The sequence below is a fragment of the Kitasatospora sp. NBC_01250 genome, assembly GCF_036226465.1.
Taxonomy (GTDB): Bacteria; Actinomycetota; Actinomycetes; order Streptomycetales; family Streptomycetaceae; genus Kitasatospora.
This window is the reverse complement of the sequence record NZ_CP108476.1, coordinates 4,456,650-4,514,320: the sequence shown is the minus strand read 5'-3', so window position 1 is coordinate 4,514,320 and position 57,671 is coordinate 4,456,650. Positions and strand designations below refer to the sequence as shown.

The 57,671-nt window shown below is 74.3% G+C and carries 42 protein-coding genes, 4 tRNA genes, 1 pseudogene and 1 riboswitch (2 of these 48 cut by a window edge); of the genes and pseudogenes, 26 read left to right on the top strand and 21 right to left on the bottom strand.

Annotated features, from left to right (window positions below; genetic code table 11):
* A protein-coding gene (locus OG500_RS18715; protein WP_329581726.1) for a DUF4132 domain-containing protein crosses the window boundary here: on the bottom strand, positions 1-1,579 show its 5' portion. Its footprint begins 161 nt before the window's first position; the window shows 1,579 of its 1,740 coding nt (coding positions 1-1,579); it begins with the start codon at positions 1,577-1,579; its stop codon lies off the left edge, out of view.
* Positions 1,580-1,919: 340 nt separating this feature from the next.
* On the opposite strand from OG500_RS18715, the gene OG500_RS18710 reads away from it, so the two are divergent.
* From OG500_RS18710 to OG500_RS18690, 5 genes are all read left to right on the top strand, one after another.
* Positions 1,920-4,379 (top strand): glycosyl hydrolase family 18 protein, encoded by a 2,460-nt coding sequence (locus tag OG500_RS18710; protein WP_329581723.1) that lies wholly within the window; start codon positions 1,920-1,922, stop codon positions 4,377-4,379.
* Positions 4,380-4,528: 149 nt separating this feature from the next.
* A complete protein-coding gene (locus OG500_RS18705) occupies positions 4,529-5,311 on the top strand; it encodes a hypothetical protein (RefSeq protein WP_329581720.1) in 783 nt (260 codons plus the stop codon).
* 59 nt (positions 5,312-5,370) lie between these two features.
* Positions 5,371-6,336, top strand: coding sequence for a LysR family transcriptional regulator (locus OG500_RS18700; RefSeq protein ID WP_329581717.1), 966 nt, complete (start codon positions 5,371-5,373; stop codon positions 6,334-6,336).
* Positions 6,333-7,136 carry a pentapeptide repeat-containing protein gene (locus tag OG500_RS18695; RefSeq protein WP_329581714.1) on the top strand — a complete coding sequence of 268 codons (804 nt, stop codon included), beginning with the start codon at positions 6,333-6,335 and terminating at the stop codon, positions 7,134-7,136. The genes OG500_RS18700 and OG500_RS18695 overlap by 4 nt, the downstream gene beginning before the upstream one ends.
* Before the next feature lie 55 nt (positions 7,137-7,191).
* A complete protein-coding gene (locus tag OG500_RS18690) occupies positions 7,192-8,544 on the top strand; it encodes a CoA transferase (protein WP_329581712.1) in 1,353 nt (450 codons plus the stop codon).
* Here the strand turns inward: OG500_RS18690 and OG500_RS18685 are convergent.
* The gene (locus OG500_RS18685) at positions 8,463-9,353 is read right to left on the bottom strand and encodes a MerR family transcriptional regulator (RefSeq protein ID WP_327067833.1); all 891 of its coding nucleotides are present in this window, start codon (positions 9,351-9,353) and stop codon (positions 8,463-8,465) included. The genes OG500_RS18690 and OG500_RS18685 overlap by 82 nt on opposite strands.
* 184 nt (positions 9,354-9,537) lie before the next feature.
* Here OG500_RS18685 and OG500_RS18680 point away from each other — a divergent pair, with 184 nt between their 5' ends.
* The 4 genes from OG500_RS18680 (at position 9,538) to OG500_RS18665 (ending at position 13,777) form a co-directional block, all read left to right on the top strand.
* The gene (locus OG500_RS18680; protein ID WP_327067832.1) at positions 9,538-10,092 is read left to right on the top strand and encodes a GNAT family N-acetyltransferase; all 555 of its coding nucleotides are present in this window, start codon (positions 9,538-9,540) and stop codon (positions 10,090-10,092) included.
* A 182-nt stretch (positions 10,093-10,274) separates the two neighbouring features.
* Positions 10,275-11,579 (top strand): hypothetical protein, encoded by a 1,305-nt coding sequence (locus OG500_RS18675; protein WP_329581709.1) that lies wholly within the window; start codon positions 10,275-10,277, stop codon positions 11,577-11,579.
* A 254-nt stretch (positions 11,580-11,833) separates the two neighbouring features.
* Positions 11,834-13,087, top strand: a complete 1,254-nt coding sequence (locus tag OG500_RS18670; protein ID WP_329581707.1) for a hypothetical protein — start codon at positions 11,834-11,836, stop codon at positions 13,085-13,087.
* A 165-nt stretch (positions 13,088-13,252) separates the two neighbouring features.
* Entirely contained in the window at positions 13,253-13,777 is a 525-nt protein-coding gene (locus tag OG500_RS18665; RefSeq protein WP_329581704.1) for a rhodanese-like domain-containing protein, read from the top strand.
* Between the two features lie 19 nt (positions 13,778-13,796).
* Here the strand turns inward: OG500_RS18665 and OG500_RS18660 are convergent, their stop codons facing one another.
* Complete coding sequence (locus OG500_RS18660; protein ID WP_329581702.1) at positions 13,797-14,834, bottom strand: DJ-1/PfpI family protein; 1,038 nt, start codon at positions 14,832-14,834, stop codon at positions 13,797-13,799.
* Positions 14,835-15,304: 470 nt separating this feature from the next.
* Between OG500_RS18660 and OG500_RS18655 the strand changes: the two genes are divergently transcribed.
* On the top strand, positions 15,305-16,009 hold the full coding sequence (locus tag OG500_RS18655; RefSeq protein ID WP_329581699.1) for an RNA polymerase sigma factor: 705 nt from the start codon (positions 15,305-15,307) through the stop codon (positions 16,007-16,009).
* Positions 16,006-17,481, top strand: coding sequence for a hypothetical protein (locus OG500_RS18650; RefSeq protein ID WP_329581696.1), 1,476 nt, complete (start codon positions 16,006-16,008; stop codon positions 17,479-17,481). Before OG500_RS18655 ends, OG500_RS18650 begins: the two co-directional genes overlap by 4 nt.
* A 75-nt stretch (positions 17,482-17,556) precedes the next feature.
* Here the strand turns inward: OG500_RS18650 and OG500_RS18645 are convergent, their stop codons facing one another.
* The gene (locus tag OG500_RS18645) at positions 17,557-19,056 is read right to left on the bottom strand and encodes an aminopeptidase P family protein (protein ID WP_329581693.1); all 1,500 of its coding nucleotides are present in this window, start codon (positions 19,054-19,056) and stop codon (positions 17,557-17,559) included.
* 183 nt (positions 19,057-19,239) lie between these two features.
* Entirely contained in the window at positions 19,240-21,054 is a 1,815-nt protein-coding gene (locus tag OG500_RS18640; protein ID WP_329581690.1) for a PP2C family protein-serine/threonine phosphatase, read from the bottom strand.
* A gap of 634 nt (positions 21,055-21,688) precedes the next feature.
* On the opposite strand from OG500_RS18640, the gene OG500_RS18635 reads away from it, so the two are divergent.
* Positions 21,689-22,492: a bifunctional DNA primase/polymerase gene (locus tag OG500_RS18635; RefSeq protein ID WP_329581687.1), complete on the top strand. Its 804-nt coding sequence runs from the start codon at positions 21,689-21,691 to the stop codon at positions 22,490-22,492.
* Between the two features lie 225 nt (positions 22,493-22,717).
* On the opposite strand, the gene OG500_RS18630 is transcribed toward OG500_RS18635, so the two are convergent.
* From OG500_RS18630 to OG500_RS18615, 4 genes are all read right to left on the bottom strand, one after another.
* Positions 22,718-23,701, bottom strand: coding sequence for a DUF5926 family protein (locus OG500_RS18630; protein ID WP_327067822.1), 984 nt, complete (start codon positions 23,699-23,701; stop codon positions 22,718-22,720).
* A gap of 80 nt (positions 23,702-23,781) precedes the next feature.
* Positions 23,782-24,480: an ATP-binding protein gene (locus tag OG500_RS38195; protein ID WP_442789179.1), complete on the bottom strand. Its 699-nt coding sequence runs from the start codon at positions 24,478-24,480 to the stop codon at positions 23,782-23,784.
* Between the two features lie 327 nt (positions 24,481-24,807).
* A complete protein-coding gene (locus OG500_RS18620) occupies positions 24,808-25,656 on the bottom strand; it encodes a glycerophosphodiester phosphodiesterase family protein (protein ID WP_327067819.1) in 849 nt (282 codons plus the stop codon).
* A 116-nt stretch (positions 25,657-25,772) separates the two neighbouring features.
* The gene (locus OG500_RS18615; RefSeq protein ID WP_329581682.1) at positions 25,773-27,149 is read right to left on the bottom strand and encodes a purine-cytosine permease family protein; all 1,377 of its coding nucleotides are present in this window, start codon (positions 27,147-27,149) and stop codon (positions 25,773-25,775) included.
* Positions 27,142-27,290, bottom strand: a riboswitch (TPP riboswitch). (Overlaps the previous gene by 8 nt.)
* Before the next feature lie 229 nt (positions 27,291-27,519).
* Here OG500_RS18615 and OG500_RS18610 point away from each other — a divergent pair.
* The 5 genes from OG500_RS18610 to OG500_RS18590 all read left to right on the top strand — a co-directional run bounded on the left by OG500_RS18610 (position 27,520) and on the right by OG500_RS18590 (position 32,803).
* Positions 27,520-29,298 carry a S1C family serine protease gene (locus tag OG500_RS18610; protein WP_327067817.1) on the top strand — a complete coding sequence of 593 codons (1,779 nt, stop codon included), beginning with the start codon at positions 27,520-27,522 and terminating at the stop codon, positions 29,296-29,298.
* A gap of 72 nt (positions 29,299-29,370) precedes the next feature.
* Positions 29,371-29,458 (top strand) — tRNA-Ser (locus tag OG500_RS18605).
* Between the two features lie 109 nt (positions 29,459-29,567).
* Positions 29,568-30,932 carry an FAD-binding oxidoreductase gene (locus OG500_RS18600; RefSeq protein WP_329587624.1) on the top strand — a complete coding sequence of 455 codons (1,365 nt, stop codon included), beginning with the start codon at positions 29,568-29,570 and terminating at the stop codon, positions 30,930-30,932.
* A 282-nt stretch (positions 30,933-31,214) separates the two neighbouring features.
* Positions 31,215-31,544 carry a hypothetical protein gene (locus OG500_RS18595; protein WP_327067796.1) on the top strand — a complete coding sequence of 110 codons (330 nt, stop codon included), beginning with the start codon at positions 31,215-31,217 and terminating at the stop codon, positions 31,542-31,544.
* Between the two features lie 260 nt (positions 31,545-31,804).
* Positions 31,805-32,803 (top strand): glycoside hydrolase domain-containing protein, encoded by a 999-nt coding sequence (locus OG500_RS18590; RefSeq protein WP_329581676.1) that lies wholly within the window; start codon positions 31,805-31,807, stop codon positions 32,801-32,803.
* A 67-nt stretch (positions 32,804-32,870) separates the two neighbouring features.
* Here OG500_RS18590 and OG500_RS18585 read toward each other — a convergent pair whose 3' ends face one another.
* Entirely contained in the window at positions 32,871-33,497 is a 627-nt protein-coding gene (locus OG500_RS18585; protein ID WP_329581673.1) for a TetR/AcrR family transcriptional regulator, read from the bottom strand.
* 77 nt (positions 33,498-33,574) lie between these two features.
* On the opposite strand from OG500_RS18585, the gene OG500_RS18580 reads away from it, so the two are divergent.
* Positions 33,575-34,777 carry an FAD-dependent monooxygenase gene (locus tag OG500_RS18580; RefSeq protein WP_329581670.1) on the top strand — a complete coding sequence of 401 codons (1,203 nt, stop codon included), beginning with the start codon at positions 33,575-33,577 and terminating at the stop codon, positions 34,775-34,777.
* Between the two features lie 138 nt (positions 34,778-34,915).
* On the top strand, positions 34,916-36,592 hold the full coding sequence (locus tag OG500_RS18575; RefSeq protein WP_329581668.1) for a long-chain fatty acid--CoA ligase: 1,677 nt from the start codon (positions 34,916-34,918) through the stop codon (positions 36,590-36,592).
* A gap of 13 nt (positions 36,593-36,605) precedes the next feature.
* Here the strand turns inward: OG500_RS18575 and OG500_RS18570 are convergent, their stop codons facing one another.
* Together OG500_RS18570 and OG500_RS18565 are read right to left on the bottom strand one after the other, a co-directional pair.
* Positions 36,606-37,133, bottom strand: coding sequence for a GNAT family N-acetyltransferase (locus OG500_RS18570; RefSeq protein WP_329581666.1), 528 nt, complete (start codon positions 37,131-37,133; stop codon positions 36,606-36,608).
* Between the two features lie 50 nt (positions 37,134-37,183).
* The gene (locus tag OG500_RS18565; protein ID WP_329581663.1) at positions 37,184-40,591 is read right to left on the bottom strand and encodes a PAS domain-containing protein; all 3,408 of its coding nucleotides are present in this window, start codon (positions 40,589-40,591) and stop codon (positions 37,184-37,186) included.
* Between the two features lie 208 nt (positions 40,592-40,799).
* On the opposite strand from OG500_RS18565, the gene OG500_RS18560 reads away from it, so the two are divergent.
* The 6 genes from OG500_RS18560 (at position 40,800) to OG500_RS18535 (ending at position 46,235) form a co-directional block, all read left to right on the top strand.
* A tRNA-Ser gene (locus OG500_RS18560) sits at positions 40,800-40,893 on the top strand.
* 160 nt (positions 40,894-41,053) lie between these two features.
* Positions 41,054-41,126: transfer RNA gene (locus OG500_RS18555), tRNA-Arg, on the top strand.
* 129 nt (positions 41,127-41,255) lie between these two features.
* Positions 41,256-41,331 (top strand) — tRNA-Arg (locus OG500_RS18550).
* Positions 41,332-41,483: 152 nt separating this feature from the next.
* The gene (locus OG500_RS18545; RefSeq protein WP_329581660.1) at positions 41,484-43,946 is read left to right on the top strand and encodes an Ig-like domain-containing protein; all 2,463 of its coding nucleotides are present in this window, start codon (positions 41,484-41,486) and stop codon (positions 43,944-43,946) included.
* Between the two features lie 127 nt (positions 43,947-44,073).
* Positions 44,074-45,288, top strand: a complete 1,215-nt coding sequence (locus tag OG500_RS18540; protein ID WP_329581658.1) for an SPFH domain-containing protein — start codon at positions 44,074-44,076, stop codon at positions 45,286-45,288.
* Entirely contained in the window at positions 45,285-46,235 is a 951-nt protein-coding gene (locus OG500_RS18535; RefSeq protein WP_329581655.1) for a C40 family peptidase, read from the top strand. Before OG500_RS18540 ends, OG500_RS18535 begins: the two co-directional genes overlap by 4 nt.
* Before the next feature lie 58 nt (positions 46,236-46,293).
* On the opposite strand, the gene OG500_RS18530 is transcribed toward OG500_RS18535, so the two are convergent.
* Positions 46,294-47,259, bottom strand: a complete 966-nt coding sequence (locus OG500_RS18530) for an aldo/keto reductase (RefSeq protein WP_329581652.1) — start codon at positions 47,257-47,259, stop codon at positions 46,294-46,296.
* Positions 47,260-47,386: 127 nt separating this feature from the next.
* Between OG500_RS18530 and OG500_RS18525 the strand changes: the two genes are divergently transcribed.
* A complete protein-coding gene (locus OG500_RS18525; protein ID WP_327067785.1) occupies positions 47,387-47,578 on the top strand; it encodes a hypothetical protein in 192 nt (63 codons plus the stop codon).
* Positions 47,579-47,623: 45 nt separating this feature from the next.
* Here OG500_RS18525 and OG500_RS18520 read toward each other — a convergent pair whose 3' ends face one another.
* The 8 genes and pseudogenes from OG500_RS18520 to OG500_RS18485 form a co-directional block, all read right to left on the bottom strand.
* Positions 47,624-48,643, bottom strand: a complete 1,020-nt coding sequence (locus OG500_RS18520) for an endo alpha-1,4 polygalactosaminidase (protein ID WP_327067784.1) — start codon at positions 48,641-48,643, stop codon at positions 47,624-47,626.
* Entirely contained in the window at positions 48,640-49,425 is a 786-nt protein-coding gene (locus OG500_RS18515) for a spherulation-specific family 4 protein (RefSeq protein WP_327067783.1), read from the bottom strand. The genes OG500_RS18520 and OG500_RS18515 overlap by 4 nt, the downstream gene beginning before the upstream one ends.
* Positions 49,422-50,357 (bottom strand): NAD-dependent epimerase/dehydratase family protein, encoded by a 936-nt coding sequence (locus tag OG500_RS18510; protein ID WP_327067782.1) that lies wholly within the window; start codon positions 50,355-50,357, stop codon positions 49,422-49,424. Before OG500_RS18510 ends, OG500_RS18515 begins: the two co-directional genes overlap by 4 nt.
* 122 nt (positions 50,358-50,479) lie before the next feature.
* Positions 50,480-51,184, bottom strand: a pseudogene (locus tag OG500_RS18505) (nucleotidyltransferase family protein); the annotation flags it as partial.
* 58 nt (positions 51,185-51,242) lie between these two features.
* Positions 51,243-52,235 (bottom strand): SDR family NAD(P)-dependent oxidoreductase, encoded by a 993-nt coding sequence (locus OG500_RS18500; protein ID WP_327067781.1) that lies wholly within the window; start codon positions 52,233-52,235, stop codon positions 51,243-51,245.
* A 65-nt stretch (positions 52,236-52,300) separates the two neighbouring features.
* Entirely contained in the window at positions 52,301-53,797 is a 1,497-nt protein-coding gene (locus OG500_RS18495) for a hypothetical protein (RefSeq protein ID WP_329581648.1), read from the bottom strand.
* 73 nt (positions 53,798-53,870) lie between these two features.
* Positions 53,871-55,322: a GT4 family glycosyltransferase PelF gene (pelF, locus tag OG500_RS18490; RefSeq protein WP_327067779.1), complete on the bottom strand. Its 1,452-nt coding sequence runs from the start codon at positions 55,320-55,322 to the stop codon at positions 53,871-53,873.
* A gap of 214 nt (positions 55,323-55,536) precedes the next feature.
* Positions 55,537-57,671 carry the 3' portion of a hypothetical protein gene (locus OG500_RS18485; protein WP_327067778.1) on the bottom strand. It continues 100 nt past the right edge of the window, so the window shows 2,135 of its 2,235 coding nt (coding positions 101-2,235); its start codon lies beyond the right edge, outside the window; the stop codon is at positions 55,537-55,539.

Here is a 57,671-nt window from a genome sequence, read left to right as displayed (position 1 = left end):
TGGCGCCCTTGCGGCGGACCGGTAGGCCCAGCAACGGGCCTGACGGTGTGTCAATGTGCCAGACCAGGGCACAGCCGAGCTGGGCGAGCGCCGGATCGCCCAGGTGGTCGGCCTGCCACCGGGCCGCCGGTGTGCCGGGGTCGGCGTGCAGGCGCTCGGCCAACATGCCGCGGTAGGTCACCAGTCGGGTGCGCAGCTCGGCGAGCCGGGTGCGCAGCGCGGCGTACCGGGCGGGGTGCCGCTCGCGCACCTGGGAGGGGACGCCGCTCAGCAGGCGGCCCGCCTGGTTGCGGAACCGCAGCTCCACCGTGCCCTTGGCGCCGATCACGAAGGAGGCCGTGTACGGGCCGACCGGTACCCGCAGCGCCGTCAGGTCGGCGCCCGCGGGCAGGTCGCGGACCGCGGCGAGCTCCTCGCGGGCCAGCCTGGTGGCGGCCGGCGAGTTGCCCGCCAGCAGCCGGCGGTGTGCTCCGGCGCCCGGCTCCCCGGCGAGCGCGGCCAGGGCCGCCATCCCGGAGCGGACGAAGTGCGAGGCGGCCGGCCGCAGGTCGCCGAGCGCGGCGCGCCCGTGGTGCTCCAGGGCGCGGCTGAGCTGGTGGAGCGCCTTGGTGTCCTCGGTGACCACCGCGACCCAGGCCAGCGCGGCCAGCACGTGGGCACTGCGCTCACCGAGTTCTCCCGGGTGCGGCTGACCGGCGGGCCGGCAGTCGGCCGGCCCGCCGCGCCCGGCCGCCAGCAGGATCCGCAGCGGCTGCCGCAGGTCCGGCGTGAGCTCGGACAACTCCTTGGCCCGGCCCAGCCATTGATAGCCGGGCCGCAGCTCGGTGGTCTGCGCGCACAGCTCCAGCAGCCGCAGCGCGGGCTCCTCGTACAGCCGGGCGCCGAGCCCGCAGCGGGCCGAGCGGGCGAACAGCTCGTCCCCGGCGCCCAGGTCCGGGCCCCAGGGCAGCAGCGGGTCGGGGTCGAACGGGGTGGACACCAGCGCGCGCAGCCGCTCGGCGAAGGCCGCCTGCTCGGCGGTGGGCCGGCCGTCCGGCGTGCCGAGGTCGGCCCGGCAGCCGGACCGGGCGGCGAGCAGGGTGCGCAGGTACGGCTGGAACGGCTCGCGCTCGGGCGGGTCCAGTTCCGCGCAGGCGGCCAGCGGCAGCTCCAGGCTGCGCTCGGCGGTCACCCAGTCGGTGGCCCCCGGGCGGACCGGGTCCACCCCCAGCAGGGCGGTGGCGAACAGCTGGTGGACCTCCGCCGGCCGCCAGCCGCAGTGCGTCGCGCACAGCACCGCGCCCGCCGCCCACTCGTGGTCCCGCGCCAGCAGGCCGCTGCGCTCCTGCTGGAGCCGCAGCGCGATGGCCCGCAGGGTCTCGGCGGGCAGTCCGGCGAGCAGGGCGGCGGTGTGCGGCGCGGGCCGCTGCTGCCCCGGTCGGCCGGGATCCGGCCGGGAGCGCCCGTCGGCCGCGCCGGCCCTGGCCAGCGCCCGGCCCAGCTCGCGCGGCTCGAACGGCTCGCCGCCTCCGTCGCCCCACGTCCGTGGGAACTCCCGGCCCTGACCGAACCGATGCCACCACCGAAGCACGATCCTCACCCCCGTCGTCGTTCGCAGTCCTACCGCACTCGCCCCTGCCCGACCACGCCGGGTGGCACCCGTGGCAGTGCGCCGACCGCCGCCGCACCGGTCGAACAGGTACAGACCTGTTCGACCGAGCGAGGTCCATTGCCGGACGAACTCGGACGTTTGGGCCGGTCGGATGGTTCATCAGATTGCAGATTGGTACAGACCTGTTGACCCGGCCGGTGGACTGGGCATACGTTCTGCGCCAATCCGCGGAACCAGATCAGGCGACTGCGCCCCGCCCTGACCCAGGTACACCTCCCCCACACGGCGTCCGGTGCCCTTCGGCCGGGCGTGACTCCCTGGAGCGACCATGCCCGAACGCAGCCCCGCCGCGCGGCCGGCCGAGCGGCCCCAGACCGCCCGGCGCCCGTTCAGAAGCGCCACCGTGCTCGCCACCGCCACCGCCCTGGTGGCCGGCGCGGCCGGTCTGGCCGCCCTGGCCGGCGGTTCCGCCTCGGCCGCGAGCGCCAACCTGCTGGCCAACGGCGACTTCGAGACCGGCGCGCTGTCCGGCTGGACCTGTTCCAGCGGCCTCGGCAGCATCACCACCACCTCCCCGCACGGCGGCAGCTACGCGCTGGCGGGCGCCGCCTCCGCCGCGGACACCGCGCAGTGCGCGCAGACCGTGACGGTCACCCCGAACACCGCCTACAACCTGACCGGTTGGCTGAAGGGCAGCTACGCCTACCTCGGCGTGACCGGCACCGGCACCACCGACACCAGCACCTGGACCTCCTCCAGTGCCGCCTGGGCCAACCTCAACACCGCCTTCACCACCGGTGCTTCGACCACCTCGGTGACGGTCTGGGTGCACGGCTGGTACGGCCAGGGGACGTACTACGCGGACGACCTGGCGCTCACCGGCCCGGCGGGCAGCACCGGTTCGCCGAGCCAGAGCACCTCGCCGAGCCAGAGCGCGAGCCCGTCGCAGAGCGCTTCGCCGAGCCAGAGCGCCTCGCCGAGCCAGAGCGCGAGCCCGTCGCAGAGCGCTTCGCCGAGCCAGAGCGCCTCGCCGTCGCAGAGCGCGAGCCCGTCGCAGAGCGCCTCGCCGAGCCAGAGCGCCTCGCCGTCGCATAGCGCGAGCCCCACCCAGAGCGCCTCGCCCACCGCGAGCCCCACCGCCGGCCCCGGCACCGGCACCGCGCCCGGCGGCGACGGCCTGGTCAGCACCCCCACCGGGGTCACCGCCGCCGTCAGCAACAACACCGTCACGCTGAACTGGTCCGCCGCCGCCGACGGCGGCCAGAACGGCAACGTCCCGGCGTACTACGTCTATTCGGGCGGCAACCTGGTCGCCACCTCGATGGGCACCTCGGTCACCGTCAGCTCGCTGCTGCCGAACACCGCCTACACCTTCACCGTCCAGGGCTACGACGTGGCGGGGCACAGCAGCGCCCAGTCCGCCCCGGTCGCCGTCACCACCGGCGCCCAGCCCACCGGCGCGGTGAAGTCCGCGTACTTCTCGCAGTGGGGCATCTACGGCAACCAGTACTACCCGAGCACGGTGGCGGCCAGCGGCGCGGCCTCCGGCCTGAACGTGATGACCTACGCGTTCGAGAACATCGACCCGACCAACCAGACCTGCTTCGAGACCATCAAGGCCGCCGACACCAACGACAGCGACCCGAACGCGGGTGACGGTGCGGGCGACGCCTTCGCGGACTACCAGAAGTCCTACACCTCGGCCAACAGCGTGGACGGCGGCAACGACGCCTGGAGCCAGCCGATCAAGGGCAACTTCAACCAGCTGCGCGAGCTGAAGGCCAAGTACCCGAACCTGCGCTTCACGCTCTCGCTGGGCGGCTGGACCTACTCGAAGTACTTCTCCGACGTGGCCGCCACCGACGCCTCGCGCAAGAAGTTCGTCTCCTCCTGCATCAACATGTTCATCAAGGGCAACCTGCCCACCGGCGTCTCCGGCGACGCCTCCGGCGGCACCGGCTCGGCCGCGGGCATCTTCGACGGCATCGACATCGACTGGGAGTACCCGGCCTCTTCCGGCGGCCACGCGGGCAACCACTACTCGGCCGCCGACACCGCCGACTACACCGCGCTGCTCGCCGAGTTCCGCAACGAGCTGGACGCCTACGGCAGCAGCATCGGCAAGCACTTCCTGCTCACCGCGGCGCTGCCGAGCGGCCAGGACAAGATCACCAACGTCCAGACCGACCAGATCGGCAAGTACCTGGACTACGGCAACATCATGAGCTACGACATGCACGGTGCCTGGGACGCGACCGGTCCCACCAACCTGCAGGACCCGCTCTACAACAGCCCGGGCGACCCGAGCACCCCGATCGCCCCCGGCACCGAGAAGTACACCGTCGACAACGCGGTGAACGCCTTCATCAACGGTGACCCGGCGTACGGGATCAAGGGCGGCTTCCCGGCCTCGAAGCTGGTGCTGGGCGTGCCGTTCTACTTCCGCGGCTGGACCGGCGTGCCGGCCGGCAGCACCAACGGCCTCTACCAGAGCGCCACCGGCCCGTCCGCCGCGCAGAGCACCAGCCAGGCGGCCGGCGTGGCCTTCTGGAAGGAGCTGGTGGCCACCGGCAAGACCACCGCGGCCAACGTGCACTGGGACCCGGTCACGCAGAGCTCGTGGATCTACGACGGCACCAACCTCTACACCGGTGACACCCCGCAGGCCATCACCGCCCGCGGCGCGTACGCCACCAGCAAGGGCCTGGGCGGAATCTTCGCCTACTCGCTGGAGGCTGACGACCCGTCGGGCAGCCTGGTCAAGGCGATGACCGGCAGCATGAAGTAGCAGCCCGTCCCGAACGGTCCCGGCGGCCCCCGGAGCGCACCGCGCACCGGGGGCCGTCAGGTGTTCGACCGGCCATCACGACCTGCTAATCTCAGCCGATTTCACCGCGGCACGAGGCGGTGGACAGACGGGGAAGAGGAACGGAAACCATGGCAATTCGCCGGGCCAAGCAGAAGGCTCAGGTCGTCGAGAAGCTGTCCCAGGTGGCGCCGCCCGGGGAGACCTTCATCGCCTGCGTGCACGTGGAGACCGGGCCGAGCCCATGGCTCAACGCGATCTTCGACGAGGTCCCGGGCCTGGGCCTGCTCGTCGCGCTGACCCGGCGGTTCTACTTCCTCACCCTCACCAGCAGCTCGGTGGTGGTCAACGTGGCCAGCCGCTGGACCAACCGCCCGGGCGAGGTGGTCGCGGTCTTCCCGCGGCACGCCTTCCCGGTCAGCCGGGTCAAGCGGGCCACCATCTGGAGCTCGATGTACCTCCAGCTGCCCACCGACAGCAAGCCGAAGCGGCTGAACATCCACCGCTACTGGCGCAACGAGATGGACCAGCTCGCGGCGGCCTTCCCGCCCGGGGCGATGGCGGACGGCTCGGTGCCGCCCACCGCGCCCGACCCGCTGGGCCGGCCCCTCATGCCGCAGGGCGTCCAGCCGCCGTTCCCGGGCCAGCAGCCGCCCGCCGGGCAGCCGTTCCCGCCGCAGGCGCCCGCCCAGCCGTTCCCGGGCCAGCAGCCGCCCGCCGCCCAGCCCTTCCCCGGCCAGCAGCCGCCCGCCGCCCAGCCCTTCCCGGGTCAGCAGCCGCCCGCCCAGCCGTTCCCGGCCCAGCAGCCGCCCACCGGGCAGAACCCGTACGGCGGCGCCCAGCCGTCCTACCCGGGCGCGCCGGCCCAGCAGCCGAGCCACCCGAGCTACGCCCCGCACCCCGACCAGCTCTGACCCCACCCCCGTACGGCGCCCGCCCCGGCACCCGGGGCGGGCGCAGTACGGTGGGCGGCGTGAACGATCTCGCCATCCGCGAGCTGCGGATCCTGGTCGCCGTCGAGCACCGGGGCAGCTTCACCGCCGCCGCCGAGGCGCTCGGCCTGACCCAGTCCGCCGTCTCACACGCCGTCAGCGCCTGTGAGCGCAAGATCGGCGCGGTCCTCTTCGACCGCGGCCGGCACGGCGCCCGTCCCACCCCCGCCGGGGAGCGCGCCGCCGCGCACGCCCGCCGGATCCTGCGGCTGCTCGACGCGCTGCCCGCCGAGGCGCGCGGCGCGAGCACCGGGGCGGTCGGCGGACCGCTGCGGATCGCCGCCTTCCGCAGCGCCGCCGTGCACCTGCTGCCCACGGTGCTCACCCGCCTGCGGGCGGCCCACCCGGCCCTGGCCCCCGAGGTGCGGATCGTCCCCGAGGTCGGGCCCGGCACCGCCGGCGAGGTCCACGCCGGGCGGGCCGACCTCGGCATCGCGACCCTGAGCGGCAACTACCGGCTGCCGGAGGGGCTGGTCGCGGGCGAGCTGTTCGAGGAGGAGTACTCGCTGGTCCACCCCGTCGGGCAGGTCGACCCGCGCTCGCTGCCGCTGATCGACTGGGCGGAGAACTGCTCCTCCTACACCCGCACCTGGTGGTCCCGGCAGGACTGGCTGCCGGCCGCCCGGCTCGACGCCGGCGAGGACAGCGTGGTGCTCTCGATGGTCGCGCGCGGGATGGGCATGGCGATCATGCCGCGCCTGGCCGTGCTGGACGCCCCCGCCACCGTCGCGCTCACCGACCTCGGCCCCGAGCGCCCGACCCGCACGGTCGGCTACGTCACCACCCCGGAGCTGGCCGGCACGCTGGCCGTGCGCGCCCTGATCCGCGAGCTGCGCGGCGCCGCCCTGCTGCCCGCCCTGCCGGCCCCGCCCGAACCGATTGGACGGGCCCCCCGTGCGTCGGCTCTACTCGATGGCCCGGCCCACCCGAATAGAGGACCTTCGTGACCGAGCCCACCGCCCTGACCGGCGACTGCGCCAGCTGCTTCGGCCTGTGCTGCGTCGCGCTGCCCTTCACGGCCTCGGCGGACTTCGCGATCACCAAGGAGGCCGGCAAGCCCTGCCGCAACCTGGACACCGAGTTCCGCTGCGGCATCCACACCCGGCTGCGGGAGAAGGGCTTCACCGGCTGCACGGTCTACGACTGCTTCGGCGCCGGCCAGCAGGTCTCCCAGGTCACCTTCGGCGGCACCGACTGGCGCACGGCCCCGCAGACGGCGCGCGAGATGTTCGACGTCTTCCCGGTCGTGCGCCAGCTGCGCGAACTGCTCTGGTACCTCGACCAGGCGCTCGCCGCCGCCCCGGCCGCCCGGCTGCACCCCGCGCTGGGCGAGCTGCGGGCCGAGACCACCGCGCTGACCGCCGCCGCCCCCGCCGAGCTGCTCGCCCTCGACGTCCCCGCCCACCGCCAGCGGGTCAACACCCTGCTGCTCCAGGCCGGCGACCTGGTCCGGGCCACCATCCCCGGCAAGAAGCGCGACCGCCGCGGCGCGGACCTGATCGGTGCCAAGCTCGCGAAGGCCCAGCTCGCCGGTGCCACCCTGCGCGGCGCCTACCTGATCGCCGCCGACCTCACCGGCGCCGACCTGCGCTGCACCGACCTGATCGGCGCCGACCTGCGCGACGCCCGGCTCCACGGCGCCGATCTCACCGGCGCCATCTTCCTCACCCAGCCCCAGCTCACCGCCGCCCGGGGCGACGCCGCCACCAAGCTCCCCACCGGCCTGACCCGCCCGTCCCACTGGTGACTCCCACCCCGCCACCCCCTCCCGCCGCAGGCCCGCCCGGGCGCAGAATGACGGGGTGACAGATCGCGAAGACCTCCCCACCGCCCAGGCCTGGTCCGCGCTCGGCGGTGCACCGGAGCTGACGAGCGGCGTGCGCTACCGGCGTGCGCCCGGGGTGCTGGAGAGCCGACTGCCGGTGCGGGAGTTCGCCGGCGCCACGGTCGGGGTCTGCTCGCTGGCGGCGGCCGAGCTGCTGGCGGAGCGCAACGGCGGGCCGCGGCCGGCCGTGACGGTGGACGAGGCGGCGGTGGCCCCGGCCTTCGTCAGCGAGCGGCACCTGCGGATCGAGGGGCGGGCGCCGGCCAGCTTCGCGCCGCTCTCCGGGTTCTGGCGCACCGCCGACGGGTGGGTCCGCACGCACGCCAACTACCCGCACCACCGCGAGCGCCTGCTGGCCGCGCTCGGCCGCGGGCCCGACACCGGCCCCGAGCAACTCGCCGCCGAGCTCGCGGGGCGCTCGGCGCTGGAGGTGCAGGAGAGCGCGTACGCCGCCGGCGCACTGGCGGTGGCGGTGCGGCCGGCCGAGCCGACCGAGCACCCGCTGGTCGAGCGCACCGCGCGCGGCAGCGGCGAGCGCCGGCTCGCCCCCGCCGCGCTGCCCGCCGCCGGGGTGCGGGTGCTGGACCTCACCCGGGTCATCGCCGGCCCCGTCGCCACCCGCACGCTGGCGCTGCTCGGCGCCGACGTGCTGCGCGTCGACTCCCCGCGGCTGCCGGAGAGCGAGGACGCCCACGCCGACACCGGGTTCGGCAAGCGCTCGACCCTGCTCGACGCCTCCGTGCCAGCCGACCTGGCCGTGCTGCGCGAGCTGGTCGCCACCGCCGACGTGCTGGTCACCGGCTACCGCCCGGGGGCGCTCGACCGCTACGGGCTGGCGCCCGCCGACCTGCCGCCCCACCTGGTGGTGGCCCAGCTCTGCGCCTGGGGCCGGCACGGGCCCTGGGCCGGGCGCCGCGGCTTCGACAGCCTGGTGCAGGCCGGCTGCGGGATCGCGCTGATCGAGGCCGGGCCGGACGGGCGCCCCGGCGTGCTGCCCGCCCAGGCGCTCGACCACGGCACCGGCTACCTGCTGGCAGCCGGTGTACTGCGGGCGCTGACCGAGCGCCAGCGCACCGGCGCCGGGACGCTGCTGCGCCACTCGCTGGCCGGCGCCGCCCAGTGGCTGCTCGGCCTGCCCGCGTCCACGCCCGAGCCCGGGGCCGCCGCCCCCGCGCCGGGCGCGCACCCGCACCTGGCCGAGACCCCCGGCCCGTACGGCCTGCTCCGGCACGCCCGGCCCCCGATCGGCTACGCCGGCGCCCCGGGCACCTGGTCCGCGGGCCCGACCCGCTGGGGCACCGACGCCCCGGCCTGGACCACCGGCTCCTGAAGCTCGGTCACCCACTGCCCAGGGTCGTCCGGGCACTCCAGGTAGAGCTCCCGGGCGAACCCGGCCGAGTGCCACCCGTTGGCGTCGATCCAGCGGGCCAGCGTCTGCGCGGTCCCGAGCACCTCGTCCATCGCGCCGCGGTGCACGATGGTGGCGGCGGCCGGCAGTGCGGGCAGGTCGGTGATCGCGAACCCGGCCGGGTGCCGCGGCAGCGTGGCCGGGGCGCTCACCGGGAACGCCGCGTGCACCAGCACGGCCTCCGAACCGTCCCCGGCCGGCTCGTAGTAGGCGATGGTCGGCCCGGCCGGGGGCAGCCCGGACTCGGCCACCCGCCGGCACAGCTCGTCGAAGAGCGGCCCGATGACCGGGGTGATGTGCTCCGGCTCGTAGCCGGCGGCCACGGCCTGCAGCTCGGCCACCCGGACCGCCGGGATCGGCTTGACCACCACGTCGTCGTTCTGCATGTGTCCCTCGCTCGCGATCGTTCGGAGCCTCGCCTCGACCTGGGTCAGCCGGGCGGTCGCCGCCGCCACCGTCTCGGCCAGTTCGGCCCGGCGCAGCCGCAGCATCCCGCGCAGTTCCTCGGTGTCCACCCGCTCGTCCAGGATCGACTGGACCTGCTGGAGGGTGAAGCCGAGTTCCTTGAGCGCGATCACCCGGTTCAGCCGGGCGAGCTGCTCGGCGCGGTAGAAGCGGTAGCCGCTGACCGGGTCGACCTGTGCGGGGCGCAGCAGCCCGATGGCGTCGTAGTGACGCAGCATGCGGACCGAGACCCGGCCGTGCCGGGCGAAGTCTCCAATGGTGAACATGATGGCTCCACTCCAGCGCCTGACACGGTGTGAGGGTCAACCTACGAGCTGCCCCCGAAACGCGATGGATCGTTTCCTCCGGAGCAGGACGCGATAGGTCGTCTTGACGTGCCCGGGGCTGATCCGTCCTCAGCAGCACCGGGCCGGGCGCGGGTCGACCCGGCCCGGTGCGTACGCTCCCCGGATGAGCGAGAACCCTCCCGCGCCGGGTGCGGTCGCCACCGAGCGGCTCGACCTGCGCCCGGTGCACCTGGACGACCTCGACGCGCTGCACACGATCAACCGCGACCCCGAGGTGTGGCGTCATCAACCCGCGGGCCGGCACACCGGGATCGCGCAGACCAGGGACTGGATCGAGCGGGCGGCGGCGCGCTGGGAGGAGGAGGGGAGCGGCTACTGGACGGCGCGGCTGCGCACCACCGGGGAGGTGGTCGGCGTCGGCGGCGTGCAGGTCCAGGGCCGCGGGCACTGGAACCTCTACTACCGCCTGGCGCCCGCGCACTGGGGCCACGGCTACGCCACCGAGCTGTCCCGGGCAGCGATCGATGCGGCCCACCGGCGGCGGCCCGAACTGCCGGTCTTCGCCTGGATCCACGCGCACAACACCGGTTCGCGCGCGGTTGCGCAGCGGCTCGGACTCATCGACCACGGCCTGCGACTCGACCCGTTCCTGCGCGAACTCCTCCATCTCCACGCCGACCGCCCGCAGCCCGAGGAGCGCCTGACCGGGCCAAACTGAGAGTCAGCTGGGATTTTCAACCCCACTTTCTGCAAAAGCAGTTCGTCCGATATTCTCCGTCGAAATCTCCGTCGGCCCGGGGTGGGTCTCCAGCGGCCCGACGGCACACGATCGCGTTCCGGACGGCTTCTGGTGGGGGCTCCCCATGGGCGCGGCATTCTGATGATGAGGTGCACACACCCATGCGTCGTTCTCTCGCTCTGGCCGCGGTCGGCACCCTTGCCTCCTCCGCGGTGCTGACGGGTGCTCCGGCCGCGCTGGCGGCTGCCCCCTTCAGCGCGCCCTTCTCCGCCCACCTCGCGCTGCCGGCGATCCTGGCGACCAGCCCCACGCCCTCGGCCACCCCGGCCACGGGCGACGACCAGGCGGTGCCGGCCGCGGTCCGACCGCGCCTGGAGGTCCAGGGCCTGCGCGACCGGATCACCGCGGGCGCGGCGCCGACCGAGTTCACCGTCGAGCTGACGAACCCCTCCAAGAGCGACCTGGTCTTCTACCCGGCGCTGCGGGTGAACGACAAGGCCGGCGACTTCGACACCACCGCGCTCACCGTCGACTACCGCCGCGGTCAGCAGGACTGGCAGCCGAGCACCGTCCCGACCTACCTGAACACGCTGCGGCTGCTCGGGCCGCTGGACCAGAACGGGGTGCCCGCGCCGGGCGCGCTGATCTTCGTCAAGGCGGGCCGGTCGGTCTCGATCAAGGTCCGGCTCGGGCTGCCGGCGGACAACCCGACCGGGCCGGCGTTCGCGCAGTTCGTCTCCTACTGGGCGCCGGTGGACGCGCAGCGGCAGCCGACCCAGGCGGGGGAGATGTCGGCGAGCCGTCCCTCGTACTTCTGCGTGGTGTCGCCCGGCACCCCGAAGCCCTCGCACAGCCCGACCGGGAGCGCCTCGCCCACGGTCGAGCCGTCCTCCTCGCCGACGGTGCCGGCCACCCCCAGCGCCTCGCCGTCCAGCCCGGCCACGCCGCCGGCCTCGCCCTCCGCGCCGGCCACCCCCAGCGCCCCGCCGTCCACCTCCGCCTCGCCGTCCCCGTCCGGCTCCGCGAGCCCCTCGCCCAGCCCGTCGCAGACCCCGGCCCCGACGCCGAGCACCGGCGCGTCCGCCACGCCGACGCCGAGCGCCACCCCGAGCCGGTCCGCCACGCCGGCCCCGAGCGCCAGCGCGACCGCCACCCCCGCGCCGTCCACCCCGGCACCCGCGAGCGCGCTGCCCGGCGGCCCCTCCTCCTCCCCTTCCTCTTCCTCCTCCGACGACACCGTGACCCCCTTCCCGGTCCAGCCGCCGGCCGCCGCCGTCCTGCCGATCCCGGCCACCGCCGTGCAGCAGGCCCAGGCCAGCGCCGCCGCGGACGAGAAGAGCCTGGCCTTCACCGGCGGCGGTGGCGACGCCGTGCCGATCGCCGTCACGGGCGCCACGGTCTTCGCGCTCGGTGTCGGCACCCTGGTGCTGCTGCGCCGCCGCAAGGGCGGTGCGCGGCACGCCTGACCTGTTCGGTCCGTTGACCGGACCGGTGGTCCACACCTCCTGGGTCCGTCCGAGCGGTTGAGCGGACGGGCCCAGGAGCGCTGTGCGCGGAACTCGGAAGACCCGGTTGTTCCACCTGATCGCATAGGATGACCGGCCGAAGGGGCCGGTGTGGGGAAGAGGAACAGGTGCGCCGAGCAAGCGCGGATGACGAAGCAACCGACTACGGGTCGAACACCGGCCGTATCGCGAGCCTTCCTGTCCGTAGACACCACGTGCTGCTGGTGGCGTGGACGGTCATCTGGTTCCTGATCGTCGAGCCCAGCGGCGGCTTCTCGTGGCACTACCTGCGCGAGGGCGAGCAGCTGCTCTTCAGCGGCGGCAACGGCGGCGGCCTCTCCCTCTACGCGCACCACCCCGAACTGCAGATCGGCCCGGTGAGCCTGATGGCCGCCCGGCTCTTCGCGCCGTTCCCCGCGAACGTCGGACAGGTGCTGGCCGAGGGCACGATGTCCGCGCTCGGCCTGATCATGCTGGTCCTGGTCGGGCGCACCGCGGCCTGGTACTACCGGGGCACCGGCACCAACCACCGCCGGCTCCAGCAGCGGATCCTGATCGCGGGCCTGGCCTTCATCCCGATGTGGGTCGAGGTCTCGGTGCGCTTCGCGCACATGGACGACGTGCTGGCGCTCTTCTTCACGATGCTCGCGGTGCACGCGCTGGCCCGGAACAAGCCGGCCGCGGTCGGCATCTACCTGGCCCTGGCGGTCGACTCCAAGCCCTGGGCGATCTCCTTCCTCCCGCTGATCCTGGCGCTGCCCAAGGCGTCGTGGAAGCGCTCCTTCCTCTGGTGCGTCGGGCTGATCGCGGTGGCCTGGCTGCCGTTCTACCTGAGCAACCTGGGCTCGCTGTCGGCCGCCAAGTTCACCATCCCGAACCAGCCCGCCTCCTCGCTGCGCTGGCTCGGCGTCTCGGACCCCTCCACCCCCTGGTGGGACCGCCCCGCGCAGTTCGCCGTCGGGATGGGCCTGGGCACCCTGGCGGTGCGCCGCGGGCGCTGGCCGGCCGTGGTGCTGGTCGGGGCCAACGCCCGGATCCTGCTCGACCCGAGCGTCTACACCTACTACACGGCCTCCATCCTGCTCGGCACGCTGCTCTGGGACGCGGTCGGCCAGCGCCGCCTGGTGCCCTGGTGGAGCTGGATCGCGCTGGCCTCGCTCTACGGCGGCACGCTGCTGATCCCCTCGGACTCCACCAAGGGCATGATCCGGCTGGCCTTCGTGGTGATCTCCACGGCCTATGTGCTGCTCTGGCCCACCAAGCAGCCGCGGCGGGGCCGCGGCAGCGGCGGGCGCGGTTCCGGCGGGCGCCGGGCGGGCGGTCGCGCCGAGCAGCCCGCGGCGCTGTCGAGCGAGCAGCAGGGCGGCATCCCGGCCCCGGCCGGCACCGGCGGGCGCCGGGCCCGCAACCGGGGCAGTGTGCCGCCCCCGGCCGGCGGGTCCCGCACCCCGGCCACCATGGGCGGCTGATCCGGGGCTGATCCGCCGCTGATCCGCAGCCGGTCGGCCCGGCGCGGTGAGGGGGCGGTGGCGGGATCTTGGCGGTCGTGGTCGTCCACGCCACTGTCGGCGGTGGTGGTCCGCGGCGGAGGATCGGGGCACCGCCCAGCAGCCAGCCCCGCCGAGGAGCCGACCGTGACCACCGCCCCCAGCCCCGCCCACGCCGCGAGCAGCGCCGCCCCCGCCCACGCCCACGCCGCGAGCAGCGCCGCCCCCGCCCCCTCGCCGGTCAGCGCGATCCCGGCGCTCTCCCCGGAGCGGGCCTTCGCCTTCTTCGCCGAGCGGCTGGGCTGCCAGGCCGACCCGGCCGACGTCTGGTACGCGATGCGGGACGGCAGGCAGGACTTCACCCTCCTCGACGTGCGGATCGAGGGCGCCCACCGCAGGACCCACCTGCCCGGTGCGATCAGCCTCCCGCTGGCGGAGATCACCCCCGAGCGGGTGGCCGAGCTGCCCGCGGGCCTGCTGGTGGTCTACTGCTGGGGCCCGGCCTGCAACGGCTCGACGAAGGCCGGGATGAAGCTCGCCGCGCTCGGCCGCGAGGTCAAGGAGATGATCGGCGGTCTGGAGTACTGGATCCGCGAGGGCTGGCCGACCGAGGGCCGCCGGCCGGTCGACCCGAAGAGCGCCACCCCCGCCGACCTCGGCCTCGTCTGCTGACCGGCCCTCGCCGACCGGGTCAGGCCGCTCCGCTGCCGAACGAGCGCCGGTAGGCGGTGGGCGAGGTCCGCATGGTGCGCCCGAAGTGGTGCCGGTAGGTCGCCGCGCTCTCGAAGCCGACCGCCGCGGCGATCTCCTCCACCGTCCCGTCCAGCGACTCCAGCAGCGGCAGACTGGCCGCGATGCGCTGGGTGATCACCCAGCGCATCGGGCTGGTCCCGTTCCGGGCGGTGAAGTGCCGCAGGTAGGAGCGGTCCGACATGCGCGCGGCCCGGGCCAGCAGCGAGATGCTCAGCGGCGCGGAGAGGTGGTCCAGCGCCCACTGCATGCTGCGCGCCACCCCGTCCTCGGCCGCGTCCACCGGCGGCACCGCGGCCTGGATGAACTGCGCCTGTCCGCCGTCCCGGTGCGGCGGGACCACGAAGCGGCGGGCCACCGTGTTGGCCACCCTGGCGCCGTGGTCGGTGCGGACCAGGTGCAGGCAGAGGTCGATGCCGGCGGCGCTGCCCGCGCTGGTGAGCAGGTCCCCGTGGTCCACGTAGAGCACGTCGGGGTTGACCGTCACCGCCGGGTGGCGCTGCTGCAGCAGCTCGGCGTACCGCCAGTGCGTGGTGGCCTCCTTGCCGTCCAGCAGCCCCGCCGCGGCCAGCGCGAAGGCGCCCGAGCAGATCGAGACGATCCGCGCCCCGCGTTCGTGCGCGGTGCGCAGCGCCGCCACCAGCGCGGGGGAGACCTCGCCGGTGAAGGCGTTCGGCACGCCCGCCACGATCACGGTGTCGGCCGCCGCCAGCTCGTCCAGCCCGTGCTGGGCGGTCAGCAGGAACCCGCCCATGGCGCCGAGCGGCCGCCCGGGCTGCTCGGCGCAGACCTTCAGGCCGTACCAGGGGGCGGCGAGCAGTCCGGCCAGTTCGGGCCTGGCCAGCGCGAAGACCTCGACGACCACCCCGAGCTCGAAGGGCGCCATGCCCTCGAACGCGTACACCGCCACCGTGTGCACCGGCTCGGGCCGCCGTCCGATCGCCACCGGGACCGGTTGCGATCCACTCCGCTCGGTCATGGACCCCCCTGTGCGCCGTGCCGAAACTGCTGGCGAGTGTAGTGGCGGGGGTGCCGCGAGCGGATCAGCGGCCGGTCCGCCGCCGGTCCGGACCGAGGCGGATCACGGGTGACCGGAGCCGATCGGAAAATTTTCGAAGTCACCTGCAACCCCCCGCGGGGATGGACGTCTATCAGGGTGGGAGCAAGGGAGCGGGACCGGCTGGGCCGGACCGCGTCAGCCGCTCCCGTCGATCCCACCGCCACCAGCACCACCGCCATGCCCAGGGGGCCGCGTCATGCGCATGTCCGCTATCAACCGATTCACGGTGATTGTCACGGCAGACGAGGGCTCCGGTGACACCTCCTGGATCCGCCGCCTGGCCTGACCTGCCGCCAGGGGAGCGGCCGGGGAGTGCCACAATTCCGTCGTTCATGATCTTGAAATCAGCTTTGACGGCCGTCGCCGTCTCGGGGGAAAGCAGACCGTACATGTCCTTGGCCATGGCACCGAGCCTGCCCGCCGCAGTCCCCGGACGGGGACTGCGGGGCCGGCGTTCGCCGGGTGTCCTGAAACTGCTGTTCGGCGCGCTCGGCACCTCCCCGGGCGAGGTGCCCGCGGGCGCGGAGCCGAGGGACGGCCAGGCGCCGCCGGCTGCCCGCCGGGCCGGGTTCCGGCTGCTGCGCGGCGGTCGCGCGGAGGACGAGGAGCGGCCGACGGTGACCGACCTCTACCACGCGCACCGGCTCGGCCTGGTCCGGCTGGCCGTGCTCCTGGTGGACCGTCAGGACGTTGCGGAGGACGTGGTCCAGGAGGCCTTCGCCGCGCTCTTCCAGAAGCACGGCGAGCGCCTGGACGACCTGGACAACGCGCTCGGCTACCTGCGCACCTCGGTGGTGAACGGCGCCCGCTCGGTGCTGCGCCGCCGCAAGACCGCGCGCGAGTACGTGCCGCCGCACGAGGCGGACGCCCCCTCGGCCGAGGACCACGCCGTCCTGAACGACGAGCACCGCCGCGTGGTGCTCGCCCTGCAGGAGTTGACCGAGCGGCAGCGCGAGGTGCTGGTGCTGCGCTACTGGTCCGATCTGTCGGAGGCGCAGATCGCCGAGGCCCTCGGGCTCTCCCGAGGCGCCGTCAAGTCCACCGCGAGCCGGGCGCTCGACGCCCTGGAGAAGCAACTGGAGAAGGTCCGATGACTGATCGTCAGAAGCTTGGGCCTTCGGGGGACGGCTCCGACGGCACCCCCTTGGAGAACCTGCTGCGCGAGGCGATGAGTGCCCGCGCCGCCCAGATCACCGCGGGCAGTCTGCGTCCCGCGGCCCCGCCGGCCCGCCGCCTGCGGCGCACCCGGCCGCTCTACACCGTCGCGCTGCCGCTCGTGGGGCTGGCGGCGGCGGCCTCGATCGGCTACCTGGGCTTCCGCAGCGACACGGTGGCCGAGCACGTGGTCCCGCCGCCGGCGGCCGTGCTGCCCACCAGTGCCCCGTCCTCGGCCACGCCGTCCGCCTCCCCGTCCCCCTCGCCCTCGGACTCGCCGTCCCCCTCGCCCTCGCCGTCCACCGCCCCGGCCACGCCCAGTGGCTCGGTGACCCCCGACGACGCCCCGCCCGGCACCCCCGGCACCGCCGGCACGAACGGCGGCCAGTCCCAGGGCTCGACGACGAGCGGCAGCACGGTGTCGAGCGACGGCCCGTCGGCCCCCGCGAGCGCCACCGGGACGCCGTACACCTTCCGGGGCGTCAGCTTCACGCTCCCGGCGGGCTGGACGGCGAAGACCTACGACAACCGGGTGTGCCTGGAGGCGCCCGGGGCCAAGGCCGACGACAAGGTCGACTGCGAGCCGTACGGAGTGTCGATCATCGCGTACGACACGGCGGCGGAGGTCCAGCAGGCGAACTACCCGGTCGTCGAAGACCAGTTCATGTCCAGCGGCTGGGCGCACCAGCCGTACTGCTACTCCTGGAACAACCCGGGCATGGGCGAAACGCAGAGTCTGCTGGACTACCGCTTCCAACTGGCCACGCTGGCCGGGCAGTCCGTCCATGAGGCCACCTGGCAGGTGAAGTGCGACACCGGCGCCACCTTCACCGCGCGCCGCTGGGACTTCCCCGAGCAGCAGGTCTTCGTGTCGGCCCGGGGTCTGAGTGCGACCTACGAGAGCGGGCTGCAGAGCGTGCTCGGCAGCCTGGACGTGTCGGGCCACCCCGACCCGCTGGGATCGCAGGCGGACGCGCTCTCGGTCGCCGTCAAGGGCCTGACGCCGAGCCAGCAGCTCAACCGCGGTACCCCGTACACCTTCTCGGTCACCTGGACGAACACCAGCAGCACCACGTACGCCACGGTGCTGCCGGCCGTCGCACCCGAGATGTACGGCAGTACCAACACCGGTCCGCCCCAGGCCCAGGGGACGATGGAGCGCCAGGACGGCGGCTCCTGGACCCAGCTCGGGATGCTCTGGAGCACCGCCGACTTCGGGGGCAGCAGCACCTCGACGACGTTCTCGCTGGCTCCCGGAGCCCAGCGGACCATCACCTACCGGATGACGCTGGACCAGCACAACAACCCGGGCACGCTGGTCCTGTCGGCCGGCGCCTTCCTCCAAGGGCAGGGCGGCCAGCTGTCCCAGCTCGGCAAGTTCTCGATGCCGCTGATCATCACCGGCCCCTGACACGCGCGAGGCCCTTGGCACCCCGACCCGGGGTGCCGAGGGCCTCGCCGTCAGCGCATCAGCCGATCGGGCGGATCAGCCCGCCAGCTCGGCCATCCAGGCCTCCACCGCGTCGGCCGTGCGGGGCAGCGCGGCCGAGAGGTTCTCGTTGCCCTCGGCGGTCACCAGGATGTCGTCCTCGATCCGCACGCCGATCCCGCGGTACTCCTCGGGCACCGTCAGGTCGTCCTGCTGGAAGTAGAGGCCGGGCTCCACGGTCAGGCACACGCCCGGCTCCAGCACCGCGTCCACGTAGGACTCGCGGCGGGCGTGGGCGCAGTCGTGCACGTCCAGGCCGAGCATGTGGCCGGTGCCGTGCAGGGTCCAGCGGCGCTGCAGGCCGAGCTCCAGGACCTTCTCGACGTCGTAGACCGAGGCGTCCAGCAGGCCCCAGGCGAGCAGGTGCTCGGCCAGCACGCGCTGGGCCGCGTCGTGGAAGTCGCGGAACCGGCCGCCGGGCCGCACCGCCGCGATGCCGGCCTCCTGGGCGGCGTACACGGCGTCGTAGATCTTGCGCTGCAGCGGGTTGAACGTCCCGTTGATCGGCAGCGTGCGGGTGACGTCGGCGGTGTAGAGGGTGCTGGTCTCCACGCCGGCGTCCAGCAGCAGCAGTTCGCCGGGGCGGACCTCGCCGTCGTTGCGCACCCAGTGCAGGGTGGTGGCGTGCGGCCCCGCGGCGGCGATCGAGCCGTAGCCCACGTCGTTGCCCTCGACCCGGGCGCGGCGCCAGAAGGTGCCCTCGATCCAGCGCTCGGAGGTGGCCACGGCCTGGCTCAGCTCCCGCACCACGTCGGTGAACCCGTTGACGGTGGCGGAGCAGGCGGCGCGCAGCTGCTCGATCTCCCAGGCGTCCTTGACCAGGCGCAGGCCGCTCAGGAAGACCTTCAGCTCGTCGTCGCCCTCCTCGGTGGTGGCGACCGCGGCCTCCAGGCCGGCGTCGTAGCCGCGCACGATCCGGGTGGGCACCGAGGCGTCCGCGGCGGCCAGCTCCTCGGCGGCCTTGCGCACGTCCCGGGTGGGCAGGCCGAGCAGCTGCTCGGCCTCGGCCAGCGAGTGGCGGCGACCGACCCACAGCTCGCCCTGGCCGTCCAGCCAGAACTCGCCGTTCTCCCGGTCGGAGCGCGGCAGCAGGTAGAGGGCCTGGTCGTGGCCGCCCTCGGCGCGGGGCTCCAGGACCAGCACGGCGTCCTGGGTCTGGTCGCCGGTGAGGTGCACGTACTCGCTGGCGGCGCGGAAGGAGTACTCGGTGTCGTTGGCCCGGGTCCGCAGGTTGCCGGCCGGGACCACCAGGCGCTGGCCGGGGAAGGCGGCCGAGAGCGCGGCCCGCCGGGCGGCGGCGTACGGGGCCTGGGCGATCGGGGCCAGGTCGCGCAGCTCGGTGTCGGCCCAGCCGGACTTCATGGACGCCGCGAGCTCGTCCGACACCTCGCCGTACAGGCCGTTCTTGCGGCCCTTGATCGGCTGGTCCGCCGTCTCCTCCTCGGCACCGGCCCCCTCGGGGTTGTCCGCCACTGCCGGAGTACGGTCCTCGGTCACGTTCGTCGCCTCCTTGCGAGTCGTCCGCCCCTCACGCGTCGGATCGCGACAGGTGCCGGGCGGCTGTGGCACCCATGGTACGGACGAGCCGCCGATCACCCGTTCGGGAGGGGCCCGGGGCCCCTCCCGAACGCCCTGCTCAGGCCCCACGGACCCCGGCCCGGCTCGGACCCCGGTCGAGCCCTAGTCGAACCGCGCCGCCAGCAGCACCAGGTCGTCGGTCGTCTCCACCGCCTCGGGTGCCGTGCCCAGGCAGTGGCCCACCAGGTGGGCGCAGAGCGCGTCGGGGTCGTGCCGCAGCTCGCGCGGGGCGTCGGCGGCGGCCTTGCGCAGGCGGGCCTGGCCGGCGTGCAGGGTGGGGCCCAGACGGCGGGCCAGGCCCTCGGTGTAGAGCAGCAGCAGGTCGCCGCGCTCGACGTTCAGCTCCACCCCCGGGGCCTCCCAGCAGCTGAGCATGCCGAGCGGGGCGGAGAGCGAGGTCTCGACGAAGTTGGCGCCGTAGCGGGTGACCAGCACCGGGGGGCAGTGCCCGGCGCCGGCCAGGGTGATCCGGCGCTCCTGCGGGTCCAGGCAGGCGTAGACGGCGGTGGCGGTGCGGGCCGGCTCGGTGGTCTTGAGCAGCAGTTCCAGGTCGCCGAGGACGGAGACCGGGTCCTCGCCCTCCAGCACGGCGTAGGCGCGCAGCGCGGCCCGGATCCGGCCCATCGCGCTGGCGGCCGCGGTGGCCGAGGCCGGACCGGCGCCCGGCCCGTCGCCGGAGACCGAGCCGACGGTCAGCCCGACCGAGCCGTCCGGCAGCGTGATGGCGTCGTACCAGTCGCTGCCCGCGGAGTGCTCCAGCCCGGCCGGCAGCCAGCGGACGGCCAGCCGCAGCCCGGGCAGGTAGGGCAGGTGGTCGGGCAGCAGGCCGCGGCGCAGCGCCTCGGTGGCCCGCTGGCCACGCTCGGCGGCCAGCCGGCCGGCCAGCAGCGGGGCCGCGAAGGCGGTGAAGCGGCGGGCCAACTCCTGCTGCAGATCGGTGGGTTGGCGTGGCTCGGGATAGAACCAGACGGCGGCGGCGAGCGGCCCCTCGGCGTCGGTGGCCAGCGGCAGCGCGAAGCAGGCGGCCAGGCCCAGGCCGGCGGCCACCTCGCGGAACCGGGGGACCAGGCCCGGCTCGGCCGCCAGGTCGGCGTGCAGCAGCTGGCGCGGCCGGGCGCCGGAGCGCAGCAGGCCGGCGAACGGGCCGTGCTCGACGGGCACCGTCTCCAGCGCGCCGATCGCGGCGTGGTCCAGCCGCAGGCCGACCATCGGGCCGTGGCCGGCGTGGTCCTGCCAGCCGGCGCCGGCCAGGCCGTGGACGGCGCCGACCGGCTCGACCGGGCGCCCGGTGGCCGGATCGGTGGCCAGGTCGGCGGCTGCGTCCAGGGCCGGGGCACCGGCCGGGCCGGTGACCGCGGCCCGGTCGAACGGCAGGTGGTTCTCGCCGCTCTCCCGGGCCACCGGGACGAGCAACGCGCGGTCCGCGCCGAGCAGTTCGGCGCCCGAGTCGAGCAGGGTGGTCAGCGTGGCGGCCAGGCCGCGGGCCCGGGCCAGGCGCTCGGTGTGCCGGTGCAGCAGGTCGAGCGCCGCCAGGCGCTCCGGCGCGGGCAGCAGGTCCAGGCGCTGCGCCGGCTCCTCGGCCGGTCCGCCGCCCGGCATGCGGGCCGTCGCGCCGTCCGGCGCCGAGGGCCCGTACGACGGGTCGCCGCCGTGCACCGCCTGCGGCTGGGGCGCGGCGAGCCCCGGCAGGTCGAGCAGGGCGGCCAGCCGCCGGCCCGTCGGTTGCGGGCCCTCGGCACCGCCCGGGCTCCCGGCCGGCTCCGGTGCGCCTGCACCCTGCCGCGTGCCGGCGCCACCGGCGCCACCGGCTGCGCCACCGCTGCCGCCGTGACCGGCCCCGCTGCCGGTCCCGGACGCCGGGACTCCGCTCATGCCACCGCTCGGGCCGGCCGCGCCGGTCGGACGCCTGTCACCCATGCCGCGACTCCCAGCGCTGAGGCCGTACCCCGTGCATCCGTGCATCCGCACATCCGCCCAAAGGCCTGCCAACCCACTCCAATGCCCCACTTGTACACAGGACGGTCGGGGCGTGTCCAGGATCGGAGCCCAGCCGGGTGGCTGGGTCCGCGCCGCACCCCGCGCCCCGTGCACGCGCCCGCGCTCCGAAACGCCGGGCGTGGCGGGCACGGTCAGCGGGCAGAAGCTGACCAGAGGCTGCCGGACCCTGCCCGGAGCGTAGGGATCCCCCCGCCCGGCGGCCGTGCTGACCACAAGTCACTCACTCGTACGGTGGAACCAGAGGGCTCGCAAGGGCGTCCATCTGGTCGCATGAGGGATTCTCGTTCCAAGGACGCGTCCGAGGGCTACCCGGGTCGGCGTCCGTCGCACAGGACGCCGAGCACACCCTGCGGCTCCCCGGGCCGCGTCAAGGTTTTGAGCCAAGTCGGCCGTGAATCCCGTCGGTCGTGAATCTGTCGGCCGTGCGATCGGTCGATCGTGAGCAGTGCCGTCGTGAACAGTGCCGTCGTGAGCCCAAGTCGGCTGTGAGGCCATTCGGTTGTGAGGCCATTCGGTTGTGATCCACCCCGGTCGCGGAGAGGAACGAGTGCGCATGCGTGAGTCGCGGGAGTTGTCCGCCAGGCACCGCAGAACCCGACAGGCGCTGCTCCAGGCGGCGTTGACCTGTGCGGAGCGCTGGCGCTGGCCGGTGCTGCCAGGGGCGGTGCTGGTGGAGCGGGCCGGCGCACCCGGTGGGCTGGGCCCCGCCGGGCCCGATCCCGCCGGGCTGGACGCTGCCGGGCTGGACGCCACCGGCCTCGATCCGGCCGGGCTCGATCCCGCCGGGCCGGTCGCGATCTGCTCCTGTGCCGATCCGCACTGCCCGGTCCCCGCGGCGCACCCGCACGACCACTCGCTGCTGGCGGCCACCACCGACGCCACCATGGTGCGCTGGTGGTGGGAGCGGCACAGCCCGCAGGCGCCGGTGCTGGTGGCGACCGGGAGCGCGGTGGCGGCGGTCAGCCTGCCGGCCGCGGCGGGGCAGCGGCTGCTGGCATACCTGGACGCGCTGCGGCTCACCCCGGGGCCGGTGCTGGCCTCGCCGACCCGCTGGGCGCTGCTCGTCGCGCCCTACGGGTACCCGGAGTTGGCGGAGCTGCTGGTGGAGCAGGAGCGGACGCTGCGGCCGGGCGGCGGTCCCGGCGCGGTGCCCAGCTCGGTGCGGTACCACGGGCCCGGCGGGTTCCTGGTGCTGCCGCCCTCGCGGGTCGGCGGCCAGGGCGCGGCGATGCGGTGGGTGCGGCGGCCGGTGCCGGCGCCGGGCGGCGGGGTCTGGCTGCCGCCGGTGGCGGGACTGTTGGAGGCTCTGGTGGCGGCGGGCTCGGCAGAGCCGGACGGCAGCAGGCTCGCGTTCTGAGGGGCAGGAGGCCGGCGGGAGATGGACACCGCCGGTCACATGGAAGATCCGGCCGCTGGCGACGGGGGATGCACCAGCGGCCGGACTGCTTTAAACAGTAACAAGGATTCGCGCCTTGGCCAATTTCCTCCGCGGGTCGACCCCGGTGTTTCCGGGTTTTTGGGCCCAGATGTGACCGGAGTCACGCTCCCACGATCGGAAATGATCACCAAGCGCCATCTTCGGTCAGTTCAGCGTGACCTGACGGCTCACCAGATTCGCGCGCGCCCGGCGCTCCTCCGCGCTCAGGGGCGCGCTGACGTCGAGCGCGCCTGCCAGCCGCTCCGCGAACGCCGCTGCCGGCTTCTCGCAGTCGGCCGCCGACATCTCCAGCGGCAGGTCCCAGACCGGCACGGTCAGGCCGTGCGCGCGGAACGAGCCGACCAGCTTGGTGCCCTCGCCGATCGAGGCCTCGCCGGTGGCGGCCAGCCGGGCCAGCGCGTCGAGCAGCTGCTCCTCGGGCACCGTCATGACCCAGCGCAGGTGGTTCTTGTCGGGGGTGCCGCACCAGTAGGCGCTGTCCACCCCGGCCAGCTTCTCGGTCGGGATCGCCGAGGCGTTGGCGCGCTCCAGCGAGGCGGCGACCTCGCCGGTGGCGGCCTCGGCGTCCTCCAGCCAGAACTCGAAGCCGGTGTGCACGGCGGGCGTGAAGGGGGCGCCGAGGTCCAGCAGGTCCTGCAGGCGCGGGCCGTCGGCAGCCGCCCGGCGGGTCGGCACCGGGTTGCCGGGCTCGGTCACCAGGGCCTCGGTCAGTGCGTCGGCGAGGTCGCGGCTCAGGTCGCCGGAGGAGGACTGGGTCTGCAGGCCGAGCAGGATCGACCCGTCCGGACGGCGCAGCGCGGGCCAGGCCAGCGGCAGCACGGTGGCCAGGGTGACCGACGGCACGTCACCGGTGGCCCCGTCGGTCAGGCCGGCGACCAGCGTCAGCGGCACGGTCGCGGCGGGCACCAGCTCGCGCAGCGCCACCCAGTCGGCCTCGCCCGGCAGTCCCTCGAACGGGCGGTGCACCAGCTCCTGGACGGCGTGCGCGGCCTGCCGACCGTGACAGGCCTTGTAACGGCGGCCCGATCCGCAGGGGCAGTCCTCGCGGGCGCCGACGACGGGGACGCTGTCCGTCGTGGCGGTGCTGCGGCTCGGCTGGGACGACTTCTTGGCGGCCTTCTTGGCCATGGTGCGGCTCTCCCGGGAGTGGTGGGCACGGAATTCTCCCGGGCAGCCTACTGAGAATCGGCGGTGCTCCTGGGAGTCGCTCAGGCCGAGCGGCGCACGGGCTGCTCCGCCCGGGCCGGCAGCGCGGCCCAGACGGTCACCTCGCCCGGCGCGTCCCGCACCCCCCAGTCGGCGGCCAACTGGCCGACGATGCTCAGGCCGCGCCCGCCCTTGGCGGTCAGCGAGGGGCTGGCCGGCAGCGGCCTGGTGGTGGCGCCGCCGTCGGTGACCTCCAGGGTCAGCAGGCCGTCGTTGTGCATCTGCCAGCGCACCAGCACCCCGCCGGCCGGCTCCGCCGGCTGCCCCGCCGCCCCGCCGTGCCCCGCCGCCGGTTGCGCCGGGGTGCTGGACGAGAGCGCGGAGCCCGGCTCGTGCGCCGCCCGCGCGTGGCGGTGCGACCCGGCGCTGACCAGCAGCACCTCCAGCGCTGCGGCCTCCGCCGCGGCCTCCGCGCTTTCCGCGCGGGCCGCGGACTTCGGCATATCGGCGCCGTGAAGTCGGAATTCCTCGCTCGCCCCCCCGGCGAGATCGAGCAATGGTGCAAGCGGCCGCGCATAGCGGCAGGAATTGCTGAGCAGTTCGGAAAGGATCAGAACCGCGTCGTCGATGACGGCAGCGGGGACCTTACGGTCGCCCAGGTCACGCCGCAGCCTGCGCCGGGCAGCCCCGACACTGGCCGGGCCGTGCGGCACCGCCATAGTTGATGAAGTCGGCACTTCACGCGCCACCATCAACGCCACCCCCGGACCTCCTTCAGCGTTTGCCGAGGGATGGATGCCCCGACGGAATGCACCGGAAACGGGTTCGGTCGGTTGCGGTCCGTCAATTGTGAAGTTGTGGAAGGTGCCGCAACACGCTGTGCGCAAAAGGTGATTAGCTGCTTACGCTGCGTCAATCGAGGGAGTGGATTCCGTCCGCCGGGCCCATCGCACCACCCACTGCGCGCGCCCGCGTACGCCAACCGGACCGCTCCGCGCGGCTTGCAGTATCGCCGCCGCCGCCGCACCGCCGCAGTGTCGCACCGCCGTCGCCGCGGCACCGTCCGGGCGGCCTCGCGGCGGGCCGGCTCAGCGCCCCAACTGGTCCAGGACGTCCCGCGGCCGGTTGGTGATGATCGCCTCGACCCCGAGCTCCAGGCAGAGCGCCACGTCCTCGGGCTCGTCCACCGTCCAGACGTGCACCCGGTGCCCGGCCGCCCGCAGCCTGGTCACCAGCTCGGGCCGGCGCCGCACCAGCTCGATCCCGGGCCCGGCTATCACGGCGCCGGCGGGCAGGCCGGCGCCCGGCCACAGCCGCAGCAGCGCCGGGTGCTCGAAGAGGAAGACCCGGGGGAAGGCCGACCCGGCCCCGCGCAGCCGGCCCAGCGCCAGGCCGGAGAAGCTCATCAGCCGGGCGTGCGGCCGCTCCCCGTCGCCCTGGTCGGCCCCGGCAGCCGCGCCGATCCCGTAGTGGGCCAGCATCCGCAGCAGCTCGTGCTCGACCGCGCCGCGGTAGCGCACCGGGTGCTTGGTCTCGATCGCCAGGTCCACCCGGCGCCCGCAGTCGGCCACCAGCTCCAGCAGGTCGGCCAGCGGCAGCACCCCGCGCCGCTCCGGGTCCGCCCGCTCGGCCTCGGTGCCGCCCGGCTTCCAGGAGCCGAAGTCGTAGGCCTGCAGCTGCGCCAGGGTGAGCGTGGAGACCACCCGCCGGCCGCCGTCCGAGACCCGGGCGATGGTCCGGTCGTGGACGCAGACCAGCTGCCGGTCCGCGGTCAGCCGCACGTCGCACTCGACCGCGTCCGCCCCCTCGGCCAGCGCCCGCCGGTAGGCCGCCAGGGTGTGCTCGGGCAGCGCCGCGGAGGAGCCGCGGTGGGCGACCACCTGGACCGTCCGTGCGTCGCGTCCTGGTCCGGTGGAGGAGAGGTCGAGAGTCGTCACGGGTCCACCCTAGATGGCCCGGGTGACGCGGACGCGTCGACCGTCCGAACGCGGGGTTCCGCAGGTCAGCGCGCGTGTCGGCGCCGCCGGCCGGCCCGGTCGGCGGCGCCGGGGCCTCAGGCGCGCTCGGCGAGCCAGGGCAGCCGGATCACCGCGAGCGTGGCGAGCCCCGCGACCAGGAAGGAGAGGAGCGAGGCCGAGGACCACTGCTGCGGCGTGAAGTGCACCGCGGTCTGCAGGCCGGTCCAGAAGCCGGTCCACCAGCCGGCCACCGCGGTCGGCGCCAGGAACTGGTAGACGGCGAAGCCCAGCGCCCACGGCAGCAGCATCAGCGGCCGGGCCGGGGCCTGCTGGCCCAGGTCCCAGCCCCGCCGGCCGCGGCCCAGGAAGAAGTCCACCGCGAGCACCGCGAGCAGCGGCACGAAGACCGAGCCGATCAGCCCGAGGAAGGCGTAGTAGGAGTCGGTGAACTCCTTGATCTGCAGCGCCAGCGCCGTCACCAGCAGGCCGATCCCGCCGGTCAGCAGCCGCCGGTCCACCCGCGGGAAGAGGTTGTGGACCGACATCGCGGTCGAGTAGACGTTGGCGAACGACTGGTCCGCCTCGCGCAGCACCAGCACCAGCAGGAAGGCCCAGCCGGCCGCCACCCCGGCGAACGAGTCGAGCAGGTTGTCGGCGTTGCCGTGCGACTGGAGCAGCGCGATCAGGCCGAGCAGGTAGCACCAGACCTGGGCGACCGTGTAGCCGGAGAAGGTGCCCCAGAACGAGGCCCGCCCGGTGCGCGAGTGCCGGGTGTAGTCGGCGGCCAGCGGCACGAAGGAGATCGAGACGGCGATGATCGCGTCGGTCGCCTTCAGGAAGCCGTGCCAGTTGCCGGCCCCGGGGTCCGGCCAGCCCTGCCGGCCCAGCTGGACCGTGAAGTAGACCATCGCGACGCCCACCGCGATCGCCACGTACTTGCGCAGCGCCGCGATCGACCCCAGCGGCCAGATGGTGAGCGCGGTGGTCAGTGCCCCGGCCAGCAGCACGAAGAGCCAGCGCCAGCCCTGGGTGCCGGCCACCGTCTGGGCGCCCCAGGCGATCACGATCAGCTCGTACACGCCCCAGCCCAGGCACTGCAGGATGTTCAGCACGGTGGGCAGGTACGACAGCCTGGTGCCGAACAGGCCGCGCAGCACGGCCATCGCGGGCGCGCCGGTCCGGGTGCCGATCAGCGCGGCCACCCCGAGCATCGCGGTGCCGATCACCGTGCCGGCCACGATCGCCACCACCGAGGCGGTGAAGGAGAGCTCGCTGCCGGGCTGGCCGAGCACCGTCGCGGCGCTGGTGAAGCCGATCAGGCTGATCCCGAGGTTGGCCCAGAGCGCGAACTGGTCGCGGAAGCCCAGGGTGCGCGCAGGCGCGGTGTCCAGCACCAGCGGCGCCTCGGCGCGGTCGGTGCCCGGCGGCTCCAGCACCGTGACAGGAGAAGGGGAAGGCGAAGCAGCCGTCATGGCCGATACTCCCTACGCCGGCATTACCCGGTCAGGTTCCGGCGGTCAGCGCTCCCTCGACCACCTGGGCGTCACCGCCATGGCGTACGGTCGACCAGCGCACTCTCAGCCTGGTGGGTCCAAGCTCCCGCGTGTCTTCAACAGATGCGACAGGGTAGCCCGGCGTTTGGATTACGCCAAGGTGGGGCAAAGCGCCGTCCGCATCGCGGGATGCCGCCGGGGAGGCCGGACGGCCCGCGGGGTGGGCGAAGGGGGGCTGTTCGGTCCGTCTAAGGATTCTTATCGGTTCTTCAGGCGGTCCCTTACGGCAACCAGATCGTGCATAGGAAAAACTATGGGCCAAGGTCCGTGTCAGCGATGGAGGTCGTCCGTGAGCACCGAGCACGAGAGTGGTTCCACCGGGCCGCAGGGGGAGCACCTCTCCAGCGGTCACGGCGAGCCGGGGGGCACTCCGGCGGTCGGTGACACACCGACGGTGAGCGAGCCGGTCGTGAAGGCGCAGCCGACCCTGGCGTTCACCAAGGTGCCCGCACCCGAGGCCCCGGCCGAGAAGCCGGTCGACCCGCGCGTGGCGGCCCCGGCCGAGGCTCCCGCCGCCCCTGTTGCCGAGCCCGCCGCCGAGGCCCCCGCCGCCGAGGCCGAGGCGCGCCCCGCGGCGCCCGCCTACCTCGACGCCCCGCCGCCCTCGGCGCCCGCCTCCTCCTACCAGGACACGCCGCCCCCGGCGACCGCTCCGGCCGCCGGCGCCATGGAGCCGCCGGCCAACCCCTACGCCCCCCCGCCCGTCACCCCCGTGGCGGGCGGCGCACCGATCACCCCCGGTGTCCCGGCCGGCCCGCCCCCGCAGGCCGAGCACCACCCCTTCGGCGCCGGCACCCCGCTCGGCGACACCTGGTCGACCCCGGCCGCCGCGCCCGGTTACCCGGGCGGCCCCGGCTACCCCGGTGGCCCCGGCTACCCCGGCGCGGAGTTCCCCGGTGAGTACCCGGGCGCCTTCGGCACCCCGCCGGCGCCGCGCAAGAAGGGCAAGGGCGGCCTGGTCGCGCTGATCGCCGCGGTCGCGCTGGTGGCCGGTGTCGCCGGCGGCATCACCGGTGCCGCGATCAAGGGCAACGGCTCCAACTCCGCCTTCGGCAGCAGCCGCACCAGCACCACGGTCAGCGGCAGCACCAACCAGGCCGCCCTCAACCGGGCACCCGACTCGGTGGCCGGCGTCGCCAACAAGGCGCTGCCGAGCGTCGTCACCATCAAGGCCGAGGGCAGCTCGGAGTCCGGCACCGGCACCGGGTGGGTCTTCGACACCGAGGGCCACATCGTCACCAACAACCACGTGGTCGCCCCGGCCCAGGGCGGCGGCAAGCTGACCGTCAAGTTCTCCGACGGCAACAGCTACCCCGCCTCGGTGGTCGGCCAGGCCAAGGGCTACGACCTCGCCGTGGTCAAGCTGGACAGCCAGCCGAGCGAGAAGCTCACCCCGCTCCCGCTGGGCGACTCCGACCAGGTCGCGGTCGGCGACACCACCATCGCGATCGGCGCCCCCTACGACCTGGAGAGCACCGTCACCTCCGGCATCGTCAGCGCCAAGAACCGCCCGGTCGCCTCCGGCGACGAGAGCGGCACGCAGACGTCCTACATGAACGCGCTGCAGACCGACGCCTCGATCAACCCGGGCAACTCCGGCGGCCCGCTGCTGAACGCCAGCGGCTCGGTGATCGGGGTTAACTCGGCGATCCAGTCCAACTCCAGCGGCAGCGGCCAGGCCGGCAGCATCGGCCTGGGCTTCGCGATCCCGATCAACCAGGTCAAGCGGGTCGCCCAGATGCTGATCAGCACCGGCACCCCGGTCTACGCGACGCTCGGCGTGCTGCGCAACGACAACTACAACGGCGACGGCGCGCAGATCAACACCGCCCCCGTCGGCAACACCGCGGCGGTCACCCCCGGCGGCCCGGCCGACAAGGCCGGCCTCAAGCCCGGCGACGTGATCACCAAGCTCGACGGCGAGGTCATCGACAACGGCCCCGCCCTGGTCAGTGCCATCTGGACGCACGCCCCCGGCGAGCAGGTCCAGATCGACTACACCCGCAACGGCCAGCCCGGCCACACCACCGTCACCCTGGGCAGCCGCACCGGCGACCAGCCCTCCTGACCCGGACCGCACCACACCCACCGGAATCAGGTGCACCGAACCCCCGCGGACCCGTTAGGCTGACCTCCGCCTGGAGAGCTGCCCGAGCGGCCTAAGGGAACAGTCTTGAAAACTGTCGTGGCGTGACCCGTCACCGTGGGTTCGAATCCCACGCTCTCCGCGTGGACCGGCCCCTGACCAGCATCGCTGGTCAGGGGCCGGCGGTATTTCCGGTGACGATCCGTCACACTGGGCTCCTCCGACGAGAGGAGCCGACGGTGGGCGAGACGGTGAGTGAGCTGACGAGCCGGTTGGCGGCCGGGCTGCCCGAGGGGGCGGTGGTGGTGGATCCGGCGGTGACCGGGGCGTACCGGCACGACATGGCCGGGTTCTGCGAGGCGGGTGAGCCGGCGGTGCTGGTCTTCCCGCGGACGGTGGAGGAGGTCCAGCACGTCCTGCGCACCGCGAGCGGGTTGCGGGTGCCGGTGGTGCCGCAGGGGGCCAGGACGGGGTTGTCGGGCGGGGCGAACGCGGTGGCGGGCTGCATCCTGCTGTCGCTGGTGAAGATGGACCGGATCCTGGAGCTGGACCCGGTGAACCGGATCGCCGTGGTGGAGCCGGGGGTGGTCAACGCGGTGCTCTCGCGGGCCGCCGAGGAGCGCGGGCTGGCCTATCCGCCGGACCCGTCCAGCTGGGAGTCCTGCACGATCGGCGGCAACATCGGCACCGGCGCGGGCGGGCTGTGCTGCGTGAAGTACGGGGTGACCAGCGAGTACGTACTGGGCCTGGACGTCGTGCTGGCGGACGGCCGGCTGCTGAGCACCGGGCGGCGCACCGCCAAGGGGGTGGCCGGCTACGACCTGACCCGGCTCTTCGTGGGCTCCGAGGGGACCTTGGGCGTGGTGGTCGGCGCGGTGCTGGCGCTGCGCCCGGCGCCCGCGCCGCAGTTGGCGCTGGCGGCCGAGTTCCCGAGCACGGCGGCGGCCTGCGCGGCGGTCAACGCGGTGACCGAGGCCGGGTTCACGCCCTCGCTGATGGAGCTGATGGACTCGGTGGTGGTCGCGGCGGTCAACCGGTTCGGCCGGATGGGGCTGCCGGAGACGACCAGGGCGCTGCTCCTGGTCGCCTTCGACGGTCCGGAGCGCAGCAGCGAGCTGGCGGCCGTGGCGCAGCTGTGCCGAGCCGCCGGGGCCACCGAGGCGGTGCCGGCCGAGGATCAGGCCGAGTCGGAACTGCTGCTCCAGGCCCGGCGGTTGGCGCTGCCCGCGTTGGACTCCCTGGGCACCACGATGGTGGACGACGTGGCGGTGCCGCGCTCCCGGCTGGCCGAGATGCTGGCGGGGGTGGCCGGGATCGCGGAGCAGTGCGGGCTGACCATCGGCGTGGTGAGCCATGCCGGTGACGGCAACACGCACCCGGTCGTCGCCTTCGACGCGAAGGATCCGGAGCAGGTGGCGCGCGCGATGGAGTCCTTCGAGGCGATCATGGCGCTCGGGTTGGAGCTGGGCGGCACGATCACCGGTGAGCACGGGGTCGGGCTGCTGAAACGGGAGTGGCTGGCACGGGAATTGGGGCCGGTCGGCCTTGAGGTCCAAAAGCAGATGAAAGGATTGTTCGACCCCCTGGGAATCCTCAATCCGGGCAAGCTGTTCTGAGTCATTCCCGGGGTGGCGCCACGGGGGTGGCGCGGCTTCAGAAGGCCTTGGAACAGTGCTGGTTAGCGGCCCTGATGGCCGAGATCGACCTGTGGATATCGGCTCGTTGCGGGATCGGGTTTAGCTTTCCGGGATCACGCGATCGAGCGAATTGCCCGGTGGACTCTGGCGGTTCGGTGCCCGGGTGCGGAGTCTTGATTTCGGCGTCGCAGCCACGCAGGGGTTCGTCTGGCCGCGAACTCCCGCAGTAGTCAGTCCACTTCGGGTTCTCTGGAGGATTCCATGGCTCGCATCCGCACCGCCCGGCTGGTCGTCGCACTGGCCGCGGCACCGCTCACCGCAGGCCTGCTGCTGGCAGGTGCCGGCGCCGCCTTCGCCGACAACGTGGCCGGGTCGAGCGACGGCTCGAACAGCAGCGTCGTCTCCGACACCGGCAGCGGCAACATCTTCGGCGGCATCGACGGCAACTACAACGCCACCCAGCAGACGGCGACCGGCAGCGGCGCCTCGAACCAGAACAACACCCTTGGCGTGAAGGGGAACTCCGGACAGGTCCTGTCGGAGCAGGGCAACAAGAACCTGGACATCGTCTTCGCGCCCATCGGCGGGTGAACCCCCTGAGTCAGTGAGCGCGCTCCAGCAGGGGCGGGTGACGGGCGGATCGGCCATGCGTGGGCGAGTCGGCCGTCGCCGGAGACGGAAAGGGTCACCGGGCTCCGGTTCGTGGGCGGTGTCGGCAACGGCACCGCCCACTGGCATGTCGTGGCGCGGACGGTCCGCGGGCTGCGCCGACCGGGTGGCTTCGATGCGCGCACCGGCGCGTCCGCCCCCGGCTCGGCCGCCGCGCCCGGGGTCCGGCTCAGGATCGGGGGATGGTCCGCTACCTGCGTCCGACGGCGTTCTCGGCCGCCGCCCTCGTCCTGCTGCTGGCCACCGACACCACGGCCGCCCCCGGTGGCCGGCCCGGCCTCGCGGGGGTGGCGGGCCGGCTGTCCCCGGCCGGATGGGCGACCGCGGCGACGGCGGCGGCCGCGGCGGCCGCGGCGGCCGCGTCGACCGCGTCGACCGCGGCCCGCGCCGCGCCGCCCCCGGCACCGACCGTGCTGCCCGACCCAGGCCAGGCCCGGCTGGCCGGGGTGACCCGCACCGTCTTCACCGGCAGTGCCTTCGACGCCTGCAGCGCCCCGCCGCTGGACACCATGCGGGCCTGGCGCGGCGCCTCCCCGTACGGCGCGATCGGCATCTACTCCAGCGGCGGCCAGCGTGCCTGCGCCCAGCCCCGGCTGACCGCCGACTGGGTCCGCCAGGTCCGGGCGCTCGGCTGGCGGCTGGTGCCCATCCACGCGGGCCGGCAGGCGCCGTGCGCCCCACCGCCCGGCCGGTCGCGGTCGGCCGACCGGCCGCAGCTGATCGACCCGGCGCACGCCGTCCAGCAGGGCCAGGCGGAGGCGGCCGAGGCGGTCAAGGGCCTGCGGCGGATCGGGATCGGCCAGGGCGCGCCGGTCTACCTGGACCTGGAGGCCTACCCGCCGGGCAACGCCGGCTGCGCCAAGGCGGTGGTCGACTTCACCCTCGGCTGGACCCAGGCCCTGCACACCGCCGGGTACTTCGCCGGTTTCTACTCCAGCCTCGACTCCAGCATCACCGACCTGGCCGCCGCCGCCCGGGCCGGGGCGGCGCCGCTGCCGGACGCCGTCTGGTACGCCCACTGGGACGACCGCGCCAGCACCGACGGCGGTGGGGTGCTGGGCGCCGACCAGTGGGCCCGGCACCGCCGGGCCCACCAGCACCACGGGACCGTCCAGGAGACCCACGGCGGTGTCGGCCTGGAGATCGACCGGGACCAGCTGGACACCCTGGTGGCGCGCTGAGCCGGCCGGCGGCCGCCGCTTCGGCCGGGCAGCCCGCGGTCGGGCCCGAGCCCGGGCAGCCCGCGGCTCAGCCGAGCAGCGCGCCCAGGTAGCGCTCCGCCTCCGCCCGCAGCTCGGCCCGGCCTGGGACGTGCGCCTGCCCGGCGCCGGCCAGCGCGTTGAAGAGCACCCCCTCGGCCCAGCGGACCAGGCAGCGCGCATGCCGGTGCGGATCGGCCGAGCCCGCGAAGGCCAGCAGCTGGGCGAGCTGCGCGGTGAACCGGGCACCCGCGCGGTCGTAGCCGTCCCGCAGCTCCGGTCGCCGGGTGGCCTCCAGGGCCAGCTCGAAGCGGGCCAGGGTGAGCGTCCGGCCCCCGGTGAGCGCTTGGTGCACCCCGGCGGCCAGCAGCTCGGCCAGCAGGACGCGCGGCTCGGCCCCGGCAGCCGCGCCCACCTCGCCCGTCACGCCCGCTCCGCCCGACGGCCCTGCCCCGTCCGCCGGCGGCGGCAGCAGCATCGCCGAGGCCTCCCGCTCGGCGATCCGGTCCAGCGCGACCGCCAGCAGCGCCGCCCGGGTGCGCGCGTGGTTGGAGGTCGAGCCGGCGGGCAGCTGGGCCGCCTCGTCCACGGCCCGGTGGGTGAGCCCGCGCAGCCCCCGCTCGGCGATCAGGGCAATGGCGGTGTCGGCGATCAGGGCGGCGCGCGGCGAACTCATGTCCCCGATCATCCCGCGTCGAGCGCAGCACTACGGATGTAGTGACGAATGACTACACCCGTAGTACCGTCGGTCCCATGACGCAATCCCCTGAGCGGTACGCGGCCGTCGTCGGCGCCGGCATTGGCGGCCTGGCCGCGGCGCTCGCCCTGTCCCGACGCGGCTGGCGGGTCACCGTGCACGAGCGCGCCGCCACCCTCGACCCGGTCGGCTCCGGCCTGAGCGTGGCCCCCAACGCGCTGCGCGCCCTGGACCAGCTCGGTCTCGGCGACCGGATCAGGGCGCACGCCGCGGCCCAGGGCGAGGCGGCCCTGCGCCGCCCGTCCGGCCGTCGGCTGGCCCGCACCAGCACCGAGGGCTTCGCCCGCGCCTACGGCGATCCGATCGTCGTGCTGCACCGCGCGGAGCTGGTCGCGGCCCTGGCCGACCGGCTGCCCGCCGGCGCACTGCGCACCGGCGGTGCGGTCCACCTCGCCGACCCGGGCGACGCCCACCGCCCCGCCGTGCTGGAGACCCCCGACGGCCCGCTGACCGCCGACCTGGTGGTGGCCGCCGACGGCCTGCGCTCGGCCACCCGCGGGCAGCTCTTCCCCGACCACCCCGGCCCGCGCTACGCGGGCTGCACCAGCTGGCGCACGATCGTCCCGCGGCCGGCCAGGACCAGGCTGCCGCGAGGCGAGACCTGGGGCCGCGGCGCGCTGGTCGGTACCGTCCCGCTCGCCGAGGACCGCCTCTACCTCTACGCCGCGGCCTGGACCCCGCCCGGCGGCCGGGCGCCCGACGGCGACGAGCGCGCCGAACTGCTGCGCCGCTTCGGCGGCTGGTTCGCCCCGCTGCCCACGCTGCTCGCCGCCGCCGACCCGGCCGCGGTGCTGCGCAACGACGTCTGGGAGCTGGCCGACCCGCTGCCGGCCTTCCACCGCGGCCGGGTCGCCCTGCTCGGCGACGCGGCCCACGCGATGACGCCGTTCCAGGGCCAGGGCGCCTGCCAGGCCGTCGAGGACGCCGTCGTCCTCGCCCACCACCTGGCCGGCCCCGGGCCCGTGGCAGCGGCCCTGGCCCGCTACGGCGCCGACCGGCTGCCCCGCACCACCCGGGTGGCCGCCCGCTCCCGCCAGGTGGCCCGGCTGATCGCGCTGCGCACCCCGCTCGCGGTCGCCGCCCGCGACGCCCTGCTCGCCCTCGGCGGCCTGCTTCCGGACGGCGCCGTGGTCCGCGCCGCCGCCCCGATGCTCGACTGGCGGCCGCCCACGGCCGATGGTGCCGCCCGCGGCATTTGAGCTGATCGTCTCATTCGGCCGGGAGCTGCTGACAGCCACCGCGCGCGGGGGCCAGAATCGGCAGCGGGCCATCCGGCTACCAGTCGGTAGCAAGCGCGGTGGCCGACAGCCAGGCAGCCCGGTCAAGGAGGACCCCGCGTGTTCAGCACCATGCAGGACGTACCGCTCACCGTCGCCCGGATCCTGAGCCATGGCGCGACGGTCAACGGCCGGGCCACCGTGACCACCTGGACCGGGAACGGGCCCGAGGTGCGGACCTTCGCCGAGGTCGGCGCCCGCGCGGCCCAGCTCGCCTACGCGCTGCGCGACGAGCTCGGCGTCACCCCGGAGCGCCTGGTCGCGAGTCTGATGTGGAACAACGCCGACCACCTGGAGGCCTACCTCGCCGTCCCGGCCATGGGTTCGGTGCTGCACACCCTCAACCTGCGGCTGCCGCCTGCGCAGTTGGCGTTCATCATCAACCACGCCGCCGACCACGCGATCATCGTGAGCGGCAGCGTGCTCCCGCTGCTGGCCGGCGTGCTGCCGCAGTTGGCGCCCACCCTCAAGCACATCGTGGTCAGCGGCGCGGGCGACCGCTCGCTGCTGGCCGGCTTCGCCGGCACCGTGCACGAGTACGAGGAGCTGATCGCGGGCCGCCCCACCGAGTACGCGTGGCAGGAGGAGCTGGACGAGCGCAGCCCGGCGATGATCTGCTACACCTCCGGCACCACCGGCGACCCCAAGGGCGTGGTCTACAGCCACCGTTCGATCTACCTGCACTGCCTGCAGGTCAACTCGGCGGCCACCTTCGCCCTCACCTCGCGGGACATCGCGCTGCCCGTGGTGCCGATGTTCCACGTCGGCGCCTGGGGCATCCCGCACGCCGCCTTCATGTCCGGCGCGAGCCTGCTGATGCCGGACCGCTTCCTGCAGCCGCAGCCGCTGGCCACCATGATCGACGAGATCCGACCCACCGTCAGCGCCGCCGTGCCGACCATCTGGAACGGCCTGCTGGACGAGCTCGACCACCCGACCGACCGTCAGACTCCGTACCACACACAGTCGTTGCGGCAGGTGGTGATCGGCGGCTCGGCCTGCCCGCCCGCCCTGATGCGCGCCTTCCAGGAGCGGCACGGCATCCGGGTGGTGCACGCCTGGGGCATGACCGAGACCTCGCCGCTGGGCACCTACGCCCTGCCGCCGGCCGGTCTGAGCGAGGACGAGGAGTGGGCCTACCGGGTCACCCAGGGCGTCTTCCCGGCCTCCGTGCAGGCGCGGCTGACCGGCCCGGGCGGCGAGCGGATGCCGCACGACGGCGTCGCGGCCGGCGAGCTGGAGGTGCGCGGCCCCTGGATCGCGGGTGCCTACTACGGCGGCGCCGACCGTGAACCCGAGCGCCCCGAGGACAAGTTCACCGAGGACGGCTGGCTGCGCACCGGCGACGTCGGCACCATCACGCCGGACGGCTTCCTCACCCTCACCGACCGGGCCAAGGACGTCATCAAGTCCGGCGGCGAGTGGATCTCCTCCGTCGAGCTGGAGAACCACCTGATGGCGCACCCGGAGGTGGCCGAGGCCGCCGTGGTCGCCGTCCCGGACGAGAGGTGGGGCGAGCGCCCGCTGGCCACCGTGGTGCTGCGCCCGGACGCCACCGTCGACCTGCGCGGCCTGCGGGCCTTCCTGGCGGAGCGGATCGCCTCCTGGCAACTGCCCGAGCGCTGGGCGCTGGTGGCCTCGGTGCCGAAGACCTCGGTGGGCAAGTTCGACAAGAAGGTGATCCGCGCCGCCTATGCCGCCGACGAGTTGACCGTCACGCTGCTCGGCAAGGAGTGATACTGACGCTCCGTCAGAGCTGCGCCGGGCCGCACAGGGCCCGGCGCATCGCCAGCCGCGGCCAGCGGTCCAGGCCGTGTGCCGCCTCCCGGGCGCGGATCTCCCGCAGCCCGGGGCCGAGTTCCGACTCGGCCAGCGGCAGGAACCCGCAGCGGGCGTAGTACGGCGCGTTCCACGGCACCTCGGCGAAGGTGGTGAGGGTCAGCGCGGGCACGCCCTGCGCGGCGGCCAGCGCGGCGAGGTGGTCCAGCAGCGCGCGCCCGACGCCGCGGCGCGCGTGGTCGGGGTGCACCGAGACCTGCTCGACGTGGAGGTTGCCGTCCACCGGCTCGGCGAGCAGGTAGGCGGCCGGCCCGCCGGTCGCGGGATCGACGGCGACCCAGGCCAGCTCCGCACGCCGGTAGCGGGCGAGTTCGTCCAGCGGCAGCGGCTCGTCCCCGGCGATCTCGGGCATGCCGACCTCGTGGAAGCAGCGTCCGGCGGCGAGTTCGAGCTCCTGCAGGGCGGTCAGTTCGTCCGGGCGGACCAGGCGGATGATCATCCGGCCATTCTGCCCGTCCGCCCGTTCACCGACCGGCTCTTTTCCGCCCGTCACCCGGCGGTGGTGACCTCGCCCAGCGAGCCGATCCGCCCGAGCAGGTCCACGATCCGCGCCTGCACGTCGGCGCTGGTCGAGCGCTCCGCCAGGAAGAGCACCGTCTCACCGGTGCGCAGCCGGGGCAGCTCGGCCGGATCGAGGTCCACCGAGGTGTAGACGACCAGGGGCGTGCGGTGCAGCCGGTCGTTGGCGCGCAGCCAGTCCAGCAGCCCGAGCCGGCGGCGGCGGATCTGCAGCAGGTCCATCACCACCAGGTTCGGCTGGACGCTGCTGGCCTTGGAGACCGCGTCGTTCTCCGAGACCGCGTGCTCGACGTGCATCCCGCGCCGCTCCAGGCTGCTGGTCAGGGCGGCGGCGATGTCCGGGTCGCCCTCGACCAGCAGCACCCGGGCGGCGTGGTTCTCGCTGTCCCGCGGGGCCAGCGCCCGCAGCAGGACCGCCGGATCGGCGCCGTAGGCGGCGTCCCGGGTGGCCTGGCCGAGCCCGGCGGTGACCAGCACCGGCACCCGGCTGTTGAGTGCGGCGGTGCGCAGCGACTGCAGCGCGGTGCGGGTGATCGGCCCGGTCAGCGGGTCGACGAAGAGCGCGGCCGGGTAGGCGGCGACCTGGGCGTCCACCTCCTCGCGGGAGCGGACTATCACCGGGCGGTAGCCGCGCTCCTGGAGTGCCTGCTTGGTGGACGGGTCGGGCTCGGGCCAGACCAGCAGCCGGCGCGGGCGGCCGTCGACCGCCGGGCTGACCATGGTCGGGTAGTCCGGGTACTCGGGCACCCGCGGCGCGCCGCCGCCCGGCCCCGCGACCGGGTCGTCCTCCCCGGAGAGCCGGGGCAGGCTGCTGTCGGCGTCCGGCCCGCCGTGCGAGGGCGCCTGGTCCACCGCCCGGGGCAGCTCGGCGACCGCGCGCGGCGCGGTCCGCGGCTCGGCCTGTGCCGGCACCGCCACCTCGCCGGGCTGGGCCGGGAACGCGGCCGGGAAGGCGCTCGCGAACCCGGTGGGACGCGGCGGCGCCAGCTCGCCCAGCCCGCTGCCCACCGGCACCTGCTGGGGTGCGGGCGGCTCGTCGCCGGCGGCCGGCGGTGCGCTCGGCACTGGCGGCAGCGCGAGCGCGCCACCGGACCCGGCGGACGACTGCTGATCGGCCGGCCGCCCCGACTCCAGCGCGAAGGGGCCGCCCTCCGGCTGCGGGTGCTGCGCCGCGCCGGGGATGCCGAGCCGGCGCCGGCGCCCGGTGGGCTGCTCGGCCGGTACCGCGGGCTCGGCCGGCGGCTGGCTGGGCACGGCCGGCAGCGCGTGCTCCAGGCCGGGGTACAGGGGAGTGCCGGGCTCGGGCACTCCCGGCAGCGCGAGGGCGGCCGGCGGCTGCTCGCCCGGCGTGCCCTGCGCGGGCAGCGCCCGGCGCCGCCGGGACGGCTGACCCGGGATGGCGGCCGCGCCCGCCTCGGTGGGCCGTCCCTGGGGCGAGGGCTCGCCCTGGGCGGCGTCCGGGGCCTGCGGGCCGCCGGTCCCCGGACCGAGCGCGAACGGGGCGCGGGATGGCGGCCGCTGTTCGGCGTCGGCCGCCTGGTCGCCGGTCCCGGCGCCCAGTGCGATCGGGCCGCGCTCGGTGCCGCGGTCCCGCGCTGACCCGGGGTCAGCCGATCCGCTCCGGCCACCGGGCGAGGCCGTGCCCGCCCGCTCCGTGCCCTCGCCGTCGGGCGCCGCACCGGCCGGGCGCGGAGCCGGCTCGGGACCGCCCGCCATGCCCGGCAGGTCCGGTAGCACGGCCGTGTCCGTCTCCCGCGGCACCTGACGCCCGCCGTTGGTCGCCGCGCGCGCCGCCGCGGCCCGCGCCGCCGCCGCGTCGAGCGGCAGCTCCACGACGTACGTGGTGCCCGCGTGGTTGGGCAGTTCGTGCGGCTGGAGCACCCCGCCGTGCCGCTCCACCAGCCCGCGGGCGATCGGCACGTGGACCTTGCTGCCGCCCCGCCCGGGGCCGCGCACCTCGATCCGGGCCACGTCGCCGCGTTGGGCCGCCGCGAGCACCACCATCGGGGCCTGAGCACCGCCGGTGCCGGGGCCGTCCGCCAGTGCCGTGCCGCTCACGTCCGCCACCAGGTGCGCGAGCGCCTGGGTCAGCCGCTCGTGGTCGGCGGTCACCTCCACGGGGGCGGCGTGCACCGAGAAGCGCAGCTTGCCGGGGCCGACCAGCCGGCCCGCGTACTCGACCGCGCCGGACACCAGCTTGTCGAGCGTGGTCTGCCCGCGGTTGAGCGCCTCGGCGCCCTCGCGCGTCTCGCTCTGGCCGTCGCGGCCCTCCCGGCCCTCGTGCGGCTCGGCGCCGCCCGCCGCCTCGCGCTCGTAGCGCTGGTGGGTGAGCACGCCGTCGATCAGCAGGCCGAACCGGCGGCAGTCGTCGGACAGGGCACGCAGCATCCAGTTGGCCTCGGGCCACAGCTGCCCCGCCGGGTCGCCGGCCAGCGCGTCGATCCGCTCGCGCAGCGCCGTGAGGGCGCCGCTGACCTCGGTCTCCAGGACGGCGGTCAGGTGGTCGGCGCGCGCGGTCAGCGCCAGTTCCCTGGTCCGGTCGGTGAAGGTCATCACCGCGCCGACCAGCTGGTCGCCGTCGCGCACCGGAGCCGTCGTCAGGTCGACGGTGACCGGGCGGCCGTCCTTGCGCCAGAGCGTGGCCCCGCGCACCCGGTGCTTGCGGCCCGAGGTGAGGGTGTCGAGCAGCGCCGACTCCTCGGCGGCCAGCGGGGTGCCGTCCGCGCGCGAGTGCTGGACCAGCGGGTGCAGTTCGCGGCCGCCCAGCTCGCTGGCCCGGAAGTCCAGGATGTGCGCGGCGGCCGGATTGACCAGGACGACCCGGCCCTCCAGGTCGACGCCGAGCACGCCCTCCGCGGCCGCCCGCAGGATCATCTCGGTCTGCTTGTGCTGACGGCGCAGCTCCGCCTCCACGCCGAGCCGGCCGGAGAGGTCGCGGACCAGGAGCAGCAGCAGGTCGCTCGGGCTGGAGGCGCCGCGCGAGCCTCGGTCCCGGTACGGGTCGTACGGGACGACCGGGGCGAACGCGTAGCCGCGGCCCTCGCTGCCGTCCTCGTTGGCGAAGTCGTTGCCGGACACCTCGACCGGGAAGGTGCTGCCGTCGGTGCGGCGCGCGGTCATCCGCACCGGCTTGTCGGCGTCGTCCTGGTCGCGCGGAGCGGGCCGCATCGACCCGGGGATCCGGCTGGGGTCGAAGTCGGGGAGCAGGTCGAGCACGCCCATCCCGACCAGGGAGGTGCCGGGGGTCTGCAGGCTGCGCACGGCGGCGTGGTTCGCGTCCACCACGGTGCCGTTGCTGTTCACCAGCAGCAGCGCGTCGGGGAGCGCGTCGAGTATCGCGGCGAGGCGAGCAGCGCCTCGGATCGGCCTGCTGCTCACGTCGACAGGTCTCCTCACGACTTACGACTTGCGGTTCGCGACTCTCGCTCGCGGACCGGGCTGCCTCCCGGGGGTTGGAGTATCCCATTGTTTTTGCCGAGAGGACGACCTGCCTAGTAACGTAACCAGTGGTTGGTGCCGGAGCCCCGAGCTGTGGCATCATCACTGGCACGCGGACCGCATCGGTGACGATGGGGCCCGGGTGGATGGAGGCTTCGCCTAGTCCGGTCTATGGCGCCGCACTGCTAATGCGGTTTGGGTCTTAAAGCCCATCGAGGGTTCAAATCCCTCAGCCTCCGCCAGATCGAGAGCCCCGCCGACTTCGGTCGGCGGGGCTCTCGTCGTTCCGGGCCGAGCGGCACAGACCGGCCCGGACCCACCGGGATCAATCGATTTCACCCCAGGTCGGCGTTCATGTAATGTTGTCTCCGCACCGCCCCGCAGGCCAGTCCGGCAGGGCGAGCGCTCATAGCTCAACGGATAGAGCACTTGACTACGGATCAAGAGGTTGCAGGTTCGAATCCTGCTGAGCGCACCGCGAAGACGAGGCCCCAGGCTCCGGCAGGGGGCCTCGTCGCTTGCGAAGTGCGCGACGGTCAAGCCGGTGCCATGCATCGGGTAGGCTGTCGGAGTACACCGCAGGGGAGTTCCGATTCCCCTGAGGGCGCTCATAGCTCAACGGATAGAGCACTTGACTACGGATCAAGAGGTTGCAGGTTCGAATCCTGCTGAGCGCACCACCTGATCGAAGGCCCCTCCTCGGAGGGGCCTTCGTCGTTGTGGGCCGCTGCGGCTGACCGGGTGGTTCCCGGGGGTACCGCGTGGGTGGCGAGGGTGACGGGGCGTTAGATCGTGATTCCTTTTTGTCACATCGTGTGCACAGGAGGGTCTCATGCCCGGGAGATCGCCACGGAACAGCCGCCCCGGCCGTCCCCACCGGCACCGGAGTGCTCCGCCGGCCCGCCGCCGCAGCGTGGTGGTCGCGGCGGCCCTGGCGTTCGGGCTCACCGTCGGGTGGCTGCCGACCGCATCGCAGGCCCAGCAGTCGCCGGACTCCTGGGCCGGTGACCAGCGCGCCGTGCTGCGCTCCGGTCTGACCGTCGACCTGGACTTCGCCGCCGACCCCGGTGTCACCGCGTACCCGGCCGCCGGGCGGCTGGACGAGCGCACCGCGGCGTCCTACGTCGACGGGGTCCGCCCCGGTGCGCCCGCCGAGACCGTCCGGTTCGGCCAGGACCGTCCCGAGGCGGACGGCGCCTGGCGCACCCTCGGCACGCTGCAGCTCAGCTTCTCCCGCCCGGTGCGCAACCCCAGGCTGCACGTCAGCGGCCTGGCCGGGGTCGCGAGCGGACCGGGCGGCCGGACCAGCTCCGCCATCCGGCTGAGCGTCACCGGCGGCAGCCCCGGTGGCCCGGCGCTCACCGGCCGCTCGCCCTGGAACGGCTGGACGGTGGGCGGCGGCGTGCTCGGCCCCGGCACCGCCGACGGATCGGGCGACGCGAGCGCCGACCCGGCCGGCAGCCTCGAACTCGACGGCACCTTCGACACCGCGGTCCTGCGGGTCGACCGGCGCGACACCGCCGACCCCGGCAGCACCACCGCACCCCCGGACCTGCGCCAGGCGTTCACGGTCACCCTGGACGAGACGCTGGGCAGCGCGCCGACCCGGTACGGCAACGCCTCGCACGTGGTCTCCGACCTCTTCCTCGGCAGCGACGCGCTGAGCGCGGCGCCCGCGGCCCCCCTCGCCCAGCGCGGCGGCGGGCTCGAACCGGCGCCGCCCGAGCTCCAGCCGGGCCGGGTCGACCACGTCGCCAACGACCCCGCGATCAGCTTCCCGCAGGACGCGGCGATCGGTGGCTACTACGACCTGACGGTGCCGGTCAGCCCCGGGCCGAGCGGTGCGACACTGGCCGGCTGGATCGACTTCGACGGCGACGGCCGGTTCGACGCCACCGAGCGGGCCCAGGTCGAGGTCCAGCCCGGGGCGAGCAGCGCCACCCTGGAGTGGATCGTGCCGCCGGACGTGGCCGCCGGTGACACCTGGGCCCGGCTGCGGATCGCCCGTGACCCGGCCCAGGTGGTGGCGGCCGACGGCTTCGCGGACGCCGGCGAGGTCGAGGACCAGGCGATCCGGCTCTCGGTGGGCGCGGCCACGCCCGAGATCACCAGCCCGCTGCCGGGCGCGACGGTCAGCGAGGTGCGACCGCGGTTCGCCGGCGACCGCGGCGTGCCGGGCGCCACCGTGGCCGTCCAGGAGGACGGGGCGACGCTCTGCCAGGCCACCGTGGACGAGGACGGCGGCTGGAGCTGCCGGGCCGCCGGCGCGCTCGCCCCGGGTGCGCACACCGTGCGGCCGGCCGAGACCACCAGCGGCGGCGTGCTGCGGACCGGCGACCCGGTGCGGATCACCGTGAACACCACGCCGCCCACCGCCCCGGTCTTCACACTGCCCGGGTACACCAACGACCCGGGGCTGCTGCTGACCGGCACGGGCGGGCCGGGCAGCACCGTCTCCGTGACGGAGGGGAGCCCGGCCGCCGAACTGTGCCGCACGGCGGTGAAGGCGGACCGGAGCTGGTCCTGCCTGCCGGTGGAGGAACTGGCCGAGGGGCCGCACCTGCTGACGGCCACCGCGGTTGACCCGGCCGGCAACCGCGCCGCGGGGCACCCGACCACGCTGATCGTGCGCACCGTGCCGCCGGCCAAGCCGGTGATCAGCTCCCCGGGGCCCGGCGAGGTGCTGCACCTGGTCCGTCCGCGTCTGACGGGCCGGGGCGAGACCGGTACGACGGTGACGGTGCTGGCCGGGCGGGACGGCGCGCTCTGCTCGGCGGTCGCGGCGGTGGACGGGAGCTGGGCCTGCAACGCGCTGCGGGACCTGCGCGAGGGCGAGCAGCTGCTGACGCCGACCGCGACGGACCGGGCGGGCAACACGACGACGGGTGACCCGGTGCGGGTGCGGGTGGTGAACGCGGCGGCAGTGGCCGCGACACCGGGGGTGGTCACCCCGAGCGCGAGCGCGGGTGCGGGTGTGACCACGGGGGCGGGGGCAGGCGCCAGCGCGGGTGCGAGCACCAGCGCGGGTGCCGCTGCGAGTGCGAGTGCGAGCGCCGGCCCGAGTGCGAGCGCCACACCTCAGAAGTCGGCCTCGCCGACTTCCGCGCCCAGCCCCGCCGCCGCCTCCGGCAGCGGCCTGCTCGCCCCGCCGCCCGCTGCCGAGCCGCCCGCCGCCCGGCACACCGCGCTCAGCAGCTGGCGGGCGGCGAGCTGCGGGGTGCTGCTGATCCTCGCCGGGATGACCTTGATCACCAGACGGGTGCTGGCCCGCGGGCCGGGCAGCCGGCGCCGCTGACGGGGGTGCCCGACCTCGGCCGACGGAGTGTCAGGAAAAACCGACACGCCATCGGCCAAATGTCGCATTTGCTGACTTATGTACTTAACCTGACTCCGCGTGACACATCGAGCCTGAGGAATCCTGCATGGACGCCCCCCGCGACCCCGCCCGCCGCACCCTCGCCGGGGCGACCCCACTGCTGAAGAAGAGAGCCACGGTCGGCCCCCCGGCGGAGCCCGCGACCGAGGCGCTGCCGCTGCCGCTCCCGGCGCCGGCCGCTCCGGCCCAGGTCCCACCGCCGGCCGACCGTCCACAGCTTGTGGACAGCCGCGCCGAGATCGCCGCCCGTCGTCCCCCGAAGGCGGACCCGGAGCTGCGCGAGCGGGAGGCGCTCGCGCTGCCGGGGTGGGTGGCGCTGGCCGCCCTGTTGCTGGCGCTGGTCTCGATCGCGCTGGTGCTGGCGCAGGCGGGGCTGATCCCGCACTTCGCCGACGAGCTGCCCGACCTGCGCAGCGAGGCCGTCCAGGAGACCGGCGGGCCGGTGGTGACCGGGTGGGCCCTTTCGGCCGTGACGGTCGGCGCCGCCGTCGCGCTGTACGCGCTGGCGGGGCTGCTGGCCAACGCGGGCGGCGAGACCAGGGTGCTCAGCCGCTGGGGCCGCTACCGGGGAACGGTGCGCCGCACCGGGCTGCTCTGGGTCAACCCGCTGCTGCGCCGCCGCCGGGTGGACGTCCGGCTGCGGCACTGGCGCAGCGAGGCGGTCCAGGTGACGGACCGTACGGGGACCCCGATCGTGGTCCGGCTGCTGGTGGTCTGGCGGATCAAGGACACGGCGCGCGCGGTGTTCGCGGTCGGCGACCACGAGGAGTACCTGCGCGAGCAGATCCACGCCGTGCTCACCCGCACCGCGAGCACGCTGCCCTGCGACAGCGACGCGGCACCGGGACCGGCGCTGCGCGACGGCCAGTGGTTCGCCGACGAGCTCAGCCGCGCGCTGGCCGCCGAGGCCGCTCCGGCCGGTCTGGAGGTCTACTCGGCGCAGCCGCTCGCCCTGGAGTACGCGCCGGAGGTGGCCGACTCGATGCGCCGTCGCCGGCTGGCCGAGCTCGATGCGGGGCTGCGCACGGTGCTGGTGGACGACGCGGTGGAGGCCGCGGCCCTCGCGGTGCGGCGCCTGGAGCGGGCCACCACCCATGAGCTGGACGTGGCGGCGCGCAGCGCCCTGATGGAGCAGCTCCTGGTGGCGTTCGTAGCCCCGGCCGGTGTGCCGAGCGGGCTGCCCGCCACCGTCCCGGCGCCGGCCGGCGCCGGCGCGCTGACGAAGAACGGCAAGGCCGGCCAGGAAGGAAAGCGCGCATGAGGATAGCCACCGACCCGGCTCTGATCCGCTTCGACGAGCAACTCGGCGAGGTGCCGGCGGCGGTGCGGTGCGGATGCCCGCCCTGCACCGCCGCGTCGGGTTCGCGGGAGCTGCTGCGCCGCAGCCGCGCCGCCGCCCGGGCGGGCCGAATACCGCAGCTGGGTCTGACGGTCCGGGGGGCCTGCCTGGCCACCAGCGTCCTCGCCGGGGCCGGCGTGCTGGGGCTCGGCGCGGCGGCCGGGACGGCCAGCGCGGAGCCGGCGCCGAGCGGCCCGGGGTGGGACGGCTCGAAGTACTGGTTCAAGAACGCGGCGGGGGAGTGGCGCTACACCCGCCACTACGACGTCTATCTGAGCCGCACCGGCGGTGGCGGTTCCGGCGGTTCCGGCGGTGGCGCCGGTGCGGATGCCGACGGGATGCGTCAGGGGTGGGACGGGTCGGTGTACTGGTTCAAGAACGCTGCGGGGGAGTGGCGCTACACCAGTCACTACGACGTCTATCTGAGCCGCACCGGCGGCGGCGACGGGACCGGCGGCCCGGCCACGCCGACCGGCACGCCCAGCACCCCCGCGAGCAGCACCGCCGGCACCGAGCCCGCCGTCGCCTACGCGCTCGCCCAGCTCGGCAAGCCCTATGTCTGGGGCGGCAACGGCCCGGCCGGCTACGACTGCTCGGGCCTGGTGCAGCAGGCCTACCGCCGCGCGGGGATCGAGCTGCCCCGGGTGGCCGACGACCAGTACGCGGCCACCACCCCGATCAGCTCGGGCCAGCTGCGGCGCGGCGACCTGATCTTCTGGTCGGACAGCGGCCGTCCCTCGGGCATCCACCACGTCGCGATCTACCTGGGCGACGGGAGCTACGTCGAGGCCCCGCGTCCGGGCAAGAAGGTGCGCGTCTCGACCCTCAACGCCGGCTACTACCCGACGCAGATGGGCCGCCCCTCCTGAGCGGCGCCCGGCGGCCGTCGTCGTCCACAGGCGGTGGACAACGACGGCCGCGCGGGGCTCAGGCGGAGGCGGCGTCCAGCAGGTCCAGCTCCTCGGTGGTCAGCTGCAGGGTGGTGGCGGCCAGCAGCGGGGCGAGCTGCTCGACGGTGCGGGCGCTGGCGATGGGCGCGGCGACGGTGGGCTGGGCGGTGAGCCAGGCCATCGCGATGGTGGCGGGCTCGACCTGGTGGGCGGCGGCGACGGTGTCCACCGCGGTGAGCACCCGCACGGCGCGCGGGTCCGCCAGGTAGCGGGCGGCGCCCTCGGCCCGGGCACTGGGCACGCTCGGGCCGCCCGGGCGGTACTTGCCGGTGAGGAAGCCGGCCGCCAACGCGAAGTACGGGACGGCGGAGAGGCCGTGCTCGGCCACCACGGCGGCCAGCTCGCCCTCGTAGGTGCCGCGGGAGACCAGGTTGTAGTGCGGCTGGACGGCGACGTACGCGGCCAGGCCCTCCTGCTCGGAGAAGGCGAGCGAGGCGGCCAGGCGTTCGGCACTGAGGTTGGAGGCCGCGATCTCCCGGACCTTGCCCTCCCGCACCAGCTCGTCCAGCGCGCCGATGATCTCGGCGACCGGGACCTCGGGGTCGTCGCGGTGGGTGTAGAGCAGGTCGATCCGCTCGATGCCGAGCCGGCGCAGCGAGGCCTCGGTGGCCGAGCGGATGTTCGCGGCGCTCAGGCCCAGTGCCTCGGGGTGCTGGCCGACCTTGGTGGCCACCAGGATCTGCTCGCGGTTGCCGCGCGAGCGCAGCCAGTTGCCGAGGACGGTCTCGGACTCGCCGCCCTGGTTGCCCGGCGCCCAGGCCGAGTAGAAGTCGGCGGTGTCGACGAAGTTGCCGCCGGCCGCCGCGTAGGCGTCCAGCACGGCGAAGGACTGGGCCTCGTCCGCGGTCCAGCCGAAGACGTTGCCGCCGAGCGAGAACGGGAAGACGGTCAGCGAGGAGCGGCCGAGCGGGACGGCGGCGGCTGTCTGGGGAAAGTCGGTCATGCCCGTGGACAACGAGCGGTGGGCGGCGGCCATTCCGGGGCGAGCGCCGTGCCGGGCGGGCGACGCGCTCGGCCGGCAGGGGTCCGGACTGTGCTGGGTGGGGCCGGATTGGTTAGAGTCCCATGCCATGGCTGAGAACTATGAAGACCCTGCCGGCAGCACCCAGATGTTCCGGGCTTTTGTGGAGACGCCGGCGGCCCAGGCCCCCAGCAACGTCTCCGTGCACCGCAGCGGCGGTGGCCGTAACGGCGTGATCGTCCTGGGGGCGATCGTGGCGCTCGTGGTGGTCGTCGCGGTGGTCTGGCTCGCCGTCAAGTGACGTGACCGACCCGGTTCGCTCAGGTCGCGTGGCGCAGCAAGGCCGTCAGCACGGCTGGCGCCACGCGTCCAGTTCCAGGTGCTTCTCCATCGAGCTGAACCGCAGCCGGTTCGACTGCGCGCAGAACTGACTGGTCGGCACGCTGTACTCGACGTGCAGCACCGCCTTGTCCTGCTGGATGAACGGCGTCAGTTCGTCGCACTCCTGGTACTGCGCGCACTGCTCGTCGATGGCGAAGTCGAAGGAGTCGACGAGCTGGGGCACCTGGTCGACGTCGTTCTTCAACGCCACGCCGAGGCCCAGGCCGTGGGCCAGTTGGGCGACCATCTTGTTGTAGGCGATCTGGTCGTCGGCGGTGACCGGGAAGCCCGAGTTGTTCTGGTAGGCGTCCAGCAGGTCGGGTTCGATGGCGTCGAAGCCCTTGTCCTTGCACATCTGGAAGCGCTTGGCGAGCAGCGGGCGCAGCACGTCGATCTGGCGGATGTCGAACCAGTTCTCGCCCTTCCAGCCGTCGCCCGAGCCGCGCACCGAGCTGGGGAAGGCGGCGGCGTCGGGGCGGAAGCTCTCCCAGGCGCCCGCGTTGACGTAGCAGATCACCTTGCGGCCCTTGGCGTGCAGCGAGGCGACCACGGATGCGTCGTTCTCGAAGCCGTCGATGTCGTACACCGGGACGTCGACGGACTGGTCGACGGTGCCGCTGAGTTGCCACTGCCAGGGGGTGCCGGGGGTCGGGTGCCAGTAGGCCTGGCCCGTGCCGCCGGTGGAGCCGGACGGCGTGGGGGACGCCGGACCCGACGGTGACGCCGAGCCGGACGGTGACGCCGAGCCCGGACCGGAGGCGCCGGCGGAGGGCGGGCCCGAAGCGGCCGGCGATCCGGTGGCGGACGGGAGAGCCGACGGAGACGATGGTGAACTCGCGCCCCCGCTGGGAGAGTTGGCCGCCGAGGTGGCCGGACCCGGCTCCGGCTGGTCGGAGTCGTCACCGCCGTCGCTGGCGCAGGCGCTCACCAGCATCGCGGTGGTCAGGGTCAGGGCCGCCAGCAGGGCGGTGCTACGACGGGTCACAGTGGGCACTCCGAGGGCTTCGGCGTCGACGGTGGAGTGGCGGGGTTCCCCGTGGCGGCGGGTGGTGCGGTGGTGCGTGGTCCGACGACGGCGAACGGCCGGGCCGGTGGCGCGAGCCCGTGCGGCAGCGTCGCCCAGGGGTTGTCGCCGCTCCCGGACACCGTGCAGCCGACGCCGGCCCGGCGGGAGGCGATCAGCGCGCCCGCCGCCTCGGCGGCCTCGGCGGGGACCTGGTAGACCAGGTGGCAGAACCGCTCGGCCGGATGGTGTCCGGTCCACAGCGGCAGCGCCAAGGCGTCGTACTCCGTCCAGCTGCCCTCGAAGGTGACCAGCAGATCACCCAACTCGGGTTCGGCGAAGGAGGGTTCGGGGTGCACGCCGTGTCCGAGGACGATCGTCGTGCAGCCGGCCGCGCGGGCCGCGGTGGCGAGTCTGCGGTAGTGCGCCAGGGCTGCCGGGTGGCCGGCGGCCTGGTCGAAGTAGACCCCGCTGGTGGCGTACCACTGACGGAAGGTCAGCAGGTCGGCCACTACCTCGCCGTGCGGGCGCGCGCCGTAGGCGGTGTCCACGTAGCCGAGCAGCGGGATGCCGGCCTCGGTCAGGTCGGCCGCCGCCTGTTCGAAGGCGGGGTCGGGGGCCGGCCCCGGCCCGTCCGCGATGTTGAGCACGACGGCGCGCACGGTGTCGGGGCCGGCAGCCGCGACCGCCTGCCAGGCCGCCGGGTCCACCGCGGGGTGGACGTACAGCGGCACCAGCAGGCGGGCGGCGGGAGTGCTGGTCATCGGCTGCCGGCCACCAACTGGTCGGCGCTGCCCGGACCGGGCGCCGGGGCCGGGCCCCGGACGTCCGACCACAGGTCGCGCAAGCTCTGCTCCAGCGGGATCCGGGGCCGCCAGTCGAGTGCACGTTCGGCGGCGCCGATGTCGGCCTGGTGCCAGGAGACGGTGGCCGAGCGGGCCGAGCCGGCACCGCTCTCCTCGATCCGGCCGGTGAAGCCGGCCGCCGCGACCAGCCCGTCGGCGATCGCCCGCACCGGGCGGGCCCGGCCACCGGCGATGTTGAGGATCCGGGGCAGCGGTGCGGTGGCCAGTACGGCGGCCACCACGGCGGCGGCGACATCGCGGGCGTCCACGAAGTCACGGTACGCGGACAGGTCGCCGACCGTCACCACGCCGCCCGGGTCGGCCGCGAGTTCGGCGGCCAGCCGGCCGGGCAGCGAGGCGGCGGGGGAGCCGGGGCCGACCGGGTTGAAGATCCGCAGCACCACCGCGTCCAGTGCGGACCCGGTCACCGCCAGGGTGCCGGCCAGCTTGGTCACGCCGTAGATCCCGGTGGGGCTCGGCTGGTCCGTTTCGGCCAGCGAGGTGCCGTCCCGGCCCGGACCGTACTCGCCGCCCGACCCGAGGTGGATCAACCTGGCGGTGGGGCAGCTGAGTTCGAGGGCCTCGGCGAGGACCGCCGGACCCCGGGCGTTGACCTCGCTCTGGTGGCGGGCGCTGCCGGACACCGCCCCGGCGCAGTTGACCACCACGGAGGGGGCGAGCTCGGCCAGATCGGCTGCCAGTGACTCGACCTGACTATTCGTCAGATCAAGGCGCAGATCGTGGTCGGGCCGGCGTCCCGCGGTGGCCAGTTCGGCTGCGGGCAGCGCCCGCAGCGCGGTGGCGGCGTGCCGGCCGAGGAAGCCGTTGCCGCCGAGCAGCAGGATCCTCACGCGGCCCGCCCTTCGGCGCCGACCCGGGCCGGTTCGGCCGCGGGCACCGACTCGACACCGGGCGGCGTCTGGAGCGGCAGCTCGGGCAACTGCTCGCCCAGCGCCCGCTCGGTGCGGTCGTCGCGCAGCAGCAGCGAGCGGCGGGCGGCGAACTCGGCGTTCGCCCGGTCGTAGTCGTCCGGCCGGCCGATGTCCAGCCAGTAACCGTTGAACTCGTAGGCGGCCGGCGGGGTCTGGGCGGCCAGCAGGTCGAGGACCAGCTCGTCGAAGCCGAGCGGGAGTCCGGGGGTGTAGTTGGACAGCGCGGTCCGCGAGACGCCGTAGACGCCCATCGAGACGCGGTAGTCCATGCTCGGCTTCTCGCGGAAGGCGGTGATGCTGCCCTGCTCGGTGGTCAGCACGCCGAAGTCGATCTTCACCTCGCGGGCGTAGGTCGCGATGGTCAGCGGTGCGCCGGCCTCCTCGTGGTGCCGCAGCACCCCGGCGAAGTCCAGGTCGGTGAGGATGTCGCCGTTCATCACCAGGAAGTTCTCGGGCAGCCGGTCGAGCATGGTGAGCAGCGGGCCCATGGTGCCGAGCGGGGTGTCCTCGACGGCGTAGCCGACCCGCAGGCCCCACTGCGAGCCGTTGCCGACGTAGGCGCGGATGATGTGCCCCAGGTGCCCGATGGCGAGGGTCACGGTCGTGAAGCCGGCGGCGGCCAGCTGCCGCATCACGATTTCCAGAATGGCGTGCTGGTCGCCGATCGGCACCAGCGGCTTGGGCAGGGCGGTGGTGTAGGGCCGAAGCCGAACGCCCTTGCCCCCGGCCAGAATCACTGCGTGCATGGTGGTCTCCCCCAGGAAGTCGAGGTGGACGTGCTCAGACGAGTCGACGTGGACGGGTTCAGACGTTGTAGATGTCGGTCTTGTAGCGGGCCAGGTTGGCCGGGTCGCGGAAGAACGCGATGGTCTTCTCCAGGCCCGCCTGCAGGGAGTGCGCGGGCGCCCAGCCGGTGGCGGCGCGCAGCCGGCTCGCGTCGGCGACCAGGCGCATCACCTCGGAGTTGGCCGGCCGCAGCCGCTGGGTGTCCTCCCGGACCGTCAGCTCGACCTCCATCAGCTTGCCGACCAGGGTGACCAGGTCGCCGACCGAGATCTCGCCGCCGGTACCGGCGTTGAAGGTGCGCCCGACCACGGCCTCGGCCGACGCGGTGCCCACCGCGTGGAACGCGGCGGCGGTGTCCTTGACGAACAGGAAGTCGCGGGTGGGGCGCAGGTCGCCCAGGGTGATCTCGCGGGCCCCGGCGGCGATCTGGGCGATCACGGTGGGGATCACCGCGCGCATCGACTGGCGCGGTCCGAAGGTGTTGAACGGCCGCAGGGTCACCACCTGGGTGTCGAAGCTGGCGTGGTAGGCGTCCGCGAGCCGGTCACCGCCCGCCTTCGAGGCCGAGTACGGGGACTGGGTGTTGATCGGGTGGTCCTCGGTGATCGGTACGGTCTGCGCGGTTCCGTAGGTCTCGCTGGTGGAGGTGTGCACCATCCGCGGGATGTCCAGGTGGCGCACCGCCTCCAGCACGTTGAGGGTGCCGTTGACGTTGGTGTCGATGTAGGAGTGCGGAGCCTGGTACGAGTACGGGATGGCGATCAGCGCGGCCAGGTGGTACACCGCCTCGGTGCCCTTGACCAGGCCGGTCACCGATCCGGGGTCGCGGACGTCACCGAGCACGATCTCCACGGAGTCCAACACGTCCGCGTCCAGGGTCTCCAGCCAGCCGAAGGAGGAGAAGGAGTTGTACTGGACCATGGCCTTCACCCGGTGCCCGTGGGCGACCAGGTGCTCGACCAGGTGCGAGCCGATGAAACCCTCGGCCCCGGTGACTGCGACAGTGTTCATCTGGGAGAACTGCCCTCTCTGAGTGGTGGGATGGCGCATTGGCGGTGCTGGTGCAGCGGTGCTGTTCAGCGGTGCCGGGTGGTGCGGCCGAGGACGATCACGGCCAGCGGTATCAGCAGCACGGCGGCTGCTCCGCAGCCGTACAACTGGAGTTCCTGCGGGTCGCCGCCGCTCAGCAGGGCGAGGACCTCGTACCCGGCCGCCGCGAGGCAGAGGCCGGCGGTGCGCCAGGCGACCGAGAGGGCCTGCAGCAGCAGCGCCGTCCACAGGGCGGCGGCGAGCAGCAGCAGGTCGGTCAGCTGGGTCGTACCGATCGGGGGTGTGTGCGCCCACAGCGCGTCGGCGCCCAGGGCCAGTGCGGTCACGAAGGCCAGGTAGCCGAGCAGGCAGCAGGCGAGCACCAGCGCGGTGCGCCGGCGGAAGGCGGCGGGGCTGGCGCTGGTGCGCAGCGCTGCGGTGGCCAGGCTGCGGTAGCGGTAGAGCAGCCACTCGGCCAGGCCCAGGCTCAGGGTGAGCGCCACCAGGCAGGGCCCGGTGGCCGAGGGCGCCGGCGCTGGGCCGGCGGGCCGGAGCGCGTGGTGCAGGGTGGGACCCAGCCCGGCGAGCATGGTCAGCGTGCCGACCGCCAGGCCGAACAGCCCGGCGGAGCCGGTGAGGTGCCAGGCCGGACCGCTGCGCCGGCCGCCGCCGGGCTGCGCCAGGCAGAGCCGCAGCTGCCGGCCGGCCAGGCCGAGCGTGCCGGCCAGGGTGGCGAGCAGGATCGCCACCCTGACCCAGGTGGGCAGCCGGACCTCCAGGACCACCACGGCGCCGACGGTGGAGGGGGCCAGCGCGGCCAGCAGCAGCCGCTCCTTGCCGAGCACCAGCAGCGCGGTCGCCGCACCCAGGTAGCCGGACTGCCCGATGGTGAAGAGCAGCGCGGCCAGCGGCCCGCCCAGTACCCAGCCGGTGCCCGCCGCGAGTGCGGCACCGACCGGCGCGCCCAGTGCCAGCGCCCGGGCGGCCGAGCGGCGCTCGCCCAGGCTCAGCCAGCCGTAGGCGCGGTACGCCAGTGCCTGGTTGAAGGCCCAGCTGAGCAGCGTGGCGGCGGCGAGCGCGGCCATGCCCGAGGGCAGGCCGAAGCGCAGCCGGTGGGTGCTGAAGAAGTCGGCGCCGAGCAGGTAGCCGAGACCGGGCAGCGCGAAGACCAGGCCGCGCACCAGGCAGCGCCACGGATCGGCCCGCCAGGGGTCGGCGCTGGCCGGCGCCGGTCCCGGGTAGCGGCGGGCGACCTTGTCGAACAGGTCCTCGGCCAGGGTGAAGGAGTCGGGACGGCCGTAGACCAGCGCGGCCTGCTCGTCGGTCAGACCGTCCGACTCCAGGAACGCGGCGATCTCGTACGGGTGGACCGCGTCGGCGCACAACTCGGCGAGCCGCTCGGCGAGTTCGTCCAGCGGGTCGGGCGAGACATCGGGGCGCGGCTGGTCGGCGGGGCGGCGGCGCGGCAGGGTGCGCAGCCGCATCGTCTCCTCGGCCCAGCCCGGGGTCCCCTCATCGGGGACAAGCCTCAGGGGGCCACTCATGCGTCCACCTCGCTGCGCTCGGCAGCCACGGAGCGGAACACGCCGCCCTGCACGGTGAACTCGCTTCGCTCGTTCACGCCGCACCCTCCGCGGCCGGCTGGAGCTTGGCCGACTGCCCGGCCGCGCCCAGCAGTTCGGTGTAGATGCCGCGGAAGCCGTCGATCGTCTGTCTGAGGGTGAACTGCTCGACCACTCTCACCCGGGCGCCGGCGCCCATGGTCGCGCGCAGCTGCGGGTCGCGCAGCAGGGTCAGCGCGGCCCGCGCCATCGGCTCCGGCTCGCGCGGCGGCACCACCAGTCCGGTGTCGCCCACCGCCTCGCGCACCCCGCCGACGTCGGTGGAGACCGTGGCCCGGCCCGAGGACATCGCCTCGATCAGGGTGAACGGGAAGCCCTCGCTGATGCTGCTGAGCATCACGATGCTGCCGGCCGCGTAGGCGTCCTTGATCTCCTCGACCCGGCCCTCGAAGACCACCGAGTCGCCCAGCCCGAGGTCGGCCGCGAGCTTGATGCAGCCGTCCCGGTAGCCCTCGGCGCCCCGTGCGGTGCCGCCGAACAGGCGCAGCCGGGCCTCCGGTATCTCGGCCCTGACCAGGGCGAAGCAGCGGATGAGGGTCTCCAGGTCCTTGATCGGGTCGACCCGCCCGGCCCAGCTCATGGTGGGCAGCTCGGGCTCGGGCCCGGCGGCGGGGAAGAGGTCGGGGTCCACGCCGTTGTAGACGGTGCGGATGTTGGCCGAGGGGGTGCCGCCGCGCTCCTCCCAGCGCCGGTTGTAGCGGTTGCCCGGGGTGACCAGGGCCGCACGCGCGTAGCTCTCCTCGGCGAGCATCCGGTAGAAGCCGAGCAGCAGCGCCTTGACCGGCCAGCGGTAGGGGCCGGTCCGGTAGCCGAGGTAACGTTCCCTCAAGTAGATGCCGTGCTCGGTGAGCAGGAACGGCACGTTGTGCTGCTGGGCGGCGATCAGTCCGGGCAGGGCGGCCAGCCCCCCGCTGACCGCGTGCGCCACCCCCTGGCTGGGCACCGCCACGGACAGCGGGCGCAGCGCGTGCTCCAGCAGGTCGGTGGCGTGCAGGGCGTCGTGCAGGCTCGGTTCGGCCTCGGCGGTCGGCAGGTAGGGCCGGCGCCAGACCTCCTGCAGGGTGCGCAGCGCCCCTTCACTGCGCAGCGCCGGGCCGAGCAGGCCGCGCCGGGCGAAGTCGGCGAAGCCGTACAGCTCGGTGCCGAAGTGCGTGGCGTAGACCGGGTCGAGGATCGAGTGCAGGAACCGCTCGTAGGCGTCCAGGAACCGGCGCAGCTCGCGTCCGCGCGGTGCCTTCCCAGGAGCGGGCGGGCCCCAGAGCGGGGCGGTGGTGACGGAGCGGACCCACGGGGGCAGCTCCCACGCCAGGGCCTCGCTGCCGGTGCCGGTCACCGCGATGACGTCGAACTCCACGTCGGGCATGCCCTGGACGAGCTGGTCGCACCAGACGCTGACGCCGCCGTGCGCGTGCGGATACGTCCCCTCGGTGAGCAAGGTGACACGCATCTTGCTTCCCTTCCCCCCAAATCGGCTGCGCCCGGTGGCGGCCGGGCGCGGCACTGGTACGGGCTCGCGCGGGGTCGCCGCGGAGCCCGTACCGCCGCGTTGTGGTGCCGGTGGTACGCGTGGTGCTGGTCGTACTGACTTACCTGTGGTGCTGACTTACCTGTGGCGCTGACTCACCAGTGGTGCTGAACTCACCTGTGGTGCTTCTCGCCGCCTACTTGCTGCTGGCCGGAACCAGCGACGGCGACTTGGTGCGCTGGGTGTCGCCCGGCGCGACCGGAACGGCCTTGGCCGTGCCGGCCGGCACCGTGGTCTTCGGCGCCTTGGCGGTCTTCTGCGCCGCGGTGGCGGCAGCGGCGACGGTGGCGGCCGGCGCCTTGACCGAGCTCGGGGTCGCCGCGGCGGCCAGCTGGAGCGTCACGGAGCCCTGGAAGGCGCCCGGGGCGACCCAGCCGGAGAGCGTGCCGGCGTAGGCGGTGCCGAAGGCCGAGCTGCCGAGCAGCTGCTGCTGCGTGGTGCCGGTCGGCATGGTGGCCTCGACCTGCACCCCGGCGGGCGCCTGCACGGTGACCGTGTTGCCGATCCGGTAGGCGGTCACCTTTCCGGCCGCGACCGCCGCGTTCCAGGCGGAACGCTTCTGCAGCTCGGTGCCGATCTGGCTCTCCCGCATGTTCACCATGGGGGTGTTGGCCGCGTAGAGGCTCTTGTACGTGTCGAGGATCGAGTTGAGCACCGGGTAGGCGATCTGGTCCTCGGCGAAGTTGGACTGGTGGATGAAGTTCGGCCGCGGGTCGTTGTTCGTCACGTAGCCGAGGTCGATCTTGGTCTGCATCGGCACGATGTACGAGGCGTAGCCGGTGGTGGTGTCCAGCGGGGCCGGCAGGCAGGTGGAGTTGCCCGAGGTCTCGCAGATGCCGCTGCCGCCCTGGGCCTTGCTGGTGTAGATCCAGTTGTACTCGTCCACCTCCTCGTTGGTGTGGCCCGCGTTGTAGAACACGTTCATCGGGTACCGCGGCACGGTCAGCGTGGAGGAGCCCACCGCGCGCTGGTTCGGCTCGCGGGAGGCGTCCGAGGCGGTCCACTTGATGCCGTCGGCGGCCAGCGCGGGGGCGAGGTTCGGGTTGTCGGTGGGCTGCTGGGGCAGCGTCACCAGGCCGGAGTGCTCACCGGTGATCAGCTCGGTCGGGTCGGTCGGCAGGCCCTGCTGCTTGGCCCAGGCGGTGTTCTCCTGGACCTCGTTCTGGATGGTGGCCTGGTCGACCCAGACGTCGCTGCCGCCGGCGTCGGTGGTGCACTGCCACGGCACCACGGTGACGTTCTGGACGCAGCCGAGGAACGGGTGGTCCCAGGTGTGGTTGATGAACCGGAACGAGCCGGAGTTCGCCTTGAAGGCGTTCAGCAGCGGGTCGGTGGTGGTGTTGTTGTCCTGCTCCCAGTCCGACACGCCGCCGCCGTTGAAGGCGAAGTCGACCGTGAAGTTGTTCGCCTTCTCCCACGCCACCAGGGTGTTGACGTCGGAGGGGGTCATCCGGATCGGGTCGGTGTCGGTGTTGTCGCTGCCCGGCGGGCAGGTGACGTCACCCGGGGTGCACTTGAGCGTGGTGTTCCAGCGGTCGTCGGAGAGGAAGAGGTCGTCCACGTGGACCGCGAAGTAGTTGCGGTCGTAGCCGAGGTGGACGCCCTGGGTCAGCCAGTCCACGAAGCCGCGGGCCAGCAGCCGGTACTGCTGCTGGTACTGGTTGTAGACGAAGGTGACCACCAGCTCCTTGCGGCTGTCGTGGTCGTACTCGCCGACCAGCGAGCCGCGCGCGGTGCTGCCCGGGATCGGGGCGTCCACCAGCGGGGTGAACGAGGCGCCGGCGGGCAGCGTCGCCAGCGGGGTGGCCAGGTAGCCGTAGCTGGTCGAGACGCCCGGCTGGGGCTGCTCGAACGGGACGCTGCCGCTGAGGTAGTCGAAGGGGCCGGTCAGGCCGGCCTGGGTGACCGCCCCCTGGGTGCCGTCCAACGAGCCGATGTAGCCCGGGTTCTGGGCCCAGTTCAGGCCGACGTTGGGGTTGGCGTAGGTGTAGGCGTCGATCTGGCGGATGCCGAAGGTCGCCTCGTAGGAGGCGAGCGCGGTCATCTCGGTCGAACCCGTGCCGAAGGGGTTCTCGTTGGGCAGTACGACGCCCTGGAACTTCGCCCGCGGGGCACCGTTCACGGTGTCGCTGAGGAAGGCCGGGGTGATCGTCGGACGGTTGGGGTCCGACAGCTTCACCACGGTGTACGGGGTGCCTTCACTGGCCAGTTCGGCGGTGATCGCGGCGGTGGCGGGACCGCCGTCGTCGACCACCAGCACGGTCAGGTCGA

What these genes read in the sequence shown, in the direction of transcription:
- OG500_RS18590 (WP_329581676.1), top strand. Translation starts at nt 31,805, where the DNA reads ATGGTCCGCTACCTGCGTCCGACGGCGTTCTCGGCCGCCGCCCTCGTC.
- OG500_RS18640 (WP_329581690.1), bottom strand. Translation starts at nt 21,054, where the DNA reads ATGGGTGACAGGCGTCCGACCGGCGCGGCCGGCCCGAGCGGTGGCATG.
- OG500_RS18585 (WP_329581673.1), bottom strand. Translation starts at nt 33,497, where the DNA reads ATGAGTTCGCCGCGCGCCGCCCTGATCGCCGACACCGCCATTGCCCTG.
- OG500_RS18710 (WP_329581723.1), top strand. Translation starts at nt 1,920, where the DNA reads ATGCCCGAACGCAGCCCCGCCGCGCGGCCGGCCGAGCGGCCCCAGACC.
- OG500_RS18580 (WP_329581670.1), top strand. Translation starts at nt 33,575, where the DNA reads ATGACGCAATCCCCTGAGCGGTACGCGGCCGTCGTCGGCGCCGGCATT.
- OG500_RS18530 (WP_329581652.1), bottom strand. Translation starts at nt 47,259, where the DNA reads ATGACCGACTTTCCCCAGACAGCCGCCGCCGTCCCGCTCGGCCGCTCC.
- OG500_RS18635 (WP_329581687.1), top strand. Translation starts at nt 21,689, where the DNA reads ATGCGTGAGTCGCGGGAGTTGTCCGCCAGGCACCGCAGAACCCGACAG.
- OG500_RS18660 (WP_329581702.1), bottom strand. Translation starts at nt 14,834, where the DNA reads ATGACCGAGCGGAGTGGATCGCAACCGGTCCCGGTGGCGATCGGACGG.
- OG500_RS18655 (WP_329581699.1), top strand. Translation starts at nt 15,305, where the DNA reads ATGTCCTTGGCCATGGCACCGAGCCTGCCCGCCGCAGTCCCCGGACGG.
- OG500_RS18630 (WP_327067822.1), bottom strand. Translation starts at nt 23,701, where the DNA reads ATGGCCAAGAAGGCCGCCAAGAAGTCGTCCCAGCCGAGCCGCAGCACC.
- OG500_RS18535 (WP_329581655.1), top strand. Translation starts at nt 45,285, where the DNA reads ATGAGGATAGCCACCGACCCGGCTCTGATCCGCTTCGACGAGCAACTC.
- OG500_RS18675 (WP_329581709.1), top strand. Translation starts at nt 10,275, where the DNA reads ATGCGTCGTTCTCTCGCTCTGGCCGCGGTCGGCACCCTTGCCTCCTCC.
- OG500_RS18545 (WP_329581660.1), top strand. Translation starts at nt 41,484, where the DNA reads ATGCCCGGGAGATCGCCACGGAACAGCCGCCCCGGCCGTCCCCACCGG.
- OG500_RS18500 (WP_327067781.1), bottom strand. Translation starts at nt 52,235, where the DNA reads ATGAACACTGTCGCAGTCACCGGGGCCGAGGGTTTCATCGGCTCGCAC.
- OG500_RS18515 (WP_327067783.1), bottom strand. Translation starts at nt 49,425, where the DNA reads ATGACCAGCACTCCCGCCGCCCGCCTGCTGGTGCCGCTGTACGTCCAC.
- OG500_RS18595 (WP_327067796.1), top strand. Translation starts at nt 31,215, where the DNA reads ATGGCTCGCATCCGCACCGCCCGGCTGGTCGTCGCACTGGCCGCGGCA.
- OG500_RS18525 (WP_327067785.1), top strand. Translation starts at nt 47,387, where the DNA reads ATGGCTGAGAACTATGAAGACCCTGCCGGCAGCACCCAGATGTTCCGG.
- OG500_RS18540 (WP_329581658.1), top strand. Translation starts at nt 44,074, where the DNA reads ATGGACGCCCCCCGCGACCCCGCCCGCCGCACCCTCGCCGGGGCGACC.
- pelF (WP_327067779.1), bottom strand. Translation starts at nt 55,322, where the DNA reads ATGCGTGTCACCTTGCTCACCGAGGGGACGTATCCGCACGCGCACGGC.
- OG500_RS18495 (WP_329581648.1), bottom strand. Translation starts at nt 53,797, where the DNA reads ATGAGTGGCCCCCTGAGGCTTGTCCCCGATGAGGGGACCCCGGGCTGG.
- OG500_RS18680 (WP_327067832.1), top strand. Translation starts at nt 9,538, where the DNA reads ATGAGCGAGAACCCTCCCGCGCCGGGTGCGGTCGCCACCGAGCGGCTC.
- OG500_RS18570 (WP_329581666.1), bottom strand. Translation starts at nt 37,133, where the DNA reads ATGATCATCCGCCTGGTCCGCCCGGACGAACTGACCGCCCTGCAGGAG.
- OG500_RS18615 (WP_329581682.1), bottom strand. Translation starts at nt 27,149, where the DNA reads ATGACGGCTGCTTCGCCTTCCCCTTCTCCTGTCACGGTGCTGGAGCCG.
- OG500_RS18705 (WP_329581720.1), top strand. Translation starts at nt 4,529, where the DNA reads ATGGCAATTCGCCGGGCCAAGCAGAAGGCTCAGGTCGTCGAGAAGCTG.
- OG500_RS18650 (WP_329581696.1), top strand. Translation starts at nt 16,006, where the DNA reads ATGACTGATCGTCAGAAGCTTGGGCCTTCGGGGGACGGCTCCGACGGC.
- OG500_RS18685 (WP_327067833.1), bottom strand. Translation starts at nt 9,353, where the DNA reads ATGTTCACCATTGGAGACTTCGCCCGGCACGGCCGGGTCTCGGTCCGC.